Consider the following 57671-nt stretch of genomic DNA (forward strand, 5'->3'; position numbering starts at 1 on the left):
ATAGAAGAACCCAGCATTTGCTGGGTTTTTTTATTTCTGCTGTTATCTTACTTTTGTCTACATCACAAACAATAAATTAACGACTACACTACAACTGTGTATGGTTGTCACTTCAATACGCCAATAGAATAATTGCATATAAGGTAGTTTGGCCGCCCTATGATTTCCCGCTTTTTTACTTTTGACGAGCACGCTACCTTACTTGAAGGTGCGTATCATTTTCCCTTGGTTGTTTTATCACTTTTAGTTGCCATGTTTGCTTCATTTATGGCGTTTAACGTTGCTGAACAAGCGGCTGTTACAAAAGACAGTTTACGTCGGAATATTCTTCTAGGGACTGGAAGTGTCGCGCTAGGCGGTGGGATCTGGTCTATGCATTTTTTAGGTATGACAGCCTTTGAATTGTGCATACCTGTAAGTTACAGCGCTACGCTAACGGGGTTGTCGTCATTACCGGGCGTAGCGGCCGCGTGGGTAGCGCTTTACCTTTTAACTAAGTCGCGTATTAGCGCAGGTGAGATTGTACTGGGCGGTGTACTGGTTGGTTCAGGTATTGGAACAATGCATTACAGCGGCATGGCAGCAATGGAAATGGCGCCATTGCTGCGATATGACCTTACTATGTTCGCGTTTTCTATTGTGATAGCCGTGCTCCTTGCAATGCTTGCTCTTTGGATAAAATTCGGCATTAAAAAAGCAACAAAGTCTCATAATTTTCTTGGAAAGTATGTGGTATTGGCCAGCGTAATTATGGGCGGTGCAATATCAGGTATGCACTATACCGGTATGGCCGCCGCACGATTTGTTTTACCGCCGGGCATGGAAACGTCTACGCAATCATCAGGTATTGCAGGTTATCTTGCTGTCTCTATCGCCGTTGTTACCCTGATACTGATTACGATGGTTTTAGGTGTAAGCCTTCTGTTCAAATACCGCGATGTGATGGTTAGAGCCATAGAAAGCGAGCGGGTTCAAAGAGCAATCACGGATACGGCGGTCGATGCTATTCTTACTGTCGATGATAAGGGTATCATTAAAACAGCCAACCCTGCGGTTGAAGATATATACGGCTTCACACCCGACGAGTTGGTTGGACAGCATGCATCCGTAGTTATCCCCCATGAAAAACGCTATCTATATGGTGACGACTTTTTTAGTCAACGAAGTGTGCCTACAGAACAAATTATAGGTACTGGAAGAGAAGTCGAAATTTTAAGGAAAAATGGCGAAAAGATACCCGTCCGCGTTGGTGTGGGCTACACCAAACTAGATGGAAGGCCAACGTTTGTCTCCTTCGCTTCTGATTTGCGTAAAAGAAAAGAAATGGAAAATGCGCTTCGAGAAAGTGAAGCTAAATTTAGAAGTTTAATTTCCAATATTCCCGGTGTGGCTTACCGTTGTCTTGTTAATCCAGATTGGCCGATGGTTTTTATTAGTGATGCAGTAATAGAACTTACAGGCTATCCTCCCGAAGATTTTGTTTTGCCCAGCCCTAAACGTTCGTTTTCAGAGCTTTACCACCCCGATGATGTGGAAATGTTTTCAAATATTGATAGCGACGCTGGCGGGTTTTCATTTGAATACCGCATTATTGCAAAGTCTGGCGACGTGAAATGGGTAACAGAACATGGCGTCCATGTTAAAGACGATGATGGAAACGTACTATATATGGATGGCTTCATCTCGGATATAACGCATAGGCGCGTTATGGAAGAAGAGCTTAAAGCTGCAAAAGAAAAAGCAGAGTTAGCGGCAGCAACTCGCACCGCATTTCTTGCAAACATGAGCCATGAGATCCGCACGCCAATGAATGCCATTATTGGCTTTAGTGATCTCATGCTTGGCGAGGAATTATTAGACGAGCAAAAGTCTCACCTTACCACCATAAATCGTTCCGCGCGTTCTCTTCTCCACCTTCTCAACGACATTTTGGACAGCGCAAAGTTAGACAAAGGAAAACTCGAATTGGATTATCGAGATTTTATAATCCGTGAAGAGCTCGACTTAGTTATTTCAACATTCTGGTTAGAGGCCAAACGGAAAAAGGTTGAATTGATACTTCATGTGGATGATCAAGTCGCCACGTCTTATCGAGGTGTGCCAGAGCGTATTCGACAAGTTCTTAATAACTTAATTGGAAATGCGGTGAAATTTACCCACCAAGGCCAGGTGATCATCAATGTGAAAAGCGACGAAAAGTTCGTTCGTTTTGATGTCTCAGATACCGGTATTGGCATGACGAGTGAGCAACTCGACAGGGTTTTCGACCCATTTTCACAAGCCGACGCGTCGATGAGCAGGAAGTACGGTGGTACAGGATTAGGAACGACAATTTCTAAACAGCTAGTAGAACTAATGGGCGGTACTATCTTCGCGAAAAGTGAAGTGAACAAAGGGTCTGTTTTTTCTTTCAGGCTTCCCCTTGAAGCCTCAGAATTTGTTGAAAGTAGTGTTCCAATGATTAATGAACAAACGACGTATCTTGACGCTACATTGAACGTATTAGTCGTTGACGACGTTTTGCAAAATATAGAGTTGCTAACACTGCTGCTTACACGCTCTGGCCATAAAGTAAAAACAGCAACGGATGGCATTGAAGCATTGGAAAAAATGCGCGAGGAAGCATTTGACATTGTTTTGATGGATTTGCAAATGCCGAGAATGGATGGGTTGGAGGCAGCCAAACAACGTCGGATCTTTGAAAGAGAGCAGGGGCTACCGGCAACGCCCATAATTGCTTTGACTGCTAGTGTACTTGTACAGGACAAGCACGCTGCTCAGCAAGCGGGTATGGAGGGCTTTGCCAACAAACCTGTTGATTTTTCTTCATTGATGGACGAGATTGCGCGAGTACTTAATGTCGAAAGCAACAAAGCACCTGTTCACAGTCAAAGTCGCGTAAAACCTCAAACTGCGTCAACGCTTTTGGTTGAAAAGCACGTCTTAGATTTAAACAGAGCCATTGAGTTATGGGGCAGTGAAGCGGCGGTTCTTCAAGAGGTAGACAAATTTACTTCTACGTGTCGCGATCAAATAAACGCGTTGATGAACTCAGCCATAAAAGAAGACTTTGCTGCTATAGCGAAGCAAGCACATCGACTTAAAGGTATGTCAGGCAACCTCGGTTTGACAACATTCTTCAATATAGCAAGTGATATTGAGTCTCAAGCGCTAAAGTCGACGGTGGATATTGATGACATTAATGCGTTAAGAGAGGCGTTAGATAAAATTGAATTAATGTTAAGTGAGTCTCCGCTTTACGCTGAAGATGCTATAAATGAAAGCATCGACAATGAACTCATACTTGAGCACCTCAAAATATTATTAATTAGTGTTGAGCAAAACATGGTCAATGAAGAGGAATTGGTCGTTCTGCGTGAAGCCGCGCCAACCCTATATAATGATGAGATTAATCAAATTCTCCTTGATATTGATGATTTTGAATTTGAGCTAGCGCAACAGGGTATCAGAGCGCTCATTAAAAAGTTAACGTAGTTAAGAGATACGGGATGTTAGAAACTGAAATTGCTAAACCGACATTACTTATTGTTGACGACGAGCCTGTTAACCTTCGTGTTTTAAAAAGGCTTCTTGAGTCTGAGTATCAGCTGATATTCGCAAAAAATGGTGAAGAGGCGATAAAGCTCGCCGAGACTAGGCTACCTAACTTAATTCTTCTTGACGTTATGATGCCAGGGTTAACGGGTTTTGAAGTATGCCGTCATCTAAAGCAGCAAAGCAATACTAAGCATATTCCCATTATTTTTGTTACTGCATTAAATGATGAGCATGATGAAGCCGAGGGATTTGATGCCGGTGCAGTAGACTACATAACTAAGCCAATATCCCCGGCTATTGTAAGAGTTAGGGTGAAAACTCACCTTAGCCTGGTGCAAGCAGATGAGTTGCTTAACAGCCGCCTTCAGGTTGTGCAACGATTGGGTAAAGCGGCGGAGTATAAAGACAACGAGACCGGTATGCACGTCATGCGCATGAGTCATTTTGCTAAAGAATTGGCACTCGCTTACGGGCTGACAGCTCAGCAGGCAGAGATACTACTACATGCTGCACCAATGCATGATATAGGAAAAATAGGTATTGCCGATAGTATAATGCTAAAGCCTGGAAAGCTGACTGATGAAGAGTTTTCAACTATGAAAAAGCATCCAGAAATTGGTGCGGAAATCATTGGTGATTGCGGCGATTCTCTGTTGTTGCAGGTGGCGAAATCAGTGTCACTAACACACCATGAAAAATGGGACGGAACAGGCTACCCTAGAGGGCTAGCTGGTGAGGATATTCCTATTGAGGGACGTATTTGTGCCATCGCTGATGTATTTGACGCGCTGACCAGTAAACGGCCATACAAAGAAGCGTGGACCATTGATGAAACCGTTGATTTTCTAAAAAGTCAAAAAGGTAAGCACTTTGAACCTAAGTTAGTCGATTTAATGATAGAGATACTGCCCAAAGTCTTGGAGATAAGAGCAGCCTTCAAAGACGAAGAGTAGGTATTGGCTGTTGCTTAATGTGTCACCTATACGTATAATGCTTTCATCGAGTGATGAGAGCGGGCTCCCTCAAGTTAGGAAAGTAACGCACTTATCCATAGCAAGCTATCACCTAACGGTGGTTTTACCCATAGGTTTGCAACTGCCCTTGCTGGCAGGTATGGGTTCAGAATTTTAATAAAAGCCCCGCTAGTCCGGGGCTTTTTGTTGTATTAAAACCTGGAGTCAGCCTGGCTGAGCCGGGTGATGACAGGTGGGCTTTAGGCCCTTTTTTCGTTTTTGGAGGTTTGCATTGGCAAAACTTGAAGAGAAACTAACCGAAATGTTAGAGCCGGGTGTGGAAGCACTGGGTTTCGAGCTGGTTGGTATTGAGTTTGTACGAGCGGGGAAACATTCGATTCTTCGTGTTTTTATAGATCATGAAAACGGTATTACCGTAGATGATTGTGCAGATGTAAGTCATCAGGTTAGCGCAATTTTGGACGTAGAAGATCCAATTAGTACTGAATACAACTTGGAAGTGTCATCACCAGGTATGGACAGACCGCTTTTCAAAGAAAAGCACTACATTGAGTCTGTGGGTGAAGTAGTTCAAGTTCGTTTGTCTATGCCGATGGGCGACAGACGTAATTTTAAAGGCAAAGTACTTGCTTGCGAAGACGGCATGGTAAGTATTGAAGTGGACGGCCAGCAGTTCCAGTTAGCTGTGGCGAATATCGAAAAAGGTAACGTTGTTCCCACGTTCGATTAACGGAACAGCTCTGCTTTCATCGACGAAAGCAAAAGTGAGGCGAAAATGAATAAAGAAATTTTGTTAGTGGCGGAAGCCGTTTCAAATGAAAAACAAGTGCCTAGAGAGAAAATTTTTGAAGCGCTAGAGTTTGCAATCGCTAGCGCAACCAAAAAGAAAAACGAAGGCGAAATTGAAGTTCGTGTAAGCATCGACAGATCGTCAGGTGACTTTGATACATTCCGTCGCTGGTTGGTAATTCCTGATGATCAAGTACAGGAAAATCCATTTGCCGAAATCACGATTTCTGCAGCGCAAATCGACGAGCCTGAAATACAACTTGGTGATTATGTTGAAGAACAGATTGAATCTATTAAATTTGACCGCATAACTACACAAACCGCTAAGCAAGTTATCGTGCAAAAAGTGCGTGAAGCTGAGCGTCAGCAAATGATCGCTGAGTATGAAGACAAAGTAGGTGAGCTGGTAACAGGTACGGTTAAGAAAGTTAACCGCGATAACATCATCATCGACCTAGGCAACAATGCTGAAGGTGTTATTTATCGCGATGATATGCTTCCTCGCGAAACCTTCCGTCCGGGCGACCGTGTACGCGGTCTTCTATATGTTATCCGCCCAGAAGCGCGTGGCGCACAGCTATTTATTAGCCGTACGCATCCAGACATGCTAGTTGAACTATTCCGTTTAGAAGTGCCAGAAATAGCGGAAGAAACACTAGAGATTAAATCTGCAGCGCGGGATCCAGGTTCACGTGCAAAGATTGCTGTTAAAACTAACGACAAACGTTTGGACCCAGTTGGTGCGTGTGTGGGCATGCGTGGATCACGTGTACAAGCTGTGTCGGGTGAACTTGGCGGCGAACGTGTTGATATCGTGCTTTGGGATGAAAATCCAGCGCAATTCGTTATCAATGCAATGGCACCAGCTGAGGTAGCGTCTATTGTTGTCGACGAAGACAGCAACAATATGGACGTAGCCGTTGAAGCTGACAACTTAGCGCAAGCAATTGGCCGTAGTGGTCAAAACGTACGCCTAGCTAGCCAACTGACTGGCTGGGAACTTAACGTGATGACGGTTGACGATCTCAACAAGAAACACGAAGAAGAAAACGCGAAGGTACTTAATCTATTTACTGCAGGTTTGGACATCGATGAAGATTTCGCGTCAGTCCTAGTAGATGAAGGCTTTACAACACTAGAAGAAGTGGCATACGTGCCAGCAAGTGAACTTCTAGCGGTTGAAGGGTTAGATGAAGAAATGGTTGAAGAGCTGCGCAATAGAGCGCGTGCTTTCTTAACCACGCGTGCACTTGCGAACGAAGAATCGCTTGAAGGTGCAGAACCTACCGAAGCCTTATTAAATCTTGAAGGTATGAGTAAACACGTGGCTTATGTGTTGGCCAGCCGCGGTGTTACCGACCTAGAAGAATTAGCAGAACAAGGTACCGATGATATCAGTGATATCGATGAACTAGACGAAGAGAAAGCCGGTGCATTAATCATGGCGGCTCGTAATATCGTATGGTTCAGTGAAGAAGAGTAAGGTCAACAGGGGGAAAATTACGTAATGGCAGATGTATCTATTGAAAAGCTCGCCAGCGACATTGGTACGACCGTTGACCGATTGGTTGGCCAGTTTAAAGACGCGGGTATCTCTAAGAGTGCCGGCGATCAGGTAAACGAAGACGAGAAACAAAAACTATTGGATCATTTAAGTAAGCAACACGGCAGCGCAGCTGAACCAACGCGTATGACACTTAAGCGTAAGACAACGAGCACACTCAGTGTTGGTAAGTCTAAAGAAGTGAAAGTAGAAGTACGCAAAAAGCGCACTTACGTTAAGCGTAGCGACATTGAAGAACAGCAGCGCCAAGCGGAAGAAGAGGCGAAGCGTCTTGAAGAAGAAGCACGTTTGAAGCGCGAAGCGGAAGAGAAAGCTGCGGCGGAAGCGAAAAAAGCTGCAGAAGAAAAAGCACGTAAAGCGCAAGAAGCGAAAAAAGCCGCTGATGAAGAGCGCGCTCGTCGTGCTGAGCAAGCGAAAAAAGAAGCAGAGGCGCGTAAGAAAGACGAGCCTGAATTAAGCGAGGCTGAGAAAGCAGAAGCGGAAGCGGCTCGTCAAGAAGAAGAACGTTTACGCAAAGCGCAAGAAGAAGAAGCGCAGAAGAAACTTGAAGAAGACGCTAAGAAAGCGGCGGAAGAAGCGCGTAAATTAGCTGAAGAAAACGAGCGTCGCTGGAAAGAAGAAGAAGAGCGTCGTAAGAAAGCAGAAGCAGAAGAAGTTCACTTGCACTCTAACCGTTATGCGCAAGAAGCAGAAGACGAAGAAGATATGCAGGTTGAGCGTTCATCTCGTCGTCGTCGCAAGTCGAAGAAAAACGCTGGTGAACATCTTAAGCAAGGCTTTAACAAGCCAGCTGCGCCTGTAGAGCGCGTAGTTAAGCTTGGCGCAACCATCACCGTAGGCGAACTGGCAAGTAAGCTTGCTATTAAGTCTAACGAAGTTATCAAAACGATGATGAAGATGGGCGAAATGGCAACCATTAACCAAGTACTAGACCAAGATACTGCGGTACTAGTTATTGAAGAAATGGGCCATAAATACGAGCTTGTAAACGACAACGCGCTAGAAGACGAGTTGTTAGCAGAGGGTATGGATGGCATCAAAACCAGCCGTGCACCTGTTGTAACTATCATGGGTCATGTTGACCACGGTAAAACATCATTACTTGACTACATCCGCCGCGCGAAAGTAGCAGATGGTGAAGCTGGTGGTATTACTCAGCACATCGGTGCTTACAAAGTAGAAACGGACAACGGTGAAATCACTTTCCTAGATACACCTGGACACGCTGCATTTACAGCGATGCGTGCCCGTGGTGCTACGGCAACAGATATCGTTATCTTGGTTGTTGCTGCTGATGACGGTGTAATGCCGCAAACGAAAGAAGCAGTACAGCACGCTCGCGCTGCTGGCGTACCTCTTATCGTTGCAGTTAACAAAATGGATAAAGAAACAGCCGATCCAGACCGCGTTAAAACTGAGCTTTCTCAACTAGAAGTTATCTCAGAAGAGTGGGGCGGTGAGCACCAGTTCTGTAACGTATCGGCCAAAACCGGTATGGGCGTTGATGGGCTATTAGAAGCTATCGTTCTTCAAGCGGAGCTACTTGATTTGCAAGCGGTTGCTGAAGGCCCTGGTCGCGGTATCGTTATTGAGTCTCGTCTTGATAAAGGTCGTGGTCCTGTCGCATCTGTATTGGTTCAGGAAGGTCAATTACGTCCTGGCGATATCCTTCTGTGTGGTGAAGAGTACGGCCGTGTTCGTGCTATGCGCGATGAAAACGGTCAAGACATGAAAGTTGCTGGCCCGTCTACACCAGTAGAAGTACTTGGCTTGTCAGGCGTTCCTGTTGCAGGTGAAGATGCCGCTGTTGTTAAAGATGAGCGCAAAGCCCGTGAAGTTGCCGCTAAGCGTCATCAGAAGAAGCGTGAACTTAAACTGGCTCGTCAGCAAAAAGCGAAGCTTGAGAACATGTTTGCAAACATGGAATCAGGCGATGTTAGCGAACTTAACATCGTGCTTAAAGCCGACGTACAGGGCTCTGTTGAAGCGATCTCTGAATCACTTGTTAAGCTTTCTACTGCTGAAGTTAAAGTGAATATTGTAGGTAGCGGCGTAGGTGGTATCACTGAAACGGACGCAACCCTTGCAGCTGCATCAGGTGCTATCGTACTTGGCTTTAACGTTCGTGCTGATGCAACAGCGCGTCGCGTACTAGAAGCGGAAGAAATCGATTTACGTTACTACAGCGTTATCTATAACCTAATTGATGAAGTGAAAGCGGCCATGAGCGGTATGCTTGCACCAGAGTTCAAGCAGGAAATCATTGGTCTTGCAGAAGTACGTGATGTATTTAAGTCACCTAAACTAGGTGCAATCGCGGGCTGTATGGTTACTGAGGGTAACGTTAAGCGTAGCAATCCAATCCGTGTACTTCGTGACAACGTAGTAATTTACGAAGGTGAGCTTGAATCACTACGTCGCTTTAAAGATGATGTTCAAGACGTTCGTAGCGGTATGGAATGTGGTATTGGCGTTAAGAACTACAACGACGTGAAAGTAGGTGACCAAATTGAGGTCTTCGAAATCGTTGAGGTTAAACGCGAAATTTAATTGCCTTAGTTAATTCGGCATGTGAAAAACGGGGGCCGAGTGCTCCCGTTTTTGTCTGTATTCTAAAAAAGCAGGCGCAATTCATGTTTGAAAGTAAATAAGGAAAGGAGAGTACAAATGGCCCGTGAATTTTCACGTACCGACAGAGTCGCTCAGCAAGTTCATAAAGAAGTGGCGAGCATTCTGCAAAATGAATATAAGCATCGTGTTGGGGACATGCCATTAATAACTGTCTCTGATGTTGACGTGTCGCGCGACTTAGCGCACGCAAAAATCTTCGTGACTATTTACAATAGCACTGAAGAAGAAGGCAAAGTGCAAATCAAGCAACTTGCTGAATACAAGAAGTTTATTCGCAGTATCCTAGCTAAACGTCTTCGCATGCGTTCAGTACCTGATCTTCATTTCTTTGAAGACAAGTCGATTATAGAAGGTATGAGAATTTCTAATCTTGTGTCGCAGACCATCGCAAAAGATGAGTCAAAGCGCGATAAAGACGATCCACAAGAGCAGGAGTAAATGGCAAGACGTCGTAAAGGCCGTGAGATTAACGGCATAGTATTGCTTGATAAACCGCTTGGTGGGTCATCTAATCAACTGCTTCAAAAAGTGCGCTGGCTTTACAAAGCGGCTAAAGCCGGGCATACAGGCGCACTTGACCCACTTGCCAGTGGCATGTTGCCGCTGTGTTTAGGTGAGGCCACTAAGTTTTCTCAGTTTCTTCTGGATGCCGAGAAAACCTACGAAGTAACGGCTCAACTGGGCGTGCGCACAACTACGTCTGATGCAGACGGTGAAGCGGTTGAAGAAAAGCCTGTTGATGTGAGCGAAGAGCAAGTGCGCGATGCGTGCTTGGCATTTCTTGGTAAGAGCAAACAAATCCCGTCCATGTTTTCAGCGCTTAAACATCAAGGTAAGCCGCTCTATCACTATGCCCGTCAAGGTATAGAAATCGAGCGTGAACCCCGTGATATTGAAGTGTATGAATTAGATGTACTGCGCATTGAACTGCCGTTTGTAGAAATGCGCATTAAGTGCAGCAAAGGCACTTATATTCGCTCCATCGTAGATGATTTAGGTCAGAACCTTGGCTGCGGTGCTTACGTGACTCGTTTGCATCGCACTGAAGTAGCAGACTACCCTACGGATAAAATGGTATCGCTTGATAAGTTGATTGAAATTCAGGAATCACTGGAAGAAGGTGACTTTAAAGCGCTTGATGAGTTGCTTATTCCTATGGATACCGCCGTAAGTCGTTTGCCATTTGTGACGATTAACGACGCTGAAAGAAACCGTTTTGATAACGGCCAATCTGTAAAAGGCGAGTGCAGCGAAGCACTTTGTGAAGGCACTGCTTATCGCGTTTACCATGGCGACGATACCAGTGGTATTTTCTTAGGCGTAGGAGAAGGGGTTCTCGACCCTAAAGACCAAGGTATCCCTAAACAAGAAGTGTTTGTTAACCCTAAACGCCGGGTCGTGTACAACTAACGCTGCTGCCTCTGTCACTATTGTCATATATCATCAAAGCTCGGCTATGAAGCCGAGCTTTTTCATGTTTATATAGGAACCATAAAAATTAGTTACAAGGCAGTTGTAGCGTTGTAACTTGTGTTGTTACTCTTTTACCCAAACAGGATTGCAGTTTAATGAAAAGGATAGTCACTTGGTGTTGCTCTGTGGGCATCGCATTCACATTAGGTTTTTGGTTAAATGCTTCACTAACAAACACGCCAAATAGCGTCGTATCTCAATTAGACGACAACAGTAAGGTTCAAAACAAGACAGCTCATAAAGCATCCGTCGATACCGACGTCACCAATCCTGCGCATATTTCTGTAAAAACAAATGAGCCTGTTAAGGTTGATATCGATTTATGGCTGCGTGATAAAAAAAGGCTCAGTTTAAAAGAGACCGGGGCTTTCATTACGCTTATTAGTGAGATGGATGAAGCTTCCGTAATAAAAGCGTTATCTGACTGGGATGTTTCAGCTATATCAATCGAAACTGCGGTTTTACTCTCCTCAATGGTAACTCGCCTAGTCGAGCTTAATCCCAACCGGGCTATTGATTTTGCAAGTAATTTAGAGGGCAACCCTGAATTCAAGATGCAACTCAAGGTGTCAGTCATTGTAAACTGGGCAAATCAAGCCCCAGCCGAAGCCCTAGATTGGTTTATGAATCAAAACGCTGATGCCCAGTCGCCATCGCTGCAAAATAGCGTTTATGCCATGATAATATTTCAAGAGATGGCCAAGAAAGACGTGTTTAATGCTATTAACTCTATCTCTTTACTTAAAACAGACAACCAAAAGCGGCTTGCATTCAACGGTGTCTTTAGCGCATTAGAAACGTCGAGTGAGTTTATTGATATTTTGCCGGTAGTTGAGGATCAAAATGATAAACAAATTGAACGCAGTCACCTTCAGCAATGGGCTCGAAACGACGTAGAAGGCGTAAAAACCTGGGTTGCTTCGCTGGAAGATAACGCCGAAACTCGCGAAATCAAAAAGGAAATATTCAATAATTATTTTCACGTTGCTCCTGTAGAAGCAGCGTCTTGGTATGTTGCACAAAGCGTAGAAGAAAATTATAAAACAGATGTTGAGCATGCCGCTGATCTTATCGCTGGTATAGAGCCACAAGAGGCGCTTGAGTGGGTTCAACAACGAACAGGTATTGATACACAGCGTGCCATTATGAACGTTTTATATCGTGGCGCGCGCAATCACCCAGAGTTCGTCGAAGATAAGCTTTCTTTAGTTCATGACCAAAAATCCCAGATAGAAATAGCACTCTTTGTGTACCGCAGCTATGAAGACAAAAGCCGTCAGCGCGCCGAACGCTTTTTAGACGGACTTACTTACAAAAATGAGATAAAGAAAAAGCTCGGCCCGCAGTACCGAGGATTTAATAGCACCAACTAATGAAAATACCCTGTAGAGTTCTTGCTAACTGTAAAAAGGTCATTATAATACTGCGCTCATTCCGCTTTGCTGAATTAGTGATCGGCGAAGCATTAATATTAGGAGAATGATATGTCACTAACTAAAGAAGAAACCGCAAAAATTATTGCTGAGTACGGCGTTAAAGAAGGCGACACTGGTTCACCAGAAGTTCAAGTTGCTTTGCTAACTCACAACATCAACAAGCTTCAAGGTCACTTTGCTGATCACAAGAAAGATCACCACTCACGTCGTGGTCTTCTACGTATGGTTAGCCAACGTCGTAAGCTTCTAGACTACCTTAAAGGCAAGAACGCTGAGCGTTACCTTGACCTTATCAAGCGTCTAGGTCTACGTCGATAAGACTAGGTTTCAAAGAAAAGCGCCCAATGGGCGCTTTTTTTGTATCTGAAAACAGGTTCGTATTTACTCTGGTAGCTCTTTCGCTACTTTCGAAGAATCTTTTACCGCATTGTTGAGCGTTTTGAGTTCTCTCTCCGTCAAATTACGCCATTGACCTGGTCTAAGTGTGCCAAGTTCAAGATGCATGATGCGGGTACGCTTTAGTTTGGTCACTTCGTAACCGAGAAATTCACACATCCTGCGTATCTGTCGGTTAAGGCCCTGGGTAAGGATAATCGTAAATTTAGCCTTGCCAGTAGGTTTTACGATACAAGGTTTTGTTACTGTTCCCAGTATAGGCACGCCACGAGACATACGCTTCACAAAGCGTTCGCTTATCGGCTGATTGACCGTAACTTCATATTCTTTGTCGTGAGCGTTTTCGGCACGTAAAATCTTATTAACAATATCGCCATCGCTTGTAAGAATTATTAAACCTTCCGATGGCTTATCAAGTCTTCCCACAGGAAATATCCGGTCTTTATGGCCAATAGCGTCAATGATATTTCCTTTAACATCACGTTCGGTTGTACAAGTGATACCAATTGGTTTGTTGTAGACGATGTAAACGCGGTCAGATTTGTCTTTTGCAACTTTACCAACCACTTTTCCATCAACTTTCACAATGTCATTGGGGCCAACCTTTGTACCTAGCTCTGGGGGACTATTGTTTACAATAACGCGGTTTTGCTCAATGAGTTTGTCGGCTTCACGGCGTGAACAAAGGCCCGTGTCGCTGATATATTTATTTAAACGTTTTAGCGCTTGGTCACTCATTGCGCAGTGTTTCCTGTAGATTCTTGAAAGAGGTCGATATTATCACGCCTCAGTCTAATTTTTAAAAAAACGAAAGGGGCTAATAGCCCCTTTCATATTCAAATTCACTTTGACGTCGGTTTCATTTACCACAAAAACGTTAAAAGCAGTCGCTCCTGTCGCGGTAAGTACAAAACAAAGTTAGTTGTTTGGTTCTGTTGATGGCGCAGAACCACCTCCACTTGATGCACCGCCACTAGACACCACCTTTGTTGCGATTTCCCGAATTTCATTTTCAAGGCTAGTGATCCTGCCTGAAAGGGTGGTGTTGCGTTGCTCTAGTACAGAAAGCTTATCACTGAGGTTTCGTACGCTTTGCTGAGCACTTTGCTTATCGCTCGCTGCTTGTTCTAACTGAACATTCACAGACAATAGTTCATCGGCTAGAGAAGCTAATTGGTTTTTAACAGAGTTAATGGCTGCCGACTGAGATTTAACATCGTCAGACACAGCGCTAATGTTTTTATTTACGGCAGTTTGCACGTCACCAACACGGTCGCCTAAATCTGCAATTTCTTTTTGATTACGACGCCATGCTGAAGCCCAAAGCTTATCCATTTGCTCCCACAATTCGTTGGTTTTGTTACTGAGTTCAGTAACCTTAACTTGTAGCGCAACGGTAGATTCACCAATTTCCTCACCTGTCGCAGAGAGTTTGTTTTCAAGCTGCATAATGCGCTTTTCAGCTTGGTCAGCGACAGTTTTTTGCTGTTCCAGTAGCGTATAAAGATAATAGCATCCACCACACGCAGCTAGCGCAATAACAGCAATCAAAGTGACCCAGATACCATTTCCGCCACCATTATTGGAGGGTGGTTGAGAAGGTGGCGTAGAACGAGGAGTCGATGGTGACGTTGTTGGAGTCGCCTGCCTTTTAGTCTGATAATCTCGACGGTCTTCCTCATCAAGCCTAATGGTAGGAAAATCGTCGTTTTTTGAATTGTTTGCCATAGTCAGTTATTTATCTCTTTATGAAGCACTTTCGAATTAAGTCATGGGAGCTACGTCACTTAACAGGAAAGCCCTTATTGTATTTGCGCACGATTCTATGTTATCGCTAAATCGAAGGAAATTCCATGGCTTATGGGGCGCTTAATTTCCACATAAGCCATGGTGACATACATTAACTTTTGTATGATTAGTGTTGTTGCGTCTATCTTGCTTTCTTAGCTTTTGTCGCCTATCCACTCGACGCGATATAAATCACGTCTTCTATCCAAATAGTTTCGGACAGAACCTTCATTTTGAAGTTTGGTAAGTTTGTCTAAGTCTAAGTCAACAATAAGCGTCATTTCTGTATTTGGTGTCGTTTCCGACACAATCGCATCATGAGGGAAAGCGAAATCACTCGGTGAAAATACAGCCGTTTGTCCATATTGAATATCGACGTTATCAACCTTAGGCAGGTTGCCTACGCTGCCCGCGATGGCGACATAACACTCATTTTCAATCGCTCTGGCTTGCGCACAACGACGTACCCGCAAATATCCGTTTTTGGTGTCTGTCCAAAATGGCACAAACAGTATCTGCATTTCCTGCTCTGATAAAATACGCGCAAGCTCTGGAAACTCTACGTCATAACAGATTAACACGCCAATTTTGCCAAAATCCGTGTCAAACGTTTTAAGGCTGTTTCCACCTTTCATAATCCAATCTTTCTTCTCATGAGGCGTGGGGTGCAGCTTGTACTGGCTTTCAATCGTACCATCACGCTTACAGATGTAGCTCACATTAAAGAGCTCTTCATCTTCAACCACTGGCATTGAGCCTGCGATAATAGTGATGTTGTAAGACACGGCTAAATGCGAAACGGCAGTTAAAATTTCGTTCGTGTAAGTAGCTAAGTGCCATATTGCGTCTATCGACGATTCTGACGGGCTAAGGCCCATCAGTGGGGCATTAAAAAACTCTGGGAACAGAGCAACATCGCATGAATAATCCGATAGTGCATCAACAAAATATTCTACTTGCTGCAACAGCTCTTCAACGTTGTTGAAATATCGCATTTGCCACTGAATACAGCCTATACGTGCGTTGGATTTTCTACTTGCAATAAGCGAGGGTGTGCCCGGCTCATAGTAAATATTGTGCCATTGAAGTAACGTTGCATACCCTTTAGAGGCTTCATCTTCAGGTAGGTAAGCCGACATCACTTGCTTTACTTCAAACCCGTTCGAAAGCTGGAAGGTGAGTATAGGGTCGTAAATATCTTTAAGTTTAACTTGCTCGATGTACTCATAAGGCGACAGTTCATGTGCGTGGTTTTTGTAATTTGGAATACGCCCGCCTGCCATTATTGACTTTAAATTCAAGTTTCGACATAGCTCTTTACGTGCTTCATAAAGGCGTCTACCCAGTCTTAATCCACGGTATTCTGGACAAACAATAACCTCAACACCATAGAGAACGTCGCCATTAGGATCGTGAGTGGTCAAGTAAGCATCGCCAGTTATTTCATCGTAGCTGTGTTTATCGCCAAACTGGTCGTAGTCCACAATTACTGAAATCGCGAACGCTACCACTTTGCCCTTGTCTTCAATACAAATTTGACCGTCAGGAAAAGTGGTTACTTGGGCTTTGTAGTTAGAATAAGGCCATGCGCCTCCAACATTGGCGTACACCTTATCCATCAATGCTTTTACATCGTCGTAATCATCTAGCCTCAAATGTCTTAAATCTAGATGGTGTTCAGTTTCTTCTATTTGTGTTTGGTCTTGACTCATGGGTTACTCATTTTGCTGAAAATTTCTTACGAAACTAAGAGTGTCTACATCACCATGTGATAGTACGCTTAGAAACGCCACTGTTCATCTTAATTTTTCTCATTTAAGTGAACGTGAAATATAGATAACTCAAGTACGGTTAGCGAAATCAAGCAAGAAGTGTGCGACCTTGAAGTGCAATGTCTTACGATTAATATTTTTTCTATTCTCGATTAAAAAATTGCGGCATTTCAGCGTGATTGATCGTTGCTATATGATGAACCTCAGCGTATAACTTCGCCACTCTCGTGGCCCTTTGCTGCCACTGCTAAATAAAATAACCGGGAAGATTATTTAGGTAATGACAATTAGATGAACAGAGAACAACTCGCTTCGCACCAACCCCTTCGCATTTTTGATGAATTAATTTTTGAAAATATCGTTGATGACCTTGTATCAAAAGGTTTTTCTATCCAAGAAAACGGTTTACCTGAGTTTATAACTGATGCGCTCTTAACCCGTCAGCGTTGGATTGCTGATGAGGAATATAAAAAGGCGGGTATAGGTCGTTCGTTTAACTATCAAAAAGCGGAAGAGATAAGGGGCGATGAAATCTGTTGGATAACTGGTTCTACTCCAGAAGGCGCGCTTTGGCTCGATTGGTGCGCAGCAATGCAGAATTATATTAATCGCTCTTTGTTCATGGGCCTGTTTTCCTTTGAAAGTCACTTTGCTTGCTACGAACCCGGTAAATTTTACAAACGTCATGTAGATGCTTTCAAAGGTCAAGGTAATCGCGTTTTATCGCTGGTTGCGTATTTAAATGACGATTGGAAAAGAGAGGATGGGGGAGAGCTGGTGTTGTATGCTGACAGTGAAGACCTTATTGGCACACGCGTGTTACCCAAAATTGGGACGTTTGTTGTTTTTCTAAGCGAAGACTTCCCCCATGAAGTATTACCAGCAGCGCGAACACGTCACTCTGTTGCTGGCTGGTTTAGAGTAAATGGCAGTGTAAATGACAATTTAGATCCACCTCGCTAAGGACTGGTCGACGTCTGTTAAGCGAGCTTAGTATCAAAAGTCATAGACTTATGTATAATAACTTTTCGCTGTATTACTTAGAAAAAAGCGCATACTACTTGTAAAGGCTAATATAGTATAAATCCTATATCTGCATGCTCCATTTCAAGTAAGTGCTACAATAATGAGTTAGAAGATTTAGAACACCTTTTAAGAGTAATATAGTGCAGTTCGCAATAGATCTTCCCAATAATCTATTGTGTCGCTTAGGGAAAAGACGTTAGAAGTGATCGCTTAATGCTGGAAAAAATACCTGCCCCCACGCCACGAGAAGATTTACATGTACTGGTTATTGATAACCAGGGGCTTGTCCACGATGTTATTGCATCCGCACTGCATGAAATTGGAATTAAAAATGTAAGTAGTGCATTCAACGCGTTTCATGCAAAGCGACTGTGTGAATCACGACAGTATGATTTTGTTTTACTCGCATTTAATGTTAGTCACGATAAAGATGGCTTTCATCTTTTCGAAGAACTCAAGCATTTAAACCATATTAATGACACAACAACGGTGGTGTTCCTCAGTGCCGAAACGTCTCCAGAACTCGTCAATTGCATTGTTGAGCTTCAACCAGATGACTTTTGGGTTAAACCTTTACAGCGAAATAAGATTGAAACACGCTTAGAGTATTTGATTCAGGTTCGTCTCAAACTGCATAAAATGTTGCACTGCATGCAAATGGGCGACTACTCGACAGCCATGTATTACGCTGAGCGACAGTTGAAAGACCCATCGCTTTCAGAATATCACACCCGAATAAAACGCTTAATTGGCGACTGCCTTTTGCAGCTTCGCGATTATGGGACTGCTGAAGACTATTTTAGAGGTTTGCTGCAAAGCATGGATCATGCGTGGGTCCATATAGGTTTAACACGATCTCTTTTGCGACAGGATGAATTAGAAGAAGCGCAGCTTCTTGTTGATGATTTGCTTTTGCGCCCGGATACGCGATTTTTAACCTTTGATTTGCTAGCGCAGTATTTTATAGAAAAAGAGCAGTTTGACATTGCTTATGAGCAAATGAAGGAAGCGAGTAAGCTTGCCCCTAGGAATATTGAACGCAACAAGCGACTTTGGGACCTAGCTCGACTCAATCACGATAAGGCAGGGCAATTATCGGCCGTACAGAACATGGCTAAATTCGCCAAAAATTCAATTCATGACTCCCCGCAACTTACACTAAACGTAATTCGTTCCACTATAGATTTAGCTACCAGCCTTGGAAATACCGAGACGGAAAAGTATCTTCAAAAAGCGGAAGCAGAGCTTGAAGAACTTAAAAATCAAAAAGGTATGCAGAATCAACTAGGTGAGCAAATTGACGTGGTTAAGGCGCGGGTTCTCTGCCTGAGAGATGATAAAAGAAGTGCCGAGAAGATAATGAAAGATCGCTCTGCTTCTACGGAAGGTCTGTCGATGGAAGACAGTCTTGATAAAATGAAAGCGTTTCATGAACTCGGTATGCGTGAACAGTGCGTTAGTATCTTAGACAAGCTCAGAAAGCAGATTGAGGGTGATACTTTTACGTCGCAGGTGGTGAATGAATACTTGAATCAAGAGTCGATTGAAAGAACTGAAATTCAGTTTACGACGAAAGAACTCAAGCAGATGGCAACGGTAAACTATAAAGAGAACCGCTTAATACCTGCCTATAACAATTTGCGACAAGCGTTAACGCTATCGCCTAAAGACAAGCAAATCGCGTTAAGCTTGCTTAAAGTGATAGCGCAGATTCATTTAGATGACACCTTAACCGATAAACAAATGGAAACCGCCCAGCGAGCAGCCAAACTATTGCAAGCCAATGGATTATCTGCCACACAAGCAGAAAAGCGCGATCAGTATGTCAAGCTGATTGGCATTGAGGTGGATGATACTAAAGCTTCCGATTTAGTTGGCATGGTCGTGTCTAAAGCGTAAAACGTCATTCCCTATCTCAAATTCGAAAATTGTACGCTATTAAAAAAGCTGCCAATTAAGGCAGCTTTTTAGCAACATATTCCGCTAAAAATGACTAATAACGGTGATGGTTAGTGATCAAAGCTTCTGCGCTTTAAGGCTACTCTGACGACGGCGAAAGCCTATCATTGCGGCTAGCAATGCAAGGATTCCTCCCATAGCGCCGCCTGAGCTATCATCGTTGTCCACTTCTTCCTCAACAACGTCTGCCTGAAGGTCAAAGGTAGCGATAAAAGGGTCGTGATCTGAGCTTCTGAATGGTCCCACATCAGTGAACGCGTAACCGTCTTCATCCGCATAGTAACGAAGCGCTTGATCGTACTGTAGTTGATATGCTTCAACAGAGTTGATGTTCCAGTGTGTACCATCAATTGCATCTGCAAGCATAGCATCACTTGCTAGTACGTGGTCCAAACTACCCACTTGTTCCGTACCGTAGAACCAATATGAGAAGCCGTCTGCATCAAATTCTTCAGCTAAGTTGTGATAGCCGAAGCCAGACTCAACTTCTACTGAAGCACCTTCATCCATACCTGTATTAACCGCGGTGGTAATGGTATATCCGCGAGACTCAGGTGTGTAATCGGTTAGCACTGCAACAGGATCTTCAGCGCTATACGCGTTTAAGTCGCCTAAGATAACCTTGCGCTCAGGCAGGCTCTCATCACTTAATGCGTTGCCTAATGTGATAGCTGCCGATACGCGAAGTGCGTTACAGCTGCCTTGGATTGTAGTTATTTCAGACGGTGCTTCTACCGCGTCTTCAGCGCATTGACCACCTTTTGACTTAAAGTGATTTACGGCAACAAGGAATGATTTGCCGCTTTCTGCATGAGTAAAAGATTGAAGAAGGCTTGGGCGCATACGTGCCAGGCTATCTTCATCAACCTGCTGCTCTGGCATAGCCACAACCATCGCGTCACCTTCTGGCGTTACTACGGCAGCTTTGTACAACAAGCCAACGGTTATCGCATCCGTACCAATTTCACTGCCATCACTGGTAGCGATGAATGAGTATTGTTCGGTTTCACTAAGTTCAGCGTTGATGGTATCAACAAGAGATTGAATAGCGCTATCTTCACCGAAGCCATCGTTTTCGATTTCCATTAAGCCGACAACGTCAGCGTTTAGATTCACGATAGCTTCAACAATACGACCTTGTTGTAATTCAAACGCCACTGCATCACTAGCGCCACGGTTTTGGTCATAATCAAACGTTACATCGCCGTTTTCGTCTACTTCGCCATTAAAGTAGTTAAGTACGTTAAAGGTGGCAATGGAGAGGTTGCCTTCTGTAACAACAGGGTTAGCTTCACGGGTGGAGGTTACCTCAATAATGTCGCTAGGATTAATTCTGTAAGTGCCAAAGCTATAGTTTAGTGGACCCGCTGCAGAAACCGAATCACCAATACGAATGGCGTTAGCGTAGCTGAACGTAGGAAAGTAATTCAGTGCATCTGGGTACTGCGAGCTACTGTTATCTTCGATGGTAAGAAGACTGGTCTCGCCAGCTTCTTCTGCCGCTGTATAAGCGTCTGACAGGGGGGCCGCCACGTCGCTCGGTTGACGTTTAATTGCGTCGCTAACAACAATTTCACCGAAGCGCCAAAGGTTGTTTGTGCTTGTTACTGTTGCATCCGTCACACTAACTACCATGCCTTCAACAGTTTCAAGGTCAATCTCGTACGGCATAGAAAGTTCTACCGCCGCTACAGCGTCTACTGCGCCACAATCAAGTGCGCCTACATCGCTGTCCAGAGCAAGTGTTGTCATGCCGTAGTTTTCTTCTACCTCACCGTAAAGGCGAACTAGATTACCGGTTTCAACATCAACCGAACCTTCAACAAATAGGCCTTCAGACGTTGCGTCGTCAGCGTCGTAATCTGATGCTTCCTCTTGTACGAAGAAACCGCCAGCGCGCGTGCCTGTGACTATAGCCTCTATAATAACGCTATTGCCAACTTCAGCAGAGCTGCTCTCACTGCCTTGAATACCACTGATAAGTGTTGCGTCTGCACCACAAATACCAAGCTCAATAGCTGGCTCTTCTGGTATCACAACAACGTCACCACCACCTTCAGTGGTAAATGTGCCCGCTGGGAATGGGGTTGCAGCGTCCGTGTTAGTGGTCGAGCCGTCTAGGGCGTCAACACCACTGTAAGTCCAGTTAGCTACTTCGAAGCTGCCGCCATTTGCGGTTTGACCTGATGTACGGTAAGCCCAGCCATCTAGATATTCCCACGCAGTGCCACTGCCGTCGGTGTTGATATCACCAAACGTGTCAATAACGCTGCCATCTTTGAATAGCTCTACAGCATCATCACCATTGATGGCCATTGATGAGCTGTCATAATCGGGTGCAGAGCCGAAAAAAGCAGTGAACCCTTCTACCTCTGATGCGATATAGATGTAGCTTCCAGCACTTGCTGATGCGCCGGCTGGAAAAGTGAATTCTTCTCCATCAGTGCCATCACCATTGTTGGCTGAGCCGATACCATAAACAGATAAATCGGCGATATCGTTTACAACAAAAAGTTCAACGGCTTTTGGAACGCCGCCACTGAGCGGCCCATCGATAACGCCACTGATAACTAAATCGCTAGCGTTAACCGAGGTGGTAGAAAGTGCAGATAAGATCCCTGCAGATAATAAAGTTAATGATGCTCTCACGGCATTTTCCCTTTGTAGTTTTCGTTATTTTTAAATCGCTTAGCGTTGCTCGTACCGCTTTTGAAGAAGGCGAACGAAACCATTTGCGATGCGCAATTTTATATTGCGGTACTACATTACGGGCATTCCTAATGGGTAGGAATGACTTAACCTTATTCAAGCTGTTTTTAAAAATATCTTTATTAATCAGATGATTAATGCTTATGGGTAAGTTTACTTATATTTATGTTTCTTATCAATTGACGAAAATAAACGACAAGTAAGCCTACATTTACTTTTTAATGTGAAAAGCGCCTCAAAAAAGGCGCTAGTTGTTTTTCAACATACTTTCAAATAGCGCATGGTCTTCAACTACCTGTTCTGCATAAAGGTTAGCTATTTTTATGAGTAAATCTTTAATCTGACCAAAGGTATTTGCTGCATGAGATGCAAAGCGCGTGCTTCGTCTATCGCCACGACAGTGTGCTAACGCAAGTGTATAGCCGCAAAGGTCGGCAAAATAGGTGAAGCCACCCTCTACCGCTTTCGTTCCCATGGCAATATCATGCGGATCTACACCCACTTTGGCGTGGTGTCTTGAGCGCGTTAAGTAATGCGCGTTGTCAAACATGACTTCATCTAGTACCAAGTCTGGTTTTCTCTGCATTCTTCTTTGGCAGCGAGCAGTTAGGTGAGCCGCATTGAGCCGATTAACAGGGTTTATCGAAGGAAAGTAATGCAAGGGAGCAGCCTCGCGTTGCTGCTTGACTTCTACGATATGGCAATGTGAAAAACTTGTCGGGTTGTGAGGTTTTGAAGGCCCTACTAAAAAGTAATAGCGGCTCATATTAACAGACCCTGTTCCTGCATTATGTCGTTTCACAATATCGACTACAGCGTCATCCATGTAGGGGGCGAAGACGTTAAGAAGTGTTGAATATGTGTGCTCGTTCAACGAAGAAAATTTTTCTTCATCTGTTCTGAATGCCAGACCATCATCGACTAAATGTACGGCTTTGGCTAGCGCACTTTTTGTGAGGAAATCCTCGCCTCCTGCGCTTCGCGCCTTTGCTTTTTTATAAAGTTTCGTCAATTTACTTGGTACTGCATTAGGGCAATAGTCTACCGCTTCATTCAATACCGCTGCGTTATCAACAACGCGCTTACATGTTTCAACGTAACTGGCGATAAATGCCTGTTGCGCATCACTGACTTGTTTAAAACTAACAACAGGCTTAGTTGGGTTAATATCGTCACTCAAATACCTGCCGTCAACAACACCGTCGCAGTGCACTTTAGCAAGGTGCAACGAAGTAAGGAAGCGAAGTACATCCCACTCTGCACGACCCACGCACGCATCATCAAAATCATTGGGTGAGAAAATCACCGTATCACCGTGTGAACCTTCTTCGGTTAAGAATCCAAAATTCGAAGTATGACAATCTCCCATAACACTGGTGAGCGGCACTGCTTCACATTCTTTTGGAATACTGATTATTCCACCTTTTATATCGGCGTAAAAAAGTTGCGCACTTCCTCGATAGAAAACAAAAGGACTTGTCGCCATTTTTTGATGTTTTGAAAGGCGAGGCGACGGCTTTTGCCCGTCAACCCGCGTAATGGTGTTGATTAAGTGTTGAAGTCTATGGTCAGACATTTATTCCTCGATATATTTTGAACGAGTCTTTAAATTCAGTATTACGCCCATACCTACTGTTGTTAGTGTAATTTGTCAATTTTGAATACCCGGTGAACTTTCGATTCAATAATCTGATTAAGCGATTCATTTTTACCAATTAGTTTTTTTTGACAGAGCGCGCTATTCTTATCACCAGTTTCGAAGGGCGAGATTTTAAGCTTCAGTGATGACTTTCACAAAAGCATAAAACTTTGTTCTTACAATAAACGTAAAATTGTAATCGCATGCACTATGCTTGCGACTAATTTAAACCAAATGGAGAATTAAACATGGCATTGATCAATACTGCTATCAAACCTTTCAAAGCAACTGCATTTAAAGACGGCGAATTCGTAGACGTAAGCAGTGAAGACATCAAAGGTAAATGGGCAGTTTTCGTATTTTATCCAGCTGACTTCACGTTCGTATGCCCAACAGAGTTAGGTGATATCGCTGACAAGTACGAAGAGCTTCAGTCTCGTGGCGTTGAAGTATTCTCAGTATCAACTGACACTCACTTCACTCACAAAGCGTGGCACGATTCTTCAGACACAATTAACAAGATCAAGTTTGCAATGATTGGCGACCCAACAGGCGAAATCACTCGTAACTTTGATTGTATGCGTGAAACCATGGGTCTTGCTGACCGTGCAACGTTCGTCGTTGACCCAGAAGGTATCATTCAAGCGATGGAAATCACGTCTGAAGGTATCGGTCGTGACGCAGATGACCTAGTGCGTAAAGTTAAAGCGGCACAATATGTAGCAAATAATCCAGGCGAAGTGTGCCCAGCTAAATGGAAAGAAGGTGAAGCAACACTTGCTCCTTCACTAGACCTAGTAGGCAAAATCTAAGCAACATGCTTAAAGCCTAGTATGTCGGCGCTGTCTGACTGTTAAATTGCTAGGCTATCCGTAAGTAGGGAGTGGGTCTCCACTCCCTGATATTAATTTCCAATTTCCGCTTATGAGTTGACCTTTTTAAAGGTTGGCGGGGATCGGCGTGTCGAAAATAAGGCAGATTAACCGTGTTAACTAAAGAAATTTTACAAGCATTGAAATCGTACGCGGAATCAATGCAGAAAAACGTAACCTTTGTCGTGCAGACCGGTGAACATAGCAAGCGTGAAGAACTTGTTAAGTTTCTGTCCGACATTGCTTCTGTAAGCGAGAAACTAAACGTTGAAGAGCGTGACACCAGTGGTGAGTTACGCAGTGCTATCAGCTTTCTACTTGAAGCTGATGGTGAAGATACAGGGATACGCTTCTCGGGGATCCCTGGAGGTCATGAGTTTAATTCTCTCGTACTTGCCATGCTTCATGCAGCAGGCACTGAACTGAAATTAGACGACAGTGTGAAATCAATGGTTAAGGCGGTCAATGAACCTTTGAACTTTGAAGTTTTCATCAGCTTAAGTTGTCACAACTGTCCTGAAGTAGTACAGGCGCTCAACCAATTTGCGTTAGTAAATCCAAATATCAAGACTGAAATGATTGATGGCGGTCTGTACCAAAACGTAATCCAAGAGCGTGATATTCAAGGTGTACCTAGCGTATATCTTAATGGCGAACTGTTTGCCAACGGCAAAGTCGATGCTTCAGTACTTATAAACAAACTGATCGAGCGCGACCCTAGTCTTAAAGAGGCGAACAAAGGTGAAGTATTGCCACTGCAAGACGTGACAGTAATAGGTGGTGGTCCTGCTGGCGTAGCGTCTGCCATATATAGTGCCCGTAAAGGTTTAAAAGTAGCTGTAGTTGCAGAGACATTTGGCGGTCAGGTAAAAGATACTATGGGCATCGAAAACTTAATTTCAGTGCCTAAAACCACAGGCCCAGAGCTTGTTGGTAATTTGATGGAACACGTTCGTGACTATGAAATTACGCTTAAAGAGCACGTACGTGTAGACAACATTGAGCAGGGTAATATCAAGACTATTACACTATCATCTGGAGAGCAGATTCGTACGCGTAGTATCATTGTGGCGACGGGTGCTCGTTGGAGAGAGCTTGGGGTACCTGGCGAAAAAGAAAATATAGGTAATGGCGTAGCTTATTGTCCGCACTGTGATGGTCCGTTCTTCAAAGGTAAGGATGTTGCTGTGATTGGTGGCGGTAACTCGGGTATTGAAGCTGCACTAGATTTAGCGGGTATTGTTAAATCGGTGACGGTGTTTGAATTTATGCCAGAACTTAAAGCTGACCAAGTGCTGATCGACCAAGCCGAAAAACGAGATAATATTACCATTATCAAGAATGCGGCAACGCGACAGATTAATGCCGAAAATGGCAAAGTGAATGCCATTGAGTACCAAGACCGTTCAACCAATGAAGTGCATACACGTGAGCTTTCTGGTGTGTTTGTTCAAATTGGTTTGGTGCCAAACAGTCAGTTTATGAAAGGCACGGTGGATATGACCCAGTATGGCGAAATTATTGTCGATGCTAAGTGCCATACGTCTGAACCCGGCATATTCGCGGCAGGTGACGTTACAACTGTGCCTTATAAGCAAATTGTTATTTCAATGGGTGAGGGTGCTAAAGCTTCGCTTGCAGCTTTTGAGTACCTGTTGAGCCATGAAGTGGTTGAAACCGAAAGCGAGAGTGCTGCAGCATAATGTAAAGCAGTAGCGAATTGCACAAAAGCAAAGCCGAACTTACTTAGTAAGTTCGGCTTTTTTAATGCCCGAAATATAAGAAACTAAATATGTAATCAAAAATGTAAATGATATCTGTTCTCATTCGCGAAAAAATTTGTTAACGTAGACGAAAGTATTAAGTACTTGGTTTTAAGAATATTAAAAACAGTGCTCTCTCGCCAAAAATAAAAGACAGAATACGCGCATGAACAAAACATTTTTAATTTTGCCTTTATCTACGCTCTTAATTTCCCCGCTTTTTGCACAAGAACTTAGCGTTAATAATGATGATCTCGAAGACGACACCACTATCGAAAAAGTTGAAGTTGTCGGCAAGCGAAGCCCGTTTGGCGCAACAAAAACAAACACACCTATCGTTGAACTTGCACGAACAATTTCCATCGAAACCGCGTCAGACTTAAAGCAAAAGGGAGTGTTAAACCTCTCTCAGTCTGCCACTGATATGTCAGGGGGAAGTGCTTCCTTTGTTTTAAATAAAGTAAACGCGTCGCTTACCTATTCGTTTTAAGGAATACTCATGCTTTCAATTACAGCAGGTGGCTTATCACTTGTGGCCTTGGTGGCCGCATATAGAAGTTGGCGGGCTCAAGTATCACGCTACCTCTATTTGGGCATAGTTTTCTGGTTGGTTTCCACAGTGTGCTGGTCTTATGCACAAGGGTGGGAGTTTGGTTTGTTGTACGCACTGTGTGTTCCAGCGTTTCTAGTGTGGCCATTCATTGCGTTTAACCAAGTACAACTTCCTCAACCTAAAAACGTACCTCAGCCCAGAAGTTTCGATTTTTCCCGTGGTGCGGTTATAGTAAATGTTACCAATTACTTTGTTGTAATGGTTATTTTGCTGGTAATTAGCGTGCTAATTACCCTTGGGGTTTCTGCGTTACTTCCATTTGCTATTGCTGGAAAGTTGGCAACTGGAACCATTCTTTTACCTGTCTTGTGGGGGCTTATTGTTTATCACTACCTCGCTTCTAGTCACAAATTCAAAGTTGTTGGTATATACGCCGTTTTAGCTGCGTTTTGTCTACCAATACTTGCTTTCTTGCCCATGTAGGTGGATATCGATGGATAAAGTTACAAAACAAAATGCATTAAACGCACACACTTGGGCTGGTGTTTTTTTAAGTGTACTCCTTTTTTTAGTATGCCTTTCAGGCACCATTGCTGTTTTTCACTTAGAGTTCGAGCGTTGGGAGCAACCTCATATTGAAGAGATGGAAAATGTCTCACCAGAGGCGGTTGAAAAAGCTATGGATAGCTTTTTAGCAAAACACACAGAAGAATCTCATCATCTCTTTGTTGTGTTTCCTACATCGGATATACCCCGATTGGTCGTTGAAAATGACCACGTAGCCTATTTCGCTGATGGCGAAGGTAATTTGCTGGAAGAAGAAAGTGTGTCCTTTACTCAGATGCTCGTTGATCTTCATTTATATCTGAACCTGCCGCATAGCTGGGGCATGATTTTAGTCAGCGCCTTAGGTGCCATAATCTGTACTCTGGTGATCACGGGTATTATTGCACATAAACGAATTGCAAAAGATGCATTCAAATTGCGAAGAGGTGGCAACGGACAACAGGCGCAAATCGATTTACACAATCGTTTAGGTTTATGGGCCGCGCCGTTTCATTTGCTCATCGGTATCAGCGGTACTTACTTTGGTATGGCCGGTATCATTTTAACTTTAGTTGCTACGGTAAATTACGGTGGCGACAGAGATGCTGTCGTCGATCAAATTTTCACACCGGATCCGGTGCTTGCGCCCCAAAGCGGTAAGCCAGCTATAGGCAAAGCGTTTGGCCAAATGAAAACTTTGGCACCAGAAAAGTCGCCCATTTTTTTAACCGTCCACGAAGTAGGTGAGCCAGAGCAATTTATTGAAATTTACGCGAAAGCGCCGAACAGAATGATTTACGCTGAAGGCTATCGTTTTGACACTGCTGGAAACTTTATCGGTGTAGCAGGGTACGAACACGGGGAATGGGGTAAGCAGTTATTATGGTCAATGTATCGACTCCACTTTGGCGACTTTGCTGGCATGCTTAGTAAGTGGCTTTACTTCATTTTAGGCGTAATGCTGACCGTGCTTTGTGTCTCGGGCATGGAAATTTGGTTATCGAAAAAAGCCCATCCGCGATTAGCGAGTCGTCTGTGGTACAGCATTGTATGGGGGAGCGTTAGCGCGTTGGCGGTAACGGCGGTGGCAGATATGTTATTTGCTGGCTCATTGATTGCAGTATTTTGGGGTGTAATGTTATTGAATATCGCACTCACTGTTGGCATCAAATCACTCACAAAGCCGGTATGGCTATTCCTATCAGGTTTAAGTGTTTTGGCGCTGCTTGTTGTCTACACAGCGGTTCATGGGAACGCAACATTTACGGTTTCTTCACTGCAGTTAAATCTCCCTATGACAATTTATGTACTGTGGAGTATTTGGCGTGGCCTGACTTTGCTAAAACGAGAGAAAATGAATCATGCAGAAAACAAAAGTAAGGTGAAACCTAACCTTTACGATGCAAGTCACGGCGAAAGCGTAAACCTGTGACAAGGGCTTAAATTGCTAGATCACCACGTGGTGGTTTCAAATATAAATCTAATGAGCGTAACTATGATGCAATACGGTCTATGCGACTAGTTACGCTTTTTTCTTTTCCATGTCCCACCATAGATATAGCCTGTCAGCATTTTTGCTTTTTCTTGGCATGCTTTACACACTATTTGCCAGCTCTCGCTTTTATTGCTGCTAATTCTGTATTGTACATCAGCCTCAGCCCCGCAGTTGTCGCAGGGTTTCAAAGGCCTTAACCTTTCCTTTTTACCCAAATGGTTTAACCCTGAAACGTAACTTTCGAAAATAGTTCTTGGCTCTTATTACCTCACCCGATCCTAAATCAGTTTTGCCATTGCAACGGCAAGTGATGAGCCTGAACCTACCAGCTTCCCCCACAATGTCATAAACAACGTGGGCTGTTGAGTCATCAGTGAAAGTGCCTCATCTCTGTGATGTTGCTCGTCAATTTGACATTCCTTAAAGCGATTTATAACGTTAGAAGGAGGCTCTGATAACATTATCATACTGCTACATTGTTTCTCATAGTGTTTGTCTACGAATTGCTCCACACAGTAAATGGTATAAAAAAAACAATTGCGACCCAATAATCGCGGCAAAAAACCGGTAACAAACCCAGCGGCTATCCATGCTGGTAACAGAAAGCTACCTCTGAAGAGCGGCATCTCATGCTCGAAAATAGCGAGGTGACTTTTTTCTGTCCTAAGATGCTCATGAATAAACGGCTTTGTTTTGCTCGGTCTATTTCCAATAATAAAAAGACTTAATAAAAACTCCGCGCAGAGTGCGCCGCGATATATCCATACTGCACCAGTTTCTCCTGCATGGCTTGCACGCAGCTCTTTGTCTACGTGCTTTGCGCAGGAGGTTTCCAATACTTTTGAGTAAAATGGCATGGTGTACCTCAACAACGTTTTGTTTTAAAACGCACAAAAGCCATTTAAAGATGCCACTTTACGAAATTGTAATGCACGGTTAGATCATTGCGCTAAACACGAAATTGAACACGTTGATTAATAGTTCACTATTAAAAAACGAAAGCAGTAAGTTGTATGATTGCTTGTTACCTTGGCTCTCATACAGCCTAAACACCCATGAGGTAAAACAAATGAAAGCAGTGTGGTGTGTCCTTTTACTATGTACTGTTTACTTACTGTTATGGCCTTTGCCCATAGAGCCCGTTGCATGGCAAGCACCAGTCAATGTGGGTTTTGAGGGTAAGTTCGCGCAAAATACACGACTATCTGAGTTAACGCTCGTTGACATGGGAACCGACTATGGACCTGAAGATTTCGCGTTGAATCAGAATGGCACCGTAGCCACATCGAGTCATTCCGGCGCTATTCTTTTGAAGAAGAAAGGCGAGGGCACTTTTTCCCCTTGGGTAAACACGGGCGGTCGTCCCTTAGGCATCGAATATGACAATAAAGGCAATCTTCTTGTCGCTGACGCTCATCTTGGGTTACTCAAGATAAATACGGCGGGTGAAGTCTCTGTGCTGGTTGATGAGGTAAACAAAACTCCTGTCGTGTATGCAGACGATGTAGATATTGCTCAAAACGGCAATATCTATTTTACCGATGCGACCACTAAATTTCCGGCTATGGATAACGGCGGTACCCTTAGTGCCAGCTTGCTTGAGATATTCGAACATAAAGGTAATGGTAGGTTAATTGAGTACAACCCTGATACTGGCAATAGTGTAATACTCATGGATAAGTTGGTGTTCGCGAACGGTGTGACAGTAAGTCACGATGAGCAATCGATACTGGTTAACGAAACCGGAAAATATAGGGTGCTGCGTTATTGGCTGGTGGGGCCGAATAAAGGGCAAGTTGACATACTTATCGATAACTTGCCTGGCTTTCCAGATAACATCAGCCGTGCAGATAATGGCAGTTACTACATTGGCCTTGCGTCGCCGCGCTCAGCCCCCGTCGATATACTTTCTGATAAACCATTTATTCGAAAAATAGTACAGCGCCTTCCTGGCTTTATGCGTCCTCAAGGTCAGCCTTATGGTCATCTCGTTAAAATAAGCGAAATCGGTGAGATAGAAGAAAGTTGGCAAGACCCGACCGGCGCTTTCCCCTTCGTAACTGGTGCGATTAAAACAAAAGATGGGCTCTATGTTAGCAGTCTTACTGCACAAAATGTTGGGCTTTTGCGGTAACAACGGCACCGGTAATAACCGTATCAATGCAAGTCTAATTTAAAGCTATTTAAAAGGAACGTTAGGGAAAGCTTGATAAATTGCTATATAGAAAGGTGACTTAGCCAGTGGACCGAAGACCTTAGAAATATTTTTTGCTAACGCTCGTTTATTTTACAATTAGAAACATTTTAAACTTTTGTTATGTAGTTAGGTTTATAAGGATATGTCATTATCGGCTATGCTATTGTTTAAGTATTGAGCTGTTGGCCTTGGTTAGCCATTTAAAATAAGGACTGTTAAACCTATGAAAGCGTGTGTGTATTCTTCAGTTGCATTAGCGGTAACAATTTCTCTATTGGCAGGATGCGGAGGAGGAGGTGGCTCGTCTAACACGTCACCTGTCGTTACTACACCTACTACACCCGTAACGCCTGACCAAGAATGGGAAAGAGGTGTTTACGAGCCGCAATCACAGTTCATTGCGAAATGCGAAACTCCACGAAGCGGCATCGATCCTTTCACAGGAAATGCTTACCCAGATACGCAAGGTACCGCCATGGATGAGAAGCTTTGGTTGCGTTCTTGGACTAACGATACCTACCTCTGGTATGACGAAGTCGACGATAACGATCCTGAAAATTTCTCCGTATTGGCGTACTTCGATCAACTTAAAACAAACGAATTAACGCCAAGCGGCACGGCAAAAGATAATTTTCATTTTTCACAAGACACCGCAGAATATAATGAGTTATCTCAATCTGGGATATCATCGGGCTTTGGATTTAGTTGGGAATTCGGTTCTACCACGGTGCCAAGAGAGCTAACCGTTCGATTCACCGAGCCAAACTCGCCTGCTGCATCAGCAAACGTACCTCGAGGCGCCAAGGTTGTGAGTATAAACGGCGTTGATTTTGTAAATGATAATACTCAACAAGGCGTGGATGCTATCAACGATGGATTATTTCCTGATGATGCTGGAACAACCACAAGCTTTGAGTTTGAACTGGTTGACGGCACCACACTAACCGCTGACATAACGTCTGATGATATCAGTGTAACCCCAGTGCAAAACGTTAAAGTGCTAAATACCGATAACGGTAAGGTAGGCTATTTTCAGTTCAATAGCTTTATTGTTACAGCGCAAGAAGGGCTGATTGATGCGTTTGATACCTTTGTAGAGGAAAACGTGACAGAGTTGGTCATGGACTTACGCTATAACGGAGGTGGCCGCTTGGCGTTAGCTTCACAGCTTTCATACATGGTAGCGGGCCCAAATCAAACGAACAATGCTACGTTTGAAACTTTGAGATTTAACGATAAGAATCCTACGACCAACCCAGTAACAGGGCAGTCTATTAGTCCAACGCCGTTCTACAGCACCGTTATCGATTATAACGAAGGTTTACTTACTAATACGCTACTTCCAAGCCTATCACTGACGCGAGTTTACGTTATTTCAACAGACGCCACTTGCTCAGCGAGCGAAGCAGTAATGAATGCTCTTCGCGGTATAGACGTAGAGGTAGTTCAAATTGGTTCTACAACTTGTGGTAAGCCATACGGTTTTTATCCTACAGACAACTGCGGTGAGACTTATTTCACTATTCAGTTCCAAGGGGTAAATAACAAAGGCTTTGGCGACTATGCAGATGGCTTTATGCCAACCGCCACGCCTAATTTTGACTTTGAACTGCCCGGATGTGAAGTTGAGGATGACTTTACCACAAGCTTAGGTGCGCCAGAGGAAGGAATGTTAGCTGCAACGCTCGAATATGCTGCTACTGGCTCGTGCCCTGTAGTGGTGACGGGTAACGGTATAGCTGATGTAAAAGCGCTGCGTAGTGATCAAAGTGCGTTAGTGGGCGAAACGCTTATTCCTATCGACACTCCGAATACGCGCAGGGATAACTTCGTTCTACAAAACAAAATTAATCAGCCAGTTATTCAGGAACGAAAATAATGGGTTTGAACAGTAAAATTGCAGGACAGTCAAATTCGTTTGTTGCTCTAGTTCTGCTATCAGCGTCTGTTTTATCGGTAGCGAGTTGTGCTTCTACTAAGGACATTACGTTGCAAAAGGCACTTGCTACATCTATTAGCGATAGCGAAAAGCAAACCATAGAAGATACGATCAGCAATTGGTTTGGCGGTACGCGAATTACTATTGCATCAAATGCTTTTAGTGAAACTTCTAGCGTTACGATTGAAAGAAGAGCAAAACTAGATAGCAGGGGGCTACCCATTGAAGGAAGGCACGATAACCCTTTGTATAGCTTTACATTGCTTAGCGATGGTAAGCAGTGTCTGCTGCGAAATGATCAAACTGAAGCGCTAGCGGAGCTTGCAAACGTGAAGTGTCACGTTAATGAAAAGGTGTAGCGATAAACTTTCGTTGTGGACTAACCCGTAAATTATGAACAACATTAAGTGCTAAGAAGCCGAAGGTAGACTGAAAGAAAAACGCCCGATGTTTAGAAATATCGGGCGTTTTTTAGTTTAACGTTTATGCATGCTAGGCTGCTTTTGGGAGCGGTTACGGTTGTTACCACTGCCGTTATTCGCTTTAGACGTATTGGCCCCATTTCTATTTCCGGCCTTGCCTGTGCTTCTGTTGGCGGAATTGCCGTTGGGTTGTTCTTGTGCGTTGCTTTGGTCGTGCTTATTCGCATTTGAATTGCGCCGCCCCTTGTTCGCAGTGTTGCCATCTCGGCCCTTACCTTTACTGTTCTTTCCCTGAAAAGTAGGAGGAAGCCCAGTATGTTTGGTAAGCGCGCGCTCACCACGGCGGCCTTTTTGCGCTTTTTGGCGCTTTTCATCTGCTGTTTCAGGTGGAACAAGGTGTTGAGGACCGCGGCCAATTAGATCTTCGCGCCCCATACGCTTGAGCGCCTCGCGAATTTGCGCAAAATTCTTCGGGTCATGGTATCGCAACATCGCCTTGTGCAATCGACGGTGAATCTCACCTTTTGCAGAAGGCACCTCTTCACTTTCTTTAGTCACTTTACGAAGTGAATTCACTTCTGTGTGGTACATGGTGGTCGCCGTTGCCATTGGCGACGGATAGAAGTTCTGTACCTGATCGAGCTTAAATTTGTTTTCTTTAAGCCAAATCGCAAGGCTTAGCATATCTTCGTCTGTTGTACCCGGATGCGAAGCAATAAAGTAAGGGATGAGGTACTGCTTTTTGCCCGCTTCCTGTGAGTATTTATCAAACAGCTCTTTAAAGCGGTAGTAGCTGCCCATGCCCGGTTTCATCATTTTTGAAAGCGGGCCATCTTCGGTGTGTTCTGGAGCGATCTTTAAGTAGCCGCCTACGTGGTGAAGAGCCAGTTCTTTCACGTATTCTGGATCTTCTACTGCTAGGTCGTAACGCACGCCTGAAGCAATCAATATCTTTTTAATTCCAGGCAATTCACGAGCACGGCGGTATAAATCGATAGTTGGCTTATGATCCGTATCCATGTGCGCACAAATGCTAGGGTACACACAAGAAGGGCGACGACATGTTGCTTCTGCTTTCGGGCTCTTACAACGCAGGCGATACATATTTGCGGTTGGTCCGCCTAAGTCTGAAATCACGCCGGTAAAGCCAGGTACGGTGTCGCGAATTTGCTCAATTTCACGAATTATAGAGTCTTCAGAGCGGCTTTGAATAATACGGCCTTCGTGTTCGGTAATTGAGCAGAATGTGCAGCCGCCATAGCACCCGCGCATAATATTAATGCTGAAACGAATCATATCGTATGCAGGGATTTTGGCATCGCCATATACAGGGTGGGGCACGCGCTGATAGGGCAAATCAAACACCGCGTCCATCTCTTCGGTTTCAAGCGGCATGGCAGGTGGATTAATCCAAATGTGTCGGTCGCCATGGCGCTGCATGAGCGCGCGAGCACAACCCGGGTTAGTTTCCTGATGCAAAATACGCGACGTATGGGCGTACAACACTTTGTTGTCTTTCACCGTTTCATATGCAGGCAATTTAACGTACACGTTCTCCCAAGGCTTGCGCTTTTCTTTTTCTTTCTGCGCAGGCTGAATAACAATAGGCGCGGCTTCTGGCGCTTCGCTACTTTTGGTGTCTTTCTCTTGCGAGTCGCATTCAGGCTCCATTTGATAGGGGCTTGAAATTGGATCTATTTTGCCAGGTCTATCAAGCGATGTAGAGTCAACGCCTTGCCACTCAGGTAAGGCCTCTTTCACGATAATCGCAGTTCCGCGAATGTCGCGCAAATCCGCAATATCTTCACCTGCCGCTAAGCGATGGGTGACTTCAACAAGAGGTCGTTCGGCGTTACCAAAAAAGAGCATATCCGCTTTCGAATCGAATAACACAGAGCGGCGTACTTTTTCGCTCCAATAGTCATAGTGCGCAATACGTCGCAAGCTAGCTTCAATACCGCCAACAATAACAGGTACACCTTTAAACGCTTCACGGCAGCGCTGTGAATACACAGTAACCGCGCGGTCAGGGCGCTTACCGCCCACATTGCCTGGCGTGTAGGCATCGTCGTGGCGAAGTTTTTTGTCTGACGTGTAGCGGTTAATCATAGAGTCCATATTTCCGGCTGTTACCCCGAAATATAGGTTAGGCTTGCCCAGCTTCATAAAGTCATCTTTGCTGGTCCAGTCTGGCTGAGAAATAATGCCAACACGAAAACCATGAGCTTCCAGTACACGACCGATAACCGCCATACCGAAACTTGGGTGATCTACATATGCATCGCCCGTTACCAAAATAACGTCACAGCTGTCCCAGCCAAGGGCATCCATCTCTTCCTTTGACATCGGGAGAAAAGGTGCAGTACCCAAACAATGTGGCCAATATTTTGGGTAGGAAAACAGACCGCGATCGGCCTTAATGGTGGCTTGCATAGTAATCACATCTAGATAAATCAGGAAGTTGCTGAGCTAAAGGTAGGCAGAAGCTCAGAATTAGTGCGCAATTATAGCAGTGTTGGCCAAGCTAAGGTATAGCGCTGTCATTAAATAAAATAGCTTTGTATACTCACTTAAACAAAAAAGCCAAAAGACTATGTGTGAGCACACGTTTTTGCGAGTGTTCCGTATGAAAAAGCAACCTGAGTGACGGCTCATCGATAACCGGAGTGCATTCAATAATAGGTGCTTGTATGGCTTGTGTATTTACAACGAAGAGAAATAACAACAACTATGGCGTATTGGCTATTTAAAACGGAACCCGACGCATTTTCTATCGACGACTTAGAAAGTCGACCTGATCAGACGGAACCGTGGGATGGGGTAAGAAATTACCAAGCCCGTAACTTTCTAAGAGACGGTGTAAAACAGGGTGATAAAGTATTTATCTATCATTCCAGTTGCAAAGAGGTAGGTATTGCAGGGGTTGCCGAGGTGGTAAAAGACGGCTATCCAGACACCACACAGTTTAACCCTGAATCAAAATATTACGACCCTAAATCGAGTCAGAACAAACCGCGTTGGTATCGCGTCGATGTGAAATTTGCAGAGAAATTTTCCAGCGTACTTCCACTTTCTGTGATCAAAAGTATGGAAGGTATTACAGAGCTTCCTTTAGTAAAGAAAGGCGGAAGACTTTCTATTATGCCCGTGGAAGAGGTTGAGTGGCAGCAACTTTATGCTGCCGCCAAAGACTAGATCAATGACAAAAGAGTGTGGGCCGCTCTCTTGCTATAAAAAAGCGCCGACATTGAGATGATATCAATAAGTTGAGCTCGCTTGTAAACACCGCGCAGTTCGCCTCGCCGCAAAGTTATTATTTGCCAAAGGCAAATTTTGTATCGGCATCGCGCAATAGGAAAAGGGCAAAGCACGCGCCCCACATGGGCCAGGCTGCAAAAAACAGCAAGTGATTAAAGGCGTCTAGATACTGGGGAAATGAAGAAAGGGTTGACCCACCGTGCAGAATAAAAATAAGGCCGTAGGTGTATTTTTTCGCAATGCCCGCTAGGAAGGACAAAACCAATGCTAGCTGTAAAGCGCCCATAATATAAACAGCGACTTCAGGTACGCCGCCGATACCATAGAATTTTTCGAAAATGGCCATGCCGTGTGCAGGATTAACAAATTTATCAAGGGTCCAAACGAACATAACAATAAAAATAGTTACGCGAAGAGAAAGTAACGACCACTGCAGTCGGTTTTGAATATCGGTGTTGTTTTGCATACATGCCCCAAAAGTATAATAGTGCAAGCATACTAGAACGACCGTTCAAAATAAAAATTTCAATTAATTTTCTGTTTTTAAATATTTTTTGAAAATTAATTGTTCTGAAATTTTTTGATACGCGTATCGGTCTTGTCGAATAAGAATTAAAAATACGGAATTGTTAATGAAAAAAGTAATCGGCCTTGCGCTTAGCACACTCGCACTTGCCATCAGTCAATCGCTCTATGCTCAAGACGTATCAGATATTGAAGTTGTTGAAGTCACCGGCAACCAGCAAAATATAAACACGCTAAATCCCGGCGACAACACACTTAAAGGCATTTTTGGTAGCAGTTTAAGTGCAGCAGAGACCCCGCGGGCGGTAACTTCACTTTCGGCAGAGGCCATTGAAGCACTTAACATTAACGATTTACACGACATCGTAAAAGCAGCGCCCAATGCGTACGCATCAAGCGGGTTTGGTACGCCAAGCTTACCGAGTATACGGGGCCAACTCGGCGAGCTTTTCCAAGATGGCGTGCGTCGTCAAGCTGGCAATAACGGCTTTGGCTTGCCGTTGTCGTTTAATAGCGTTGAGCAAATTGATGTAGTGAAAGGGCCATCACCAGTGCTATTTGGCAGTACCCAACGCAATGGTGGCTTTGTAAACCTTCAAACTAAGGTTGCGCCCACCACAGAAAGCAACGGTAAAGTCACCCTTCGCGCCGGGCGATGGGATCAGTATTCAGCGCAAGTCGATTACGGTACGGCAATAGAAGAAGGCAAAAGTGGCATTCGCTTTAGTGCTGAATACCTAGACCACGGCAGCTTCTATGACTTTGCTGAGCGCGATAGTACAAACCTATTTGTTGCATATCGTTATACACCGAGCGATGCACTAACGTGGGATATCAGCGCTGAATATTACGACACAGATTATCCAGATAACGCAGGTATAAACCGCCCAACACAAGACCTTATCGACAACGGCGTTTATATTACCGGTCAAGGCACTCAGCCAAATGGTAGTTCCGTACCTGGTGCTGGTGCTATTATTTCTCCTACCGGTGAAGTGGTTATTCCTCGTAACCGTGTATTTACTAACCCTGATGACATCAATGGTGCCGAAACCACAGTTATTCGAAGCAATGTAGAATACAAAGTGGCTGATAACGTGGCGCTTCGCAACATTACTTATTACCAATACCTTGAGCGTGAAGAAATTGCGCAAAATAGCTTTGTTGAGATCATTGACGGGGCTGACACGTTCGAAAACCGCACTGAGCTAGATTATAAGTGGAACGACAGCCAAACCACGACGATAGGGTTAGCGCTACGTTACAACGACGTGCTGGGCTATAGCCAGTTTACCACTGAGGCCGATAATCCGATTGATTTAACCGGGCCTATCTCAAATCGCGTTATTCCGCTTACCGATGCCCATAAAGCCCGATTAGTTGAGCTGCGTCCTGGCGTGTATGTTTCACCGGGTGCGCAATACGATCTAGATGGTGATGGAAGCGGCGACTTTAATTTGTCAGACACCACCGACTCTACCGCATGGCAAACAGGCCTCGCGCTTCAGCAACGCTCTACATGGACAGACAAGTTTTCTACCATTGCTGGCGTGCGTGTCGATTACTACGACGTTGAGGCACGTGACCCACTAGCGCCTATTGGTGTTGAAGCGGCTTCAGATTCGTACAGTGATACATTAACCAGCTATCAGTTAAGTGCAGTTTATAAGCTGACAAGCGATGTCAATATATACGCCGCGTTTTCAGAAAACGACGCGACATCGAACAGTATGGCGGGGGGCACGGTGTTAGGCGGTAATAACGAGATTAACCCGCTTAACTTTGCCACTGAAAATACGCTATATGAAGTGGGCGTAAAATACGCGCCGAACAGTAGCTGGTACGCAGAGGCCGCTGTGTTTGACCAGACCCGAAGCTTACGCAATCGCGATGGCAGTAACAGCGGTGTTAAAACACAAGGTTTCGAACTACAAATGTTCTATCAAGCTGATAACGTTTGGGTCAATGCGGCTTATAGTTATTTAGACGCGCGTTTTGATAATTCAGCGGCGTTCCAAGGTACCGCGCAGGTTATCGACGCCTTCGACAACAGTCGCCCAGACATTATTGAAGGTACGGGGGTAGGGTCGCCATCATTTGCTGCCTTCCCTGCATCAGACAGTCGTGTTCAGGGAATTCCGCCACAAATCGCTTCAATTAACGCTGGCTGGCAAATTACAGATGACTTGCAAGTGGGTGCAAGTGCTCTCTATACCAAGTCATTCCCACTAGACTTTCTGCAAACTGTGCATATTCGCGACCAATATACGGTTGACGTAAATGCAGACTATCAAGTAACAGATGACCTTCGATTGCGTTTAGATATCATTAATGTGACCGATGAAGAAAACTGGCAGCCGCTGTTTGAAGGTGGGTATTTCGGTGCGACACTTGTCATGCCAAACGTACCTCGTCACGCTCAAGTTACCATGCAATACGCGTTTTAAGCGGTAAGGATTTTTATGTTTAAAAAAATAGCGCTTTTAGGGGTAATTGTTGCCGCCATATTCAGCTTTTTTTACTTTGATTTAAATAACTATTTAACCCTTCAAGGCATGAAGGATTCTTTAGATACGTTCCAATCGCAAATAGCACAAAACCCGGTGTTGAGCATTGGTGTGTTCTTTGCCATTTATGTTGCAGTAACCGCACTGTCATTGCCGGGGGCGGCTATTTTAACCTTGGCAGCAGGGGCCTTGTTTGGCCTGGTACAGGGCTTGGTTATTGTATCGTTTGCCTCGAGCATAGGCGCAACGCTGGCGTTTTTAGTATCGCGTTTTATTTTGCGCGACACCGTACGCAACAAGTTTAAAGAAAAGCTTAAAAAGATTGATGAAGGCGTGGAGAAACAAGGTGCGTTTTATTTGTTTACATTGCGCCTAGTGCCAGTATTCCCGTTTTTCCTGATCAACCTATTAATGGGGCTGACGTCACTTAAGACATGGACATTCTATTGGGTGAGCCAAGTGGGCATGCTCGCAGGTACTGCAGTGTATGTAAACGCAGGTACCCAGCTTGCACAAATAGACAGTTTGTCTGGCATTGTCTCGCCAGGGCTTATCTTTTCATTTGTCCTTTTAGGCATATTCCCTTGGATTGCTAAAGCTATCGTGGCGGTAGTCAATCGTCGTCGCGTTTACAAAGGCTACAATAAACCGAAGACGTTCGATCGCAACCTAGTGGTAATTGGTGCGGGTGCGGGTGGTTTGGTTACCAGCTACATTGCTGCGGCGGTGAAAGCAAAAGTCACGCTTATAGAAGCTGGGGAAATGGGGGGCGACTGCCTCAACTATGGCTGCGTGCCCAGTAAAGCCATAATAAAAACGGCTAAAGTGGCCAACCAAATGCGCCATGCTGATAGTTACGGTTTGGAGCCAGTAGCCCCTGCCATGTCGTTTAAAAAAGTGATGGCACGTGTACATGACGTGATCGCGGCAATTGCGCCTAATGACAGCGTGGAGCGTTACACTAACTTGGGTGTAGATGTCGTAAAAGGCTATGCGAAGATCATCGACCCATGGACAGTGGAAATTAAAAAGAACGATGGCGGCACGCAAACGCTGACCACAAAGAATATTGTTGTGGCTACAGGCGCAGCGCCCTTTGTTCCCGACCTACCCGGTATTGAGCAAAGTGGTTATGTCACCTCTGACACCTTATGGACCAAATTTGCTGAGCTTGAAAACGCGCCAAGACGCTTAGTTGTGCTGGGAGGTGGGCCTATTGGTTGTGAACTAGCTCAAGCCTTTTCACGTCTTGGCAGCGAAGTGACACAAGTTGAACGGGCTCCTCGCTTAATGGGCCGCGAAGATGCAGACGTGGCCGAATACGCGGAATCTGTGCTGCGTGAGAATGGCGTTAACGTATTAACCTCTCATGATGCTCTTCGCTTTGAGCAACAAAATGGCGAAAAAGTGCTAGTGGTAGCAAAAGAAGGTGTTGAATCTACCATTGCCTACGACCAAGTTATTGTGGCTGTGGGGCGAAAGGCACGCTTGCATGGATTTGGTCTTGAAGATTTAGGTATTCAATTTGATAGAACCATTGAAACCGATGAATACTTGCAAACCCTCATGCCAAATATTTTTGCTGCTGGCGATGTAGTAGGGCCTTATCAATTTACCCACGTTGCCGCACATCAAGCATGGTATGCGGCGGTTAATGCGCTTTTTGGCACGTTTAAAAAGTTCAAAGTCGATTATCGCGTTATCCCCTGGACAACGTTTATCGACCCAGAAGTAGCCAGGGTTGGTTTAAGCGAGCGGGATGCTGCAGAACAAGATATCGATGTAGAAGTTACCCGCTATGAATTTGCAGAATTGGACCGTGCAGTTGCCGAGAGTGCGCGTAAGGGTTTTATAAAGGTGCTTACGCCGCCAGGTAAAGACAAAATACTGGGCGTGACTGTGGTCTCTGAACATGCAGGTGATTTAATTGCCGAATTTGTTATTGCCATGAAGCATGATCTGGGGCTTAACAAAATTCTTGGCACTATTCACGCTTATCCTACGTGGGCTGAAGGCGCAAAATATGCAGCAGGCAATTGGAAGCGCGCCAATGCACCTGAAAAACTACTTAGCTACGTAGAGAAATTCCACACATGGCGCAGAGGGTAATCGTTGTGGAAACTAACCAAGTGATTCCAAAGCGTAAATTGGCGTTTCTATTTCGTAGTATTGCAGCAAGCAGCATAGCGCTGTTTGCTGCAAGCGTAAGTTTCTATGCTAGCGCTGAAGAGGGCTTGCATAGCACGTTTGATAATTTACTAAGTAAGTATGTAACGCCGATTTCCAACGGCGCAAGTACACAAGTAGATTACGATGGCTTTAAAAAAGAGCGGACCAGGCTTAACGAGTATTTAGCGCGATTGGCTAAGGTCGAGCAAAGTACATTCGATTCATGGAATAAGGATAAACAGCTCGCTTTTCTGATTAACGCATACAACGCCTACACTATCGAGCTTATTTTAACTGAGTACCCAGATATCGAATCCATTCGAGATTTAGGCAGTTTCTTTTCCTCGCCTTGGAAAAAAGAAACAGCGCCGCTGCTAGGCGAAACTCGCACGTTAGATGAAATTGAACACGAACTTATTCGCGGTACAAACCAAACTACAAAAACCTATAACGAGCCTCGCATTCATTTCGCGGTGAATTGTGCCAGCGTAGGTTGCCCGGCGCTTCGTGAAGAAGCTTACACAGGGGGTAAACTAGACGTACAGCTAGAGGCACAAACTAAGCGATTTTTGGCTGATGGCTCTCGTAATAAAATGAGCGATAACACACTTCACTTATCAAAAATATTTGATTGGTACAGTGAGGATTTTGAACGTAAAGAGGGCGAATGGCGCGGCACATCAAAGCTTACCGAGTTTATTTTGCTGTACAAAGACGCAATGCAGTTAACCGAAGCGCAAGTTTCTGCGTTAAAAAATGATACTGCTGACATTGAATACCTAAACTATGACTGGGCGCTTAATGCTACGCGGTAACATTAACAGGCGCGCTAAGGGGGCACCCAAATGAATTCAGGGTGGCAAGCTAAGGGACAGTTAAGTACAAATAGACCCTTGTGTACCCCCATGCAGGTATTCTTTTTTACCTGCATAGTCGTTTTGTCAGTATTTGCTTTAGCCCAGCCCGCGGTGGGCAAAACCAACGATGAAGCAGCCGGCGAAAAAGCACCTCTTGTTCGATTTAATGCCTGGGGTGGTAGCGCCCAGGTCAATGGCTATCTTCAGTGGGTAGCCGAGCAAGTAAAAACCCGTTTTAATATTGAGCTTCAGCATGTAAAGCTGGCTGACACCAGTGATGCAGTTTCTCGTGTGCTTGCTGAAAAGGCGTCAGGGAATCACAATAACGGCAGTGTTGACCTTATTTGGATAAACGGCGAAAACTTCGCGGCAATGAAAAAGCACGACCTGCTTAGTGCTTCGTGGGTAGGTGAACTTGACAACTTTAGCCTAACTAATCCTGATGAAAACCCCGCTGTAACCACAGACTTTGGTGAGCCTACTTTAGGAATGGAGGCGCCTTGGGGCAAAGCGTCTATGGTTTTTTACTACCGTAGCGCACACTTTAATACGCTAGGGCTAATGGCACCGAAAACCATTGAAGAACTTCTACGATTTAGCCAAAAGTCACCGGGTAGATTTACCTACCCAGTACCGAGCGATTATTTAGGTATTAGTTTTATCAAGTATGCAGCGCTTGGACTCAATAAAGACAAACGAGGCCTGTTCTATCAACCAGTAAACGATAAAGCGTTAAACGCGGTTTTACCGAGTTTGTGGGCGTATCTTGATGCGCTGCATCCTACTATGTGGCAGCAGGGTAAGCACATGTTACGGCAAGCCTCCCAACTGCAACGTTTAGTGGGAACGGGCGAGCTTTCAATGGCCTTCTCTTTTACCGCTGCAGAAATTCCTTCGGCGGTAACTCGTTTCGATTTACCTGACGATGTTCGTACTTATGTTATGCAAGACGGCAGCCTGGCAAACGTACATTTTGTAGGGCTTACATATAATTCAAAGAACAAAGCGGCGGCCAAAACGGTGGTTAACTTTTTGCTTTCACCGCAGGCACAAGCTAAAAAACAGGCGGTAGAGGTGTGGGGAGACGATACCGTGCTTGATCTTGAAAGCCTCTCAGCGTCAGACCGAGCGCTTTTCGTACAAGATAATATTCACCCATCGGCGCTGGATAAGTCTCAACCAACCGTATTGCTGGCTGAACCTCATTCAAGCTGGACTGATGCATTGCGAGAAGCTTGGTACGAACGCTACGGAGCACGCTATTAATGTTCGCTCAATTTACCCGGTTTGCACGCTGGTGCTTATTACTTTTACTGTGCATTCCTGTTTTAGCTGGATTGGTTGGGGTGGCATTTCCTGCGTTAGGCTATTTCCCTGCCATAGGTGCCAACACCTTTTCATTCGACATATTTAAAACGCTATTTTCTCTTGATGATATTTGGCAGATGGTGTGGCTTTCACTTTTTACTGGGGTGGGGTCCACATTGCTGGCGATAGCTGGCGCGTTTTTATTATTAGCTTCGTTTTATCAATCGAATTGGCTTAACAAAATACAAGGCTTATTGAGCCCGTTTCTTGTTTTTCCACACGCCGCTGCCGCCATTGCCTTGCTATTTGTATTCAGCCCGTCAGGCATATTTGCTCGGATAGCTGCAGTTGGAACGAACTCTGCCATTCCTGGTGCCGGCGACGCTTTTTTCCCATATGATGCTTTTTTTCCATACGACTCTGGGGGGCTAAGCGTACTGCTGGCGTTAAGCTTAAAAGAGCTGCCGTTTATTATTTTAATGGCGTTAAGTGTGATGTCCCAGCCATTAGTGAAAAGTAAACTTTCTGGCTATATCAAAGTGGGCACGGCACTTGGCTATTCGCCCGTGGCAACCTTTTTTAAGCTTTTAATGCCCACTGTCTTCACACAAATCAGATTACCTATATTAGCAGTGTTGGTCTTTGCCACCTCTAACGTGGAAATTCCGCTTATATTAGGAGGGAATAACCCCAGCACCCTGGCCGTGGCCATTATGCATTGGTTTAATCATATCGATTTATCTATGCGCCTATTGGCAAGCAGTGCAGCCGTGCTTCAGGTTGCCGTTAGTGGTTTGGCGTTACTGTTGTTGTTAGGTGTCGAGCGTATAGTGATATATGCGGGAAGGAAAAGGCTTTCGAAGGGGAATAGGCGCTTTTTTGATCGCCTTGTGCAATGCGCCGCTTATAGTACGGTAGCACTATACGTTGCTTTAATTGGCGCGGTGGTTTATTCGGTGCTTATGTACTCAATTGCTAAGCAGTGGCTGTACCCTGATTTATTGCCACAAGGTACAACGCTATTGCATTGGCGAATAGCACTTGAAACTCTCGCAACGCCACTTTCTAATAGTTTATTACTAGGCATACTGGTAAGTACCTCAGCATTGGGGCTAGTGCTATTTACACTTGAAAGTGAACAGCTTAAACCCGCAGGTGTAAATGCAGACAGGGCTTTTTCCGTCTCACTGTTTTTGCCGCTATTAGTACCCGGCGTGGCTTTTTTATATGGCTTGGTTTGGTTCCAGCAACTCGTGCTGCAAGACGCTGTTTGGTTTCACACCTACATTGCCCATATGGTTTATGTCGTTCCCTACGTGTTTTTGTCTATGGCGGTAGCCTATCGCAAATTCGACATACGATACGCAAAGGTTGCACAAAGCTTGGGGAAAACGCCCTGGCAAGTGTTCTACCATATTAAATTGCCATCCCTGTTTTCCGCCATTATGGTGGCCTGGGCGCTTGGGCTTGCTATTAGCTTCAGCCAGTATTTACCTACATTATTGGCCTCGGGAGGCACTATTGCCACTATCACTACAGAAGCCGTAGCGTCAGTGTCGGGAAGCAGTACGCGCTTAACGGCGGTATTCGTTATTATCCAAGCGATTATGCCTTTAGTTGGCTTTGTAATAGCGTGGTATTTACCCGCCGCTTTAGTGAAAACGGGTAGCAAAGTACGTACTTCAGAAAAAAAGAGCAGGGCAGTATTACATGGCGCTTAGATTAGAAAATTTGGTGGTTTCTCATGCACAAAACACACTATTAAAAGTGAATGTATGTGTGAAAGACGGAGAAATTTTAACGTTAATGGGGCCTAGTGGGGCCGGAAAGTCTACCTTGCTGCAGGCTATTACTGGTCAACTTAACGCGCCGTTCAGTTTTAGCGGTATCATCAAAATTAATGGGGCGGTGGTAAACGACAAAGCCGCTCACTTGCGTAAAGTAGGCATAATGTTCCAAGACGCCTTGCTCTTTGAGCACATGACGGTAGCTGAAAATATTGCCTTCGCCATGCCTTCAGACAGTCACGCTAACCGAAAAGCTAAAATGCAGGCTATCGATGAAATGCTTAGCGCTGTCGACTTGAAGGGCATAGGGGAACGCGCAGTCACTTCATTATCAGGAGGGCAGCAATCCCGTGTTTCTCTGCTAAGAACGCTAGCTTCCGAACCTGACGTCGTATTGTTAGACGAGCCTTTTAGTAAGCTAGATTTTGCTCTTCGTGAGCAAATTCGTAGCTGGACATTCGTGCAGCTTAAAGCGCGAAACATTCCCGCAGTTCTTGTAACACACGACAAAGAGGACGCCATTGCAGCCGGCGGTCAAATAATAGAGCTATCATCATGCTAGACGCGAAAATTACCCCATTTATTAAACCGCTATTAAAGCCCTTGATCACAAAACTGGATGCAACAGGCATTAGCCCGAATCAAGTTACTGTGGCAGGCTTCATTATAGGTATTTTCGCTGTTCCCTTTATTATTCTTAACTGGTGGGGAATGGCACTTAGCTGCATTATACTCAACAGGGCGTTTGACGGTATTGACGGTGAGTTAGCGCGCTATCAACAAAGTGGCAGCAGTGCAGGTGGGTTTCTTGATATATGCCTAGACTTTTTGTTTTATGCATCTATCCCCTTGGCATTTGGTATTGCTGATCCTATCAACTGGGGCATACCAGCAATAGTGCTACTTGCCACATTTATCGGTACGGGCAGTAGCTTTTTGGCTTTTGCCATTGCAGCTGAAAAATTTGATATCGACAGACCACAGTTCGCTAACAAGAGCTTTTATTATATGCAGGGGTTAACCGAGGGCACAGAAACAATTCTCATGTTTCTAGCTTTCTGCATCTGGCCCGAGCATTTCGCGGCACTTGCTTATATTTTTGCCGCTGCTTGCGCGGTAACGGTGATCACCCGAATTGCAGGTGGGTTCAGCACCTTAAATAAAGTAGAACAAAGTCAGTGTTCGGCAACTGATTAGATTGAGGGCGTCACAACTTATAAGGGTAGGGTGCCAGAACTGCGCCTTCTCTGTGGACAAAGCGTAATTAGTAGTTAAGAAGTAAATATGAAATCAAGTCGAAAAGAGAGCTACAGTGGATAATGCGTCTGTTATTCGTCTAAGTGTATTTCTTGGTATCTTTGCCTTTATGGCCGTACTGGAGTCCTTGTTTCCAGCGCGTAATGCCGTGCTAGATAGAAAAACACGCTGGGTAGGAAACCTATCCATGGTGGTGTTAGGGGCACTAGTATCTAGAGTTTTACTTCCCGCAACGTTAGTTGGCGTATCCATATGGGCTCAGCAAGAGGGCGTTGGGCTGTTTAACCTAATGACAGGTCAAATAGACAGCATTTCGTTGTCCAAAGAACCAACGAATAATACCCAATACGGCAGTTATTTTTTTGTTGGTATAGTGGTAACAAGCGTACTGCTGCTAGACATGCTTATTTACTGGCAACACCGGTTGTTTCATACAGTGCCTCTTCTATGGCGCTTCCACAAAATGCATCACGCCGATAGCCATGTGGATACCACTACAGGCCTTAGATTTCACCCCGTGGAAATTGCTATTAGCCTAGGTGTTAAAGCTTTGGCCGTAGCGATATTAGGCATACCAGCCATTGCTATTGTTATCTTTGAAGTTGCACTTAATGGGTTTGCGCTATTTAACCACGCTAACATTCGATTGCCGCAAAAGTGGGATGACAGAGTGGGCTGGGTGCTTATTACACAACGCTTGCACCGCATACATCATAGCCAAGCAAAGGCAGAATCAAATTCTAACTATGGCTTTAGCGTATCTTGGTGGGACAGACTTTTTAAAAGCTTTACCCCCAGAGCGAAGCAAAGCGACGAAACACTTTCCATAGGCCAACGGGATGTGCCTGCGGTAAAAGAAAATGCTTCAATTCGTGCCTTGCTACTGCAACCTTTTAAAAGCAACTAGTTAGCAAGTAAAAAGGCTGTCTATCAATAATAGTTTTACGCTTGTATGGCGAAGAAAGGCTTAGCTACAGCCAAGTCGCATAGCTAGCTCACCGACCCTGCCTTCAATGGTTTGCTCACTTTCATCGGGTAATACTGGCATGATATCTAACCCGGTTCTCGCTTCTACTTCGTCAATGGTAACTTGCGTGGCGCAGTAATCATCACGGAGAGAAGCATTTTGCTGCATGATAAATGCAGAGGCTTCCATTAAACCGTTAACTTCACTCACGATAACTTTGAAATAACCGCTAGGGATGCTATGCAACTCATCTGCATCGGGTAACGCAGCGAAAAACCATTCATACAAAGGACCTGATACCACATAGACATCTTGACCTGTTCTAACGAGACTGCGAACCGCGTTTTCCAGCTTCACCCATGGACCTTGGTTTAAATCAGAGTCTTGAGGCGTAATGTTTGAAAGGTAATTCAACTCTCGCCAATTAGGTGAGTTACTAAAAGAAGCAAGAGGAACTTGATGCCCTCTATCGGTGCCTATGCCCCGCCACGCGCCCCTGTAGTCATTAGGCTCTAGCGTGCTTTCATCATCCAATTCAGGGTCTGCTTTCCAGTTGCGGCTTCTAGTTGGGCCGTCGATAGTCTCTGGGGTGACGTGATACGCCACCCAGTTTGCGAACTTTGTTTGAGGGTTATTATGCAGCGTGTATATAGAGCGGGTAATGGTTTGCCCGTTTAAACCAATGGGGCAGCTGAAAACACAGTTTTCAGCAAAAGTATCAAATGCAGTGAAAACAAAGGATATAGCAAGAGATACAACAACACTTCTCTTCATTTTTTGACTCTGTTTTAGTGGTAGCAATTTCTCGCACGTGAGGCTGTTCACATTTTGAGATGACTAAAGTCAACTGGCCCGAAGTACAGTTTTCTAATTCCACGAATAGTACGTAAGACGTATCAAAAAACAAGAGATTGTTTGCTAAGTAGGAATGTGCTTTCGCGCGGTTTTACAGTTTTACATCATAGTCATCGCTTTAAAAACTAAGTAACCGGTACCTAGCTGAAGCGTCATGCCTATTGCAAGAAACACGCCATCTCGATTAGTCATACCTAGGGCTGTTATACAAAGCGCAAAGGCAGGTAGGGCGACGGCAAAGGGAAGCGCTTCTAGCGGGATCATACAAAGTGCAGCAATGGCGCAATACGCGGCAATAACATTTTTAGCAGAAGTGTCAGATAAAAAAGTTAGGCGAGGTTTAAGTAACTTTTCAGTTTTTCTTACATAGGGTTTAGCTTTATCTATTGCGCTTTCTAACTTATCGGAATCAACTTCTTTTTCCTTTAGAGTGCGGGGGAGCCATGGGCTTTTCTGCCCGATAGCCACTTGTATGCAAATAAAAAACAACGTTATTCCGCATATTGTTGGTACGCCTGGGATAGCGCCGGTAGGGAGTAGTGCGACTAACGCTGGAACCAGCAGTAAGGGGCCAAACCCTCTGTCTTCAAAGCGCTCTATAACTTTTCCTAGAGACGTCTTGTCAGAATTTTCATCATACATCTCATCTAACAAATCAGCGATGGAGTTACTCATAATATGCAGTCAAATCCTTTTTTAAACGGCCACGTCTGTAATGAATACGCCAATTTCTTAAATAAGTTTAATAAAACGCGAGGTGTACTTTTTACTATTGGTCGTGCTTTGCTACATTTAAAGAATGTTCATGTTTGGGGATGCGCTTGAGTAGTGAAGATATTGTTGCCGTTTTAAAGCAAATGCCATCAAGTATTTTGTTTAAACGTATTAATAGGGAGGAAGTTTATTGCAGCACGGGGTTTGAAAAAACGTTTGGGATTACAAAATTGAACGGTCTCGACGAGAGTTCAATAATGTTTTTTGACAGCCAGTCTAAACAAAAAGCTGCCGCAAATACGCTTCCTTTCTATATCGCTGCTACTGAGGGGACCGTATCCCAACAGTACAGGGTGCAAACTCAATGTCGAGCCATGAATTGCCACGTAGAGGGTGGAATTATCACCACGTCAGAAGACAACTGGCTGGTACTTTATATTAGACCTGACGGAAGTGATTTGGTTGCCAACAATCAACAAGGCTCTGCAGCGGGCAAGCATATTGTTTTTAATCAATTGCTTTCAGACTTTTCTTCAAAGCTTATTAATGCAAGTGTTAACGAGTTAGACAATATTATTGATCAGGCTCTTGCTGGATTTGGAGAGTTTAGCAATGTGGATAGGTGCTACCTATTTGAGTTCAGCGAAGACATGGCGCTTATGTCGAACACCCATGAATGGGTTGCAGCGGGGGTTTCACCTTTTATTGATGAGCTGCAAAATATGCCAACTAGCTCGCTGCCCTTCTTCACGAGTCATATTGCAAACGGTTTATTTAAAGTAGACGACGTGTCGTCGCTCCCCGAGAGTGCTGCGGCGGAAAAAGCGGTTTTTGAAGAGGAGCGCATCTTTTCTATTTTGTGTGTTCGTATTATGGTGAACGATACCCCATACGGTTTCATTGGCTGTGACATCATAGGTAGTCCTTATTCATGGAATACATTTGATATTCAATATCTGCGCCGAATAGGGGAGATGCTAGGTAACACGTTACAAAGTCTACACAATCGCAAAATTTTACAAAAAATGCAGTTCGAACTTCTTGAGGCTAATAAGCAGCTTGAACAGCTAGCAAACATAGATGGCCTTACCGGTATTGCAAATAGGCGTCTATTCGACACTACATTAAAACGTGATATTCAAAGATGCCAAGAGCAGGAGCTTGCGCTTAGCCTACTTCTTATCGATGTGGATTTCTTTAAGCAGTATAACGATGACTACGGGCACGTTGCCGGCGATAAGGTTCTGATAAAAATTGCAGAGACCTTATCTAACAGTTGTTTAGGCAGTGATGATTTAGTTGCCCGGTATGGTGGTGAAGAGTTTGCGATTATTTTACCCGGAACAGACAACATTGCCGCTAAAGCAATTGCTTCTCGCATATTACGCAATGTCACGCTTTTGAATATACCGCGCGAGGCTTCCGCGTATGACAAAAAACTTACGGTAAGTGTTGTTTGTTCTTGCTTCAACCACCACTCATATCAATCCTTATTCATTGCCCTATCAACATTGATCTATTACTCATTTTAATCACAGTAACAAATGTGATTAAAAATAATCACATCCTATTTTGTGATTGTTTTTTGTTGTGTTGAGTGTAAGGTGTATACTTGCTATATCAAAAGCGTCATATCGAGATATGTGATGTAAAGGAAGCGGCGATGTCAAACTCAAAAACAACAAGTACTACGCAATCCAATAGTGCGGACGGTCTATCCCAAGCGCCTCATAAATATAATATGCTAGGTGTGATAACCGGCGACATTTCGAATTCTCAAACGTTTTCCAATGACGAACTTAATCACATACTCGAAGCGTTAAAATTACAACTTTCAAAATACGCGTCACAGTATGTAGGCAACTTCGATATGTATCGAGGCGATGCGTTTCAACTTGCTGTGACGCAGCCTCAGCACTGCATGCAAATTGCAATTGGTATACGATTAGCCTTGAAGGCTCTCCCTTTGAGTGCAGATGTGAGGGTAAGCGCTGCAATAGGAGAAGCTCAATTTCGACAGCAAGAGGTAAAAATTGGTACAGGCGAGGCCTTTGTTCTATCGGGGCGGGGCCTTGATACAATAAAACCCCAATATATTGCGTTTTCTTGTCAGAATGAGCAACTAGAGAATAAAACGAAATTACTCACACGATTTGCCGATGCGCACATATCCGGTCTTACGCAAATACAATCGCAAACTGTGCTTGCTTACTTGGAGGCACAAGATAAAAGTCATGAGAACATTGCGACCATACTTAATAAAAACAGAAGCAATATAAGCCGTATTCTAAACGCCAGTAATTATAAGTTAGTTGCAGAATATCTCAGCTACATGGAAGAAGAAATTGCATCTTGGCAGCAAAGCTGCGACGCGGAAAAATGACAATAGCGATATTACGCAAGAGAGCGACGCAGGTTGAGAAAATCACTCTCAATTTAACATCAAAAATTCACGTTTATAAAGGGAAGTAACATGCTGGCTCAAAACGTAAATATCCCGGCTGACTTATCATTGGAACAACCTGAAGTTTTAGTCGGGTTATTGCTGGCGCATATACTTGCAGATTTTTATTTTCAGCCTTACGCATGGGTACAAGAGAGAAATGAACGGCATGCGTTGGCACTACCTCTTTATTTACATACGCTTTTACACGGGATACTAGCAGCAGGGGCAATGCTGTTGCTTACTCAAAACGTAAATGGTTGGACTTTAGGTGTTAGCTCGATAGTTATAGCGGTTTCCCATTTTAAAATTGATGTAATTAAGTCGTATTGTGCACAGAGTACTAAGGCGTTTATTGCTGATCAATTTGCGCACATACTGATTCTTGTTGCCGTGTTCCTGTATGCAACGAATCAATGGGAAGTTGCCATTCATCTTTTCAAGAAGCTCAGCGTAGAGCACTTAGCAGTCATACTTGCTTATTTAGCAGTACTAAAACCTAGCTCTATTATTATCAAACAGTTGTTATCGCCTTGGAGCAGCGAAGTACTGGCAACTAGCCCTTCACCTAAACATCCTAACGACCCGCCCACAATCATTACCGAAGCACAACAAACCTTATCACTGGCGGGGCAGCGTATTGGCTACCTAGAGCGTACACTCATGTTGACTTTCGTGCTGTTAAACCAATTTTCTGCTATTGGCTTTCTTATTGCGGCGAAGTCGATTTTTCGTTTTGGAGATCTAACTAAACATCAAGACAGAAAGCTTACCGAATATGTGCTTTTGGGAACGTTTACCAGTGTTGCACTTACCATGGCAGTCGGATTGGCATGTGGGGCCGTGTTGGGAAGCGTACCTGTAAAATAGATCGGCACGTATTATTAGAAAGCCCGCAAAACCCTCGCCTTTAAACAAACAATTGAGCAGACTAGCGGTTGCTACTCTGCTTATTAATTATTAAATGAAACTAACCTATGCGTTATTCATTAAAGTCAGTAATTGATGTGGCAAATGATTTATTAAGTAAAAAGCTGCAGCGAATTTTGACCGACTACCGTATACCGTTAACAGAAATGTGGCTGATGCTTCCCAGTCGTCATCTTATTACGCCTGCAGTAAGATTAATTAGAGATGAATTGAAATTAGTCATTGAGAATAAGCGTAAGCGTCTTATTGAAGCAAGTATTCTAACAGAGCAAGAATGGCCTGCTTCTGACGAGGTTTGAAGGTGGTCTTGAGAAAATGTATTTGCGCTCTAAGTGCTTAAAAAATATACATAAAAAGAAATGTTGTAATTGAAATTAAGGTCAGAATACTCTTTAATAGTGGGAGCAAGGGATTGCGGCATTTCAAAAACACTTAACTATGCAGGGTAGCGTGGTTTTAGTGCCATAACGTTCGTAATCCTTTGTTTTCATAAAAAAGCTTCAGTTCAAAATAATTGGCTAAAGCGTAAAAAAAGAGAAAACACATGAACGCAAAACTTTTCGCTCCAACTTTACTGGCTGTCTCGCTCCTAACCGCCTGTGGAAGCACGCCCCCAACACCTGAAGAGCAAGCGATGGCAAATCAGATGAGACAGGCATTTCTTGCTAAAATTCAGGGAATGTCACTACCCGTTGGTGCTCAGCAGCAACAACAGGCAGCACCTAAACCGGAGGTGGTGATCAGCGCTAACGATCTTACCGCCCAAAAGCAAAAAATTGATGAAACTGGCGGCCCAGCAATTTTTTACCGCAAAAAAGATGGGATCATGATTGATGGTGATATGTTTCATGATTTCGAAGGACAAGTGGCTAACTTTGGCGGCAACAGATTCACCGGTGAATTTACCTATGCAGTAGAGAACTTTGACGGCTCTTTTACCCTTAAATACCACAAGGCTAAATCGGCTGAAGCGCCGATGAAAATTGCTACCGTATGGAAACGTGGCGACAGATATGAAGTTAAAACGGTTACGGGCAAGACTGCAACAGGAAGCAGCGTAATTCCGACGTCAGATGGCTTCATCATTGGACGTCCAGGGTCAGCATTTCGTTATTTCATCAATAGTGACAGTGTAAAGAATATAACGCTTTTAGATAATTATCATATTGCACAGCATCAAAAAGGTGATGCCGCCTCCACCGGTTTTATTCTCCTTGAAAAGGATCCGCGAGATGCTAATGACAGTGTAGGAGGTCTATTCGATTCTTTTAAAGAAATAGGCAGTACGTTTGGTCTTACTAAGTTCGACGACTATGTATTAGTCAGCCTTGACGGTAATACTATTGTACCTATGGACGTAAGTTTGGGCGGAAAGGATGTTGCAGAATACTCAAACTGTAGACGTCAAAATGCCGTGATGAACAAGTGCGATAATGTCGATTTTAAAGAGGCGCTCTACACTAAGCTTGGCCTACCTAATTACAGCCACTATTTCTGGTCAATTAACTGGGTACAGACTCAATCAGGTCCGCTAGCTATTTATAGAACGTCGACCAAAATCAAGATTGTCGACATTAACAATAATCAAGTTCACACCGCATTTTCACGCACCTTGGGCGTAAATGAATTTGATATTATTGAAAACGCTGATGGTACTACTGCAATAGAAGCAAGGTTGGGTTTCTCTAAAGAGAAAATCAACGATATAGAGTCGTTTATTAGAAATAACACGACTGATATTGAGCCAATTCAAACCTTGCAAAGCTCTTGAATCAACGTTAGATAAACGGGTTTGGCATTATAAAAAAGGAAGCTTAACGAAAGTAAGCTTCCCTATTCTTACAAATCGGTGGATTAGAAGCGATAGGCAGCCGTTAGCCTGAAGCGCTGAGGTGTTCCCGGTTCAACCCATACGTCAGCAAAAGAGTTAGTGTAAAACTCTTTATCAAACAGGTTATCTACCGCCACTTTAACCAATAGGTTTTCAACAGGCTCTATCTCAGCAAAAGCACGCACTGTAGTATAGCTAGGTAAATAGAAGTCGGTGGCAGTTTGCCCTAAGCGTTCATCAACGTACAGCAGCCCAGAACCTATGCGCACTGGCATATCAGCTAAAGTAAGGTCTTTACTTAGTTGAATACTTAACTGGTTTTCTGGAACGTTAATTAGCGGGTCGCCAGACTCTATCGCAGCCACAAAGTTAGCATCTGCCGCATCATTTGTACTTTCTGCATCAACAAAGGTGTAAGACACCCAAAGTGAAACTTTGTTTTCAAACTCGGCGTTGATATCTAGTTCGATACCGCGGCTTCGCGCTTCGCCTGCCGGAGTTAAGAAAAAGCCGTCTGATGCTTCTTCGCTGTCGTCAAACACTAGGATATTGCTTTGCTCAATATTAAAAACTGAAAGCGTGATATCGCCTCGTACATTATCGAACATAGACGTTAAATCGGTTTTAAGGCCAATCTCAGCAGATTTTGACTCGTTCGGCTCGAAAGGGTTACTCGCAAAGTCTGAACCTGTTAATTGACGGAAGCTTTCGCCGTAGGTGGCATACACGCTTGTGCTGTCGTTAAACACATAAATGGCGCCCACTTGCGGCGAGAAACGGGTATCATCTTGCGAGGTTGTGCTTACCGGGCTTGCTAAGCGATTATCAATCTCCTGCTCGAACTTATCGAATCGGCCACCTAAACGAATTTGAAGATTATCGGTAAGGTTTATTTGGTCTTGGAAGTAAACACCCCACGCTTTTTGCACTTCTAGACGATCTAAATTATCTGAAAGCTCAACATCGGGCAGGGGCGAGTAATCAGGGTTAAATATATCGACAACAAGGTACTGGTCTAAATCTAAATCGTTAATGTCAGTATCACTTGAGAAAAACGGCGGGCGATAGCGCAGAATTAACTGATCGTTTTCAAATTTGTCGTAGTCAGCACCAATAATTACGCGATGGGTCAGTGAGCCTGTTTCAAATTCACCCGCTATTTCGCCTCGTAAAACAAGGTAATCTGTCTCAAAATTACGATAACGTTTAAAGCGCGATAACAAGGCTTGATTTGGGTCAATAAATAATGTTTGACGGCCGCCAAAGTTAGTCTCAAGCGCATTACCTTCAAACGTGGTGTCGCGCAGTCCTGCACCTAACAACAAGTTCCAGTCATCAGCAAGCTTGTGAGAAACTTCAATTTGATGACCAACAACTTCGGTATCGATAGTGTCGCCATTCGGATCGCCAGTAAAGGTTTCAATGGGTTGATGACCTAATTCGCCGTCAATAGCCACTACACCACGATCAAACGGAATCTTTTGTTCTGTGTACTCTAGTTCGTAAGTCACGGTTGTATCTGCCGATGCTTCCCAAGTTACCGACGGGTAGAACCCAAAGCGTTCGGTTTCTACTGTATCGCGAAAACTTTCCGCGTCTTCATAAAAACCAACTAGGCGTACGCCGACATTCTCGGTTGCGCCTACAACGGTTTGTACGTCAGCCTCAACGCGCATTTGCTCCCAGCTTCCGTAAGTAGCTCTAATCTCACCACCTTCACGAAACTGAGGACGTTTAGTTACCAGGTTAATTGCACCACCCGGTTCACCACGACCGAAAAGCGCCGCTTTCGGGCCTTTTAATACTTCTACATGATCGATACCAGATAAATCACGCGGGCCGCCAAAGCCACGACCGGCATTAAAGCCGTTTACCAGAAAACCGCTGGGTAAGTTTTCATCCCCTGAAAAGCCACGAATAGCAAAGCTATTCCAAAGACCACCAAAATTGTTTTGACGCGCGACAGATGCAGAAAGGTCTAATGCGTCATTCAAATTAATAGCACCAGCATCGTTCAGTAGCCCTAAATCTATATCTTGGGCAGCTGCAGGCACTTCTTTGTATTCAAAAGCCCCTTGATACGCGCGGTGCATTCCGTGCACGGTTATTTTTTCAACATCAGCTTCATTTTGGTTGTTATCGCTTTGCGCTAAAGCCGACGTGCTTAATAAAGCTGATATAGAGGCTGCAAGTGATGTTTTCACCCAACAAGTTTTCATTCTTTTGTTCCTGTGCTGTTCTCGTGTGAGCTTTTAGTGTTTGGTGTAAATTGTGGCAGTGCTTCAAAGCTCTCCTGATAAAATTCAGGGTCTTTGAAAAGGTGGTAGTAATAGAATTTTCGTAGCGCCTGATGAAAAGCGCGTACATCATTTTCATAGCCCACCATCGCGCTTACATTAGTATCAGCAGCGCTTGATAATAAACGTTGCGTAAGCAAGGAAGGAGAAAGCAAGGCTACGTAGCTTGCAATGGTGTCTCTTTGAAGCGTGGCGGCCTGATAAGCTTTCGACAAGTCACTAGCCGTTTGGTCGCCTACTTGCTGAAATGCGTAATACCACTTCCAATTAAATGAAGTATCTCTCTCAGGATCAAACGTTGTGAAGTCTGCCCATTGTGGGTGAGTAGCAATAAATGCCGCCCACATATCTTCAACAGGCTTGTCCCACGCGCTATTTACTGCTTCACGTTGGGTAAGCACAATATCGCCACCTTCAGGTGTTTCAACCACCGCATTAATTACCGAGTGTGCAGTTACAGGCACA

General features: G+C 44.3%; 45 protein-coding genes (1 of these 45 running past the window's edge). 33 read left to right on the forward strand and 12 right to left on the reverse strand.

Annotated elements, in window-relative coordinates:
• Positions 1-159 precede the first annotated feature (159 nt).
• From GVO62_RS01190 to rpsO, 9 genes are all read left to right on the forward strand, one after another.
• Positions 160-3495, forward strand: a complete 3336-nt coding sequence (locus GVO62_RS01190) for an MHYT domain-containing protein (protein WP_159117390.1) — start codon at positions 160-162, stop codon at positions 3493-3495.
• 14 nt (positions 3496-3509) lie between these two features.
• A complete protein-coding gene (locus tag GVO62_RS01195; protein WP_159117391.1) occupies positions 3510-4511 on the forward strand; it encodes a response regulator in 1002 nt (333 codons plus the stop codon).
• A 292-nt stretch (positions 4512-4803) separates the two neighbouring features.
• A complete protein-coding gene (gene rimP / locus GVO62_RS01200) occupies positions 4804-5262 on the forward strand; it encodes a ribosome maturation factor RimP (RefSeq protein WP_105931078.1) in 459 nt (152 codons plus the stop codon).
• A gap of 45 nt (positions 5263-5307) precedes the next feature.
• Positions 5308-6804, forward strand: coding sequence for a transcription termination factor NusA (gene nusA / locus GVO62_RS01205; protein WP_159117392.1), 1497 nt, complete (start codon positions 5308-5310; stop codon positions 6802-6804).
• A 24-nt stretch (positions 6805-6828) separates the two neighbouring features.
• A complete protein-coding gene (gene infB / locus GVO62_RS01210) occupies positions 6829-9435 on the forward strand; it encodes a translation initiation factor IF-2 (RefSeq protein WP_159117393.1) in 2607 nt (868 codons plus the stop codon).
• 117 nt (positions 9436-9552) lie between these two features.
• Positions 9553-9954: a 30S ribosome-binding factor RbfA gene (gene rbfA, locus GVO62_RS01215; protein ID WP_105931081.1), complete on the forward strand. Its 402-nt coding sequence runs from the start codon at positions 9553-9555 to the stop codon at positions 9952-9954.
• Complete coding sequence (truB, locus tag GVO62_RS01220) at positions 9955-10926, forward strand: tRNA pseudouridine(55) synthase TruB (RefSeq protein WP_159117394.1); 972 nt, start codon at positions 9955-9957, stop codon at positions 10924-10926.
• Between the two features lie 158 nt (positions 10927-11084).
• The gene (locus GVO62_RS01225) at positions 11085-12362 is read left to right on the forward strand and encodes a hypothetical protein (protein WP_159117395.1); all 1278 of its coding nucleotides are present in this window, start codon (positions 11085-11087) and stop codon (positions 12360-12362) included.
• A 111-nt stretch (positions 12363-12473) separates the two neighbouring features.
• A complete protein-coding gene (gene rpsO / locus GVO62_RS01230) occupies positions 12474-12743 on the forward strand; it encodes a 30S ribosomal protein S15 (protein ID WP_025255019.1) in 270 nt (89 codons plus the stop codon).
• Positions 12744-12806: 63 nt separating this feature from the next.
• Here the strand turns inward: rpsO and rluF are convergent, their stop codons facing one another.
• The 3 genes from rluF to GVO62_RS01245 form a co-directional block, all read right to left on the reverse strand.
• Positions 12807-13559, reverse strand: coding sequence for a 23S rRNA pseudouridine(2604) synthase RluF (gene rluF, locus GVO62_RS01235; RefSeq protein ID WP_159117396.1), 753 nt, complete (start codon positions 13557-13559; stop codon positions 12807-12809).
• Between the two features lie 180 nt (positions 13560-13739).
• Entirely contained in the window at positions 13740-14549 is an 810-nt protein-coding gene (locus GVO62_RS01240; protein ID WP_159117397.1) for a hypothetical protein, read from the reverse strand.
• 215 nt (positions 14550-14764) lie between these two features.
• Complete coding sequence (locus GVO62_RS01245; protein ID WP_105931085.1) at positions 14765-16321, reverse strand: bifunctional GNAT family N-acetyltransferase/carbon-nitrogen hydrolase family protein; 1557 nt, start codon at positions 16319-16321, stop codon at positions 14765-14767.
• A gap of 351 nt (positions 16322-16672) precedes the next feature.
• Between GVO62_RS01245 and GVO62_RS01250 the strand changes: the two genes are divergently transcribed.
• Positions 16673-17344, forward strand: a complete 672-nt coding sequence (locus GVO62_RS01250) for a 2OG-Fe(II) oxygenase (RefSeq protein WP_105931086.1) — start codon at positions 16673-16675, stop codon at positions 17342-17344.
• Positions 17345-17620: 276 nt separating this feature from the next.
• Positions 17621-19306 carry a response regulator gene (locus GVO62_RS01255; protein ID WP_159117398.1) on the forward strand — a complete coding sequence of 562 codons (1686 nt, stop codon included), beginning with the start codon at positions 17621-17623 and terminating at the stop codon, positions 19304-19306.
• Positions 19307-19423: 117 nt separating this feature from the next.
• Here GVO62_RS01255 and GVO62_RS01260 read toward each other — a convergent pair whose 3' ends face one another.
• Positions 19424-22015 (reverse strand): ExeM/NucH family extracellular endonuclease, encoded by a 2592-nt coding sequence (locus tag GVO62_RS01260; RefSeq protein ID WP_159117399.1) that lies wholly within the window; start codon positions 22013-22015, stop codon positions 19424-19426.
• Positions 22016-22322: 307 nt separating this feature from the next.
• Complete coding sequence (locus GVO62_RS01265) at positions 22323-23651, reverse strand: DUF2252 family protein (protein ID WP_159117400.1); 1329 nt, start codon at positions 23649-23651, stop codon at positions 22323-22325.
• A gap of 317 nt (positions 23652-23968) precedes the next feature.
• Here GVO62_RS01265 and ahpC point away from each other — a divergent pair, with 317 nt between their 5' ends.
• The 5 genes from ahpC to GVO62_RS01290 all read left to right on the forward strand — a co-directional run bounded on the left by ahpC (position 23969) and on the right by GVO62_RS01290 (position 28880).
• Entirely contained in the window at positions 23969-24526 is a 558-nt protein-coding gene (gene ahpC / locus GVO62_RS01270; protein ID WP_425291745.1) for an alkyl hydroperoxide reductase subunit C, read from the forward strand.
• Between the two features lie 173 nt (positions 24527-24699).
• Positions 24700-26289 carry an alkyl hydroperoxide reductase subunit F gene (gene ahpF / locus GVO62_RS01275; RefSeq protein WP_159117401.1) on the forward strand — a complete coding sequence of 530 codons (1590 nt, stop codon included), beginning with the start codon at positions 24700-24702 and terminating at the stop codon, positions 26287-26289.
• A 226-nt stretch (positions 26290-26515) separates the two neighbouring features.
• Complete coding sequence (locus GVO62_RS01280; protein WP_159117402.1) at positions 26516-26839, forward strand: hypothetical protein; 324 nt, start codon at positions 26516-26518, stop codon at positions 26837-26839.
• Between the two features lie 9 nt (positions 26840-26848).
• Complete coding sequence (locus tag GVO62_RS01285) at positions 26849-27385, forward strand: hypothetical protein (RefSeq protein ID WP_159117403.1); 537 nt, start codon at positions 26849-26851, stop codon at positions 27383-27385.
• A 10-nt stretch (positions 27386-27395) separates the two neighbouring features.
• Positions 27396-28880 carry a PepSY-associated TM helix domain-containing protein gene (locus GVO62_RS01290; protein WP_159117404.1) on the forward strand — a complete coding sequence of 495 codons (1485 nt, stop codon included), beginning with the start codon at positions 27396-27398 and terminating at the stop codon, positions 28878-28880.
• Between the two features lie 341 nt (positions 28881-29221).
• Here the strand turns inward: GVO62_RS01290 and GVO62_RS01295 are convergent, their stop codons facing one another.
• Positions 29222-29800: a demethoxyubiquinone hydroxylase family protein gene (locus tag GVO62_RS01295; protein WP_159117405.1), complete on the reverse strand. Its 579-nt coding sequence runs from the start codon at positions 29798-29800 to the stop codon at positions 29222-29224.
• Between the two features lie 212 nt (positions 29801-30012).
• On the opposite strand from GVO62_RS01295, the gene GVO62_RS01300 reads away from it, so the two are divergent.
• The 3 genes from GVO62_RS01300 to GVO62_RS01310 all read left to right on the forward strand — a co-directional run bounded on the left by GVO62_RS01300 (position 30013) and on the right by GVO62_RS01310 (position 33438).
• Positions 30013-31077 carry an SMP-30/gluconolactonase/LRE family protein gene (locus GVO62_RS01300; RefSeq protein WP_159117406.1) on the forward strand — a complete coding sequence of 355 codons (1065 nt, stop codon included), beginning with the start codon at positions 30013-30015 and terminating at the stop codon, positions 31075-31077.
• A gap of 286 nt (positions 31078-31363) precedes the next feature.
• Positions 31364-33019, forward strand: a complete 1656-nt coding sequence (locus tag GVO62_RS01305) for a S41 family peptidase (RefSeq protein WP_159117407.1) — start codon at positions 31364-31366, stop codon at positions 33017-33019.
• Positions 33019-33438 carry a hypothetical protein gene (locus GVO62_RS01310; protein ID WP_159117408.1) on the forward strand — a complete coding sequence of 140 codons (420 nt, stop codon included), beginning with the start codon at positions 33019-33021 and terminating at the stop codon, positions 33436-33438. Before GVO62_RS01305 ends, GVO62_RS01310 begins: the two co-directional genes overlap by 1 nt.
• Before the next feature lie 117 nt (positions 33439-33555).
• On the opposite strand, the gene GVO62_RS01315 is transcribed toward GVO62_RS01310, so the two are convergent.
• The gene (locus GVO62_RS01315) at positions 33556-35934 is read right to left on the reverse strand and encodes a YgiQ family radical SAM protein (RefSeq protein WP_159117409.1); all 2379 of its coding nucleotides are present in this window, start codon (positions 35932-35934) and stop codon (positions 33556-33558) included.
• 297 nt (positions 35935-36231) lie between these two features.
• Between GVO62_RS01315 and GVO62_RS01320 the strand changes: the two genes are divergently transcribed.
• On the forward strand, positions 36232-36696 hold the full coding sequence (locus tag GVO62_RS01320; protein WP_159117410.1) for an EVE domain-containing protein: 465 nt from the start codon (positions 36232-36234) through the stop codon (positions 36694-36696).
• Between the two features lie 118 nt (positions 36697-36814).
• Here GVO62_RS01320 and GVO62_RS01325 read toward each other — a convergent pair whose 3' ends face one another.
• The gene (locus GVO62_RS01325) at positions 36815-37225 is read right to left on the reverse strand and encodes a hypothetical protein (protein WP_159117411.1); all 411 of its coding nucleotides are present in this window, start codon (positions 37223-37225) and stop codon (positions 36815-36817) included.
• A 166-nt stretch (positions 37226-37391) separates the two neighbouring features.
• Between GVO62_RS01325 and GVO62_RS01330 the strand changes: the two genes are divergently transcribed.
• The 8 genes from GVO62_RS01330 to GVO62_RS01365 all read left to right on the forward strand — a co-directional run bounded on the left by GVO62_RS01330 (position 37392) and on the right by GVO62_RS01365 (position 48076).
• Positions 37392-39731: a TonB-dependent receptor gene (locus GVO62_RS01330; RefSeq protein ID WP_159117412.1), complete on the forward strand. Its 2340-nt coding sequence runs from the start codon at positions 37392-37394 to the stop codon at positions 39729-39731.
• 15 nt (positions 39732-39746) lie between these two features.
• Complete coding sequence (locus GVO62_RS01335) at positions 39747-41900, forward strand: FAD-dependent oxidoreductase (protein WP_159117413.1); 2154 nt, start codon at positions 39747-39749, stop codon at positions 41898-41900.
• On the forward strand, positions 41885-42775 hold the full coding sequence (locus GVO62_RS01340; protein WP_159117414.1) for a DUF547 domain-containing protein: 891 nt from the start codon (positions 41885-41887) through the stop codon (positions 42773-42775). The genes GVO62_RS01335 and GVO62_RS01340 overlap by 16 nt, the downstream gene beginning before the upstream one ends.
• A 90-nt stretch (positions 42776-42865) precedes the next feature.
• A complete protein-coding gene (locus tag GVO62_RS01345) occupies positions 42866-44083 on the forward strand; it encodes an ABC transporter substrate-binding protein (RefSeq protein ID WP_373995994.1) in 1218 nt (405 codons plus the stop codon).
• The gene (locus tag GVO62_RS01350) at positions 44083-45846 is read left to right on the forward strand and encodes an ABC transporter permease (RefSeq protein WP_159117415.1); all 1764 of its coding nucleotides are present in this window, start codon (positions 44083-44085) and stop codon (positions 45844-45846) included. Before GVO62_RS01345 ends, GVO62_RS01350 begins: the two co-directional genes overlap by 1 nt.
• A complete protein-coding gene (locus tag GVO62_RS01355) occupies positions 45836-46474 on the forward strand; it encodes an ATP-binding cassette domain-containing protein (RefSeq protein ID WP_159117416.1) in 639 nt (212 codons plus the stop codon). Before GVO62_RS01350 ends, GVO62_RS01355 begins: the two co-directional genes overlap by 11 nt.
• Complete coding sequence (locus GVO62_RS01360) at positions 46468-47109, forward strand: CDP-alcohol phosphatidyltransferase family protein (RefSeq protein ID WP_159117417.1); 642 nt, start codon at positions 46468-46470, stop codon at positions 47107-47109. Before GVO62_RS01355 ends, GVO62_RS01360 begins: the two co-directional genes overlap by 7 nt.
• Positions 47110-47224: 115 nt before the next feature.
• Positions 47225-48076, forward strand: a complete 852-nt coding sequence (locus tag GVO62_RS01365) for a sterol desaturase family protein (RefSeq protein ID WP_159117418.1) — start codon at positions 47225-47227, stop codon at positions 48074-48076.
• Between the two features lie 60 nt (positions 48077-48136).
• Here GVO62_RS01365 and GVO62_RS01370 read toward each other — a convergent pair whose 3' ends face one another.
• Together GVO62_RS01370 and GVO62_RS01375 are read right to left on the reverse strand one after the other, a co-directional pair.
• On the reverse strand, positions 48137-48910 hold the full coding sequence (locus tag GVO62_RS01370) for a DNA/RNA non-specific endonuclease (protein WP_159117419.1): 774 nt from the start codon (positions 48908-48910) through the stop codon (positions 48137-48139).
• A 180-nt stretch (positions 48911-49090) separates the two neighbouring features.
• A complete protein-coding gene (locus GVO62_RS01375; RefSeq protein WP_159117420.1) occupies positions 49091-49666 on the reverse strand; it encodes an exopolysaccharide biosynthesis protein in 576 nt (191 codons plus the stop codon).
• A gap of 146 nt (positions 49667-49812) precedes the next feature.
• Here GVO62_RS01375 and GVO62_RS01380 point away from each other — a divergent pair, with 146 nt between their 5' ends.
• The 5 genes from GVO62_RS01380 (at position 49813) to GVO62_RS01400 (ending at position 54849) form a co-directional block, all read left to right on the forward strand.
• Positions 49813-51237, forward strand: a complete 1425-nt coding sequence (locus GVO62_RS01380) for a sensor domain-containing diguanylate cyclase (protein WP_159117421.1) — start codon at positions 49813-49815, stop codon at positions 51235-51237.
• A gap of 131 nt (positions 51238-51368) precedes the next feature.
• Positions 51369-52088, forward strand: a complete 720-nt coding sequence (locus GVO62_RS01385; protein WP_236547034.1) for a hypothetical protein — start codon at positions 51369-51371, stop codon at positions 52086-52088.
• Positions 52089-52178: 90 nt separating this feature from the next.
• Positions 52179-53018: a DUF3307 domain-containing protein gene (locus GVO62_RS01390; protein ID WP_159117422.1), complete on the forward strand. Its 840-nt coding sequence runs from the start codon at positions 52179-52181 to the stop codon at positions 53016-53018.
• A 107-nt stretch (positions 53019-53125) separates the two neighbouring features.
• The gene (locus tag GVO62_RS01395; protein ID WP_236547035.1) at positions 53126-53377 is read left to right on the forward strand and encodes a hypothetical protein; all 252 of its coding nucleotides are present in this window, start codon (positions 53126-53128) and stop codon (positions 53375-53377) included.
• Between the two features lie 245 nt (positions 53378-53622).
• Positions 53623-54849, forward strand: a complete 1227-nt coding sequence (locus tag GVO62_RS01400; protein ID WP_159117423.1) for a hypothetical protein — start codon at positions 53623-53625, stop codon at positions 54847-54849.
• An 83-nt stretch (positions 54850-54932) separates the two neighbouring features.
• Here the strand turns inward: GVO62_RS01400 and GVO62_RS01405 are convergent, their stop codons facing one another.
• Positions 54933-57128: a TonB-dependent siderophore receptor gene (locus tag GVO62_RS01405; RefSeq protein WP_159117424.1), complete on the reverse strand. Its 2196-nt coding sequence runs from the start codon at positions 57126-57128 to the stop codon at positions 54933-54935.
• Positions 57125-57671 carry the end of a DUF3526 domain-containing protein gene (locus GVO62_RS01410; protein WP_159117425.1) on the reverse strand. The gene runs 770 nt beyond the window's last position, so only the last 547 of its 1317 coding nucleotides appear in the window; its start codon lies off the right edge, out of view — the gene reads right to left on this strand; it ends in the stop codon at positions 57125-57127. Before GVO62_RS01410 ends, GVO62_RS01405 begins: the two co-directional genes overlap by 4 nt.

Origin of the sequence: Alteromonas sp. KUL150 (assembly GCF_009811475.1) — a bacterium.
GTDB lineage: Bacteria > Pseudomonadota > Gammaproteobacteria > Enterobacterales > Alteromonadaceae > Alteromonas > Alteromonas gracilis.

What these genes read in the sequence shown, in the direction of transcription:
- GVO62_RS01190 (WP_159117390.1), top strand. Translation starts at nt 160, where the DNA reads ATGATTTCCCGCTTTTTTACTTTTGACGAGCACGCTACCTTACTTGAA.
- GVO62_RS01195 (WP_159117391.1), top strand. Translation starts at nt 3,510, where the DNA reads ATGTTAGAAACTGAAATTGCTAAACCGACATTACTTATTGTTGACGAC.
- nusA (WP_159117392.1), top strand. Translation starts at nt 5,308, where the DNA reads ATGAATAAAGAAATTTTGTTAGTGGCGGAAGCCGTTTCAAATGAAAAA.
- infB (WP_159117393.1), top strand. Translation starts at nt 6,829, where the DNA reads ATGGCAGATGTATCTATTGAAAAGCTCGCCAGCGACATTGGTACGACC.
- rbfA (WP_105931081.1), top strand. Translation starts at nt 9,553, where the DNA reads ATGGCCCGTGAATTTTCACGTACCGACAGAGTCGCTCAGCAAGTTCAT.
- truB (WP_159117394.1), top strand. Translation starts at nt 9,955, where the DNA reads ATGGCAAGACGTCGTAAAGGCCGTGAGATTAACGGCATAGTATTGCTT.
- GVO62_RS01225 (WP_159117395.1), top strand. Translation starts at nt 11,085, where the DNA reads ATGAAAAGGATAGTCACTTGGTGTTGCTCTGTGGGCATCGCATTCACA.
- rpsO (WP_025255019.1), top strand. Translation starts at nt 12,474, where the DNA reads ATGTCACTAACTAAAGAAGAAACCGCAAAAATTATTGCTGAGTACGGC.
- rluF (WP_159117396.1), bottom strand. Translation starts at nt 13,559, where the DNA reads ATGAGTGACCAAGCGCTAAAACGTTTAAATAAATATATCAGCGACACG.
- GVO62_RS01240 (WP_159117397.1), bottom strand. Translation starts at nt 14,549, where the DNA reads ATGGCAAACAATTCAAAAAACGACGATTTTCCTACCATTAGGCTTGAT.
- GVO62_RS01245 (WP_105931085.1), bottom strand. Translation starts at nt 16,321, where the DNA reads ATGAGTCAAGACCAAACACAAATAGAAGAAACTGAACACCATCTAGAT.
- GVO62_RS01250 (WP_105931086.1), top strand. Translation starts at nt 16,673, where the DNA reads ATGAACAGAGAACAACTCGCTTCGCACCAACCCCTTCGCATTTTTGAT.
- GVO62_RS01255 (WP_159117398.1), top strand. Translation starts at nt 17,621, where the DNA reads ATGCTGGAAAAAATACCTGCCCCCACGCCACGAGAAGATTTACATGTA.
- GVO62_RS01265 (WP_159117400.1), bottom strand. Translation starts at nt 23,651, where the DNA reads ATGTCTGACCATAGACTTCAACACTTAATCAACACCATTACGCGGGTT.
- GVO62_RS01280 (WP_159117402.1), top strand. Translation starts at nt 26,516, where the DNA reads ATGAACAAAACATTTTTAATTTTGCCTTTATCTACGCTCTTAATTTCC.
- GVO62_RS01285 (WP_159117403.1), top strand. Translation starts at nt 26,849, where the DNA reads ATGCTTTCAATTACAGCAGGTGGCTTATCACTTGTGGCCTTGGTGGCC.
- GVO62_RS01290 (WP_159117404.1), top strand. Translation starts at nt 27,396, where the DNA reads ATGGATAAAGTTACAAAACAAAATGCATTAAACGCACACACTTGGGCT.
- GVO62_RS01295 (WP_159117405.1), bottom strand. Translation starts at nt 29,800, where the DNA reads ATGCCATTTTACTCAAAAGTATTGGAAACCTCCTGCGCAAAGCACGTA.
- GVO62_RS01300 (WP_159117406.1), top strand. Translation starts at nt 30,013, where the DNA reads ATGAAAGCAGTGTGGTGTGTCCTTTTACTATGTACTGTTTACTTACTG.
- GVO62_RS01305 (WP_159117407.1), top strand. Translation starts at nt 31,364, where the DNA reads ATGAAAGCGTGTGTGTATTCTTCAGTTGCATTAGCGGTAACAATTTCT.
- GVO62_RS01310 (WP_159117408.1), top strand. Translation starts at nt 33,019, where the DNA reads ATGGGTTTGAACAGTAAAATTGCAGGACAGTCAAATTCGTTTGTTGCT.
- GVO62_RS01315 (WP_159117409.1), bottom strand. Translation starts at nt 35,934, where the DNA reads ATGCAAGCCACCATTAAGGCCGATCGCGGTCTGTTTTCCTACCCAAAA.
- GVO62_RS01320 (WP_159117410.1), top strand. Translation starts at nt 36,232, where the DNA reads ATGGCGTATTGGCTATTTAAAACGGAACCCGACGCATTTTCTATCGAC.
- GVO62_RS01325 (WP_159117411.1), bottom strand. Translation starts at nt 37,225, where the DNA reads ATGCAAAACAACACCGATATTCAAAACCGACTGCAGTGGTCGTTACTT.
- GVO62_RS01330 (WP_159117412.1), top strand. Translation starts at nt 37,392, where the DNA reads ATGAAAAAAGTAATCGGCCTTGCGCTTAGCACACTCGCACTTGCCATC.
- GVO62_RS01335 (WP_159117413.1), top strand. Translation starts at nt 39,747, where the DNA reads ATGTTTAAAAAAATAGCGCTTTTAGGGGTAATTGTTGCCGCCATATTC.
- GVO62_RS01340 (WP_159117414.1), top strand. Translation starts at nt 41,885, where the DNA reads ATGGCGCAGAGGGTAATCGTTGTGGAAACTAACCAAGTGATTCCAAAG.
- GVO62_RS01345 (WP_373995994.1), top strand. Translation starts at nt 42,866, where the DNA reads ATGCAGGTATTCTTTTTTACCTGCATAGTCGTTTTGTCAGTATTTGCT.
- GVO62_RS01350 (WP_159117415.1), top strand. Translation starts at nt 44,083, where the DNA reads ATGTTCGCTCAATTTACCCGGTTTGCACGCTGGTGCTTATTACTTTTA.
- GVO62_RS01355 (WP_159117416.1), top strand. Translation starts at nt 45,836, where the DNA reads ATGGCGCTTAGATTAGAAAATTTGGTGGTTTCTCATGCACAAAACACA.
- GVO62_RS01360 (WP_159117417.1), top strand. Translation starts at nt 46,468, where the DNA reads ATGCTAGACGCGAAAATTACCCCATTTATTAAACCGCTATTAAAGCCC.
- GVO62_RS01370 (WP_159117419.1), bottom strand. Translation starts at nt 48,910, where the DNA reads ATGAAGAGAAGTGTTGTTGTATCTCTTGCTATATCCTTTGTTTTCACT.
- GVO62_RS01375 (WP_159117420.1), bottom strand. Translation starts at nt 49,666, where the DNA reads ATGAGTAACTCCATCGCTGATTTGTTAGATGAGATGTATGATGAAAAT.
- GVO62_RS01385 (WP_236547034.1), top strand. Translation starts at nt 51,369, where the DNA reads ATGTCAAACTCAAAAACAACAAGTACTACGCAATCCAATAGTGCGGAC.
- GVO62_RS01390 (WP_159117422.1), top strand. Translation starts at nt 52,179, where the DNA reads ATGCTGGCTCAAAACGTAAATATCCCGGCTGACTTATCATTGGAACAA.
- GVO62_RS01395 (WP_236547035.1), top strand. Translation starts at nt 53,126, where the DNA reads ATGCGTTATTCATTAAAGTCAGTAATTGATGTGGCAAATGATTTATTA.
- GVO62_RS01400 (WP_159117423.1), top strand. Translation starts at nt 53,623, where the DNA reads ATGAACGCAAAACTTTTCGCTCCAACTTTACTGGCTGTCTCGCTCCTA.
- GVO62_RS01405 (WP_159117424.1), bottom strand. Translation starts at nt 57,128, where the DNA reads ATGAAAACTTGTTGGGTGAAAACATCACTTGCAGCCTCTATATCAGCT.